Annotated in this window: 49 protein-coding genes, 2 tRNA genes and 1 riboswitch (1 of these 52 cut by a window edge); of the genes, 18 read left to right on the top strand and 33 right to left on the bottom strand. The window is 70.6% G+C overall.

What is annotated here, in order from left to right; genetic code table 11:
- The 6 genes from carB to rnz all read right to left on the bottom strand — a co-directional run.
- Positions 1–2,520, bottom strand: partial view of a carbamoyl-phosphate synthase large subunit gene (gene carB / locus M3M55_RS11270; RefSeq protein ID WP_249009601.1) — the 5' portion only. The gene continues 594 nt to the left of window position 1, outside the view; the window shows 2,520 of its 3,114 coding nt (coding positions 1–2,520); it begins with the start codon at positions 2,518–2,520; the stop codon falls past the left edge of the window.
- Positions 2,520–3,689, bottom strand: a complete 1,170-nt coding sequence (gene carA, locus M3M55_RS11265) for a glutamine-hydrolyzing carbamoyl-phosphate synthase small subunit (protein WP_249009600.1) — start codon at positions 3,687–3,689, stop codon at positions 2,520–2,522. Before carA ends, carB begins: the two co-directional genes overlap by 1 nt.
- Positions 3,686–5,062, bottom strand: a complete 1,377-nt coding sequence (locus M3M55_RS11260; protein ID WP_249009599.1) for a dihydroorotase — start codon at positions 5,060–5,062, stop codon at positions 3,686–3,688. Before M3M55_RS11260 ends, carA begins: the two co-directional genes overlap by 4 nt.
- Positions 5,059–5,988, bottom strand: coding sequence for an aspartate carbamoyltransferase catalytic subunit (locus M3M55_RS11255; protein WP_249009598.1), 930 nt, complete (start codon positions 5,986–5,988; stop codon positions 5,059–5,061). The genes M3M55_RS11260 and M3M55_RS11255 overlap by 4 nt, the downstream gene beginning before the upstream one ends.
- Entirely contained in the window at positions 5,985–6,572 is a 588-nt protein-coding gene (gene pyrR, locus M3M55_RS11250; protein ID WP_249009597.1) for a bifunctional pyr operon transcriptional regulator/uracil phosphoribosyltransferase PyrR, read from the bottom strand. The genes M3M55_RS11255 and pyrR overlap by 4 nt, the downstream gene beginning before the upstream one ends.
- A 132-nt stretch (positions 6,573–6,704) precedes the next feature.
- On the bottom strand, positions 6,705–7,736 hold the full coding sequence (rnz, locus tag M3M55_RS11245) for a ribonuclease Z (protein ID WP_249009596.1): 1,032 nt from the start codon (positions 7,734–7,736) through the stop codon (positions 6,705–6,707).
- A 26-nt stretch (positions 7,737–7,762) separates the two neighbouring features.
- Here rnz and M3M55_RS11240 point away from each other — a divergent pair, with 26 nt between their 5' ends.
- Positions 7,763–8,272, top strand: a complete 510-nt coding sequence (locus M3M55_RS11240; RefSeq protein WP_249009595.1) for a hypothetical protein — start codon at positions 7,763–7,765, stop codon at positions 8,270–8,272.
- A gap of 8 nt (positions 8,273–8,280) precedes the next feature.
- Here M3M55_RS11240 and M3M55_RS11235 read toward each other — a convergent pair whose 3' ends face one another.
- A complete protein-coding gene (locus tag M3M55_RS11235; protein ID WP_249009594.1) occupies positions 8,281–9,132 on the bottom strand; it encodes a TIGR03620 family F420-dependent LLM class oxidoreductase in 852 nt (283 codons plus the stop codon).
- On the opposite strand from M3M55_RS11235, the gene M3M55_RS11230 reads away from it, so the two are divergent.
- The 3 genes from M3M55_RS11230 to M3M55_RS11220 all read left to right on the top strand — a co-directional run bounded on the left by M3M55_RS11230 (position 9,102) and on the right by M3M55_RS11220 (position 10,761).
- Complete coding sequence (locus M3M55_RS11230) at positions 9,102–9,872, top strand: hypothetical protein (protein WP_249009593.1); 771 nt, start codon at positions 9,102–9,104, stop codon at positions 9,870–9,872. The two genes, M3M55_RS11235 and M3M55_RS11230, sit on opposite strands and share 31 nt — an antisense overlap.
- Positions 9,873–9,911: 39 nt before the next feature.
- Positions 9,912–10,571 carry a peptide-methionine (S)-S-oxide reductase MsrA gene (gene msrA, locus M3M55_RS11225; protein ID WP_249009592.1) on the top strand — a complete coding sequence of 220 codons (660 nt, stop codon included), beginning with the start codon at positions 9,912–9,914 and terminating at the stop codon, positions 10,569–10,571.
- A 117-nt stretch (positions 10,572–10,688) separates the two neighbouring features.
- Positions 10,689–10,761: transfer RNA gene (locus M3M55_RS11220), tRNA-Arg, on the top strand.
- Positions 10,762–10,809: 48 nt separating this feature from the next.
- Here the strand turns inward: M3M55_RS11220 and M3M55_RS11215 are convergent.
- The 3 genes from M3M55_RS11215 to thrC all read right to left on the bottom strand — a co-directional run bounded on the left by M3M55_RS11215 (position 10,810) and on the right by thrC (position 12,937).
- A complete protein-coding gene (locus M3M55_RS11215) occupies positions 10,810–11,280 on the bottom strand; it encodes a Dps family protein (RefSeq protein WP_249009591.1) in 471 nt (156 codons plus the stop codon).
- 111 nt (positions 11,281–11,391) lie between these two features.
- Positions 11,392–11,664 (bottom strand): ubiquitin-like small modifier protein 1, encoded by a 273-nt coding sequence (locus tag M3M55_RS11210; protein WP_371878697.1) that lies wholly within the window; start codon positions 11,662–11,664, stop codon positions 11,392–11,394.
- Between the two features lies 1 nt (position 11,665).
- Positions 11,666–12,937 (bottom strand): threonine synthase, encoded by a 1,272-nt coding sequence (thrC, locus tag M3M55_RS11205; RefSeq protein WP_249009589.1) that lies wholly within the window; start codon positions 12,935–12,937, stop codon positions 11,666–11,668.
- 51 nt (positions 12,938–12,988) lie between these two features.
- A riboswitch (SAM riboswitch) is annotated at positions 12,989–13,098 on the bottom strand.
- Between the two features lie 96 nt (positions 13,099–13,194).
- On the opposite strand from thrC, the gene M3M55_RS11200 reads away from it, so the two are divergent.
- The 3 genes from M3M55_RS11200 (at position 13,195) to M3M55_RS11190 (ending at position 16,668) form a co-directional block, all read left to right on the top strand.
- A complete protein-coding gene (locus M3M55_RS11200) occupies positions 13,195–14,217 on the top strand; it encodes a diacylglycerol kinase family protein (protein WP_249009588.1) in 1,023 nt (340 codons plus the stop codon).
- An 85-nt stretch (positions 14,218–14,302) separates the two neighbouring features.
- Positions 14,303–15,154, top strand: coding sequence for a hypothetical protein (locus M3M55_RS11195; RefSeq protein ID WP_249009587.1), 852 nt, complete (start codon positions 14,303–14,305; stop codon positions 15,152–15,154).
- Positions 15,151–16,668 carry a type IV secretory system conjugative DNA transfer family protein gene (locus M3M55_RS11190; RefSeq protein WP_249009586.1) on the top strand — a complete coding sequence of 506 codons (1,518 nt, stop codon included), beginning with the start codon at positions 15,151–15,153 and terminating at the stop codon, positions 16,666–16,668. Before M3M55_RS11195 ends, M3M55_RS11190 begins: the two co-directional genes overlap by 4 nt.
- A 66-nt stretch (positions 16,669–16,734) precedes the next feature.
- On the opposite strand, the gene M3M55_RS11185 is transcribed toward M3M55_RS11190, so the two are convergent.
- From M3M55_RS11185 to M3M55_RS11140, 10 genes are all read right to left on the bottom strand, one after another.
- Entirely contained in the window at positions 16,735–19,038 is a 2,304-nt protein-coding gene (locus M3M55_RS11185; RefSeq protein ID WP_249009585.1) for a bifunctional (p)ppGpp synthetase/guanosine-3',5'-bis(diphosphate) 3'-pyrophosphohydrolase, read from the bottom strand.
- Positions 19,035–21,578 carry a single-stranded-DNA-specific exonuclease RecJ gene (gene recJ, locus M3M55_RS11180; RefSeq protein WP_249009584.1) on the bottom strand — a complete coding sequence of 848 codons (2,544 nt, stop codon included), beginning with the start codon at positions 21,576–21,578 and terminating at the stop codon, positions 19,035–19,037. Before recJ ends, M3M55_RS11185 begins: the two co-directional genes overlap by 4 nt.
- Positions 21,579–21,672: 94 nt before the next feature.
- Positions 21,673–21,957, bottom strand: coding sequence for a hypothetical protein (locus M3M55_RS11175; RefSeq protein WP_249009583.1), 285 nt, complete (start codon positions 21,955–21,957; stop codon positions 21,673–21,675).
- The gene (secD, locus tag M3M55_RS11170; RefSeq protein ID WP_249009582.1) at positions 21,957–25,118 is read right to left on the bottom strand and encodes a protein translocase subunit SecD; all 3,162 of its coding nucleotides are present in this window, start codon (positions 25,116–25,118) and stop codon (positions 21,957–21,959) included. The genes M3M55_RS11175 and secD overlap by 1 nt, the downstream gene beginning before the upstream one ends.
- 51 nt (positions 25,119–25,169) lie before the next feature.
- On the bottom strand, positions 25,170–25,646 hold the full coding sequence (locus tag M3M55_RS11165; protein WP_249009581.1) for a PAS domain-containing protein: 477 nt from the start codon (positions 25,644–25,646) through the stop codon (positions 25,170–25,172).
- A 51-nt stretch (positions 25,647–25,697) separates the two neighbouring features.
- A complete protein-coding gene (gene ruvB / locus M3M55_RS11160) occupies positions 25,698–26,699 on the bottom strand; it encodes a Holliday junction branch migration DNA helicase RuvB (protein WP_249009580.1) in 1,002 nt (333 codons plus the stop codon).
- Positions 26,696–27,280 (bottom strand): Holliday junction branch migration protein RuvA, encoded by a 585-nt coding sequence (gene ruvA, locus M3M55_RS11155; protein WP_249009579.1) that lies wholly within the window; start codon positions 27,278–27,280, stop codon positions 26,696–26,698. The genes ruvB and ruvA overlap by 4 nt, the downstream gene beginning before the upstream one ends.
- Entirely contained in the window at positions 27,277–27,777 is a 501-nt protein-coding gene (gene ruvC, locus M3M55_RS11150) for a crossover junction endodeoxyribonuclease RuvC (protein WP_249009578.1), read from the bottom strand. The genes ruvA and ruvC overlap by 4 nt, the downstream gene beginning before the upstream one ends.
- 70 nt (positions 27,778–27,847) lie before the next feature.
- Complete coding sequence (locus M3M55_RS11145; protein WP_249009577.1) at positions 27,848–29,434, bottom strand: hypothetical protein; 1,587 nt, start codon at positions 29,432–29,434, stop codon at positions 27,848–27,850.
- 8 nt (positions 29,435–29,442) lie between these two features.
- The gene (locus tag M3M55_RS11140) at positions 29,443–30,135 is read right to left on the bottom strand and encodes a glycosyltransferase family 2 protein (RefSeq protein ID WP_371878761.1); all 693 of its coding nucleotides are present in this window, start codon (positions 30,133–30,135) and stop codon (positions 29,443–29,445) included.
- Positions 30,136–30,249: 114 nt separating this feature from the next.
- Between M3M55_RS11140 and M3M55_RS11135 the strand changes: the two genes are divergently transcribed.
- Positions 30,250–31,353 carry an adenylate/guanylate cyclase domain-containing protein gene (locus M3M55_RS11135; protein ID WP_249009575.1) on the top strand — a complete coding sequence of 368 codons (1,104 nt, stop codon included), beginning with the start codon at positions 30,250–30,252 and terminating at the stop codon, positions 31,351–31,353.
- A gap of 63 nt (positions 31,354–31,416) precedes the next feature.
- Here M3M55_RS11135 and M3M55_RS11130 read toward each other — a convergent pair whose 3' ends face one another.
- Together M3M55_RS11130 and M3M55_RS11125 are read right to left on the bottom strand one after the other, a co-directional pair.
- Positions 31,417–32,034, bottom strand: a complete 618-nt coding sequence (locus M3M55_RS11130; RefSeq protein ID WP_249009574.1) for an FKBP-type peptidyl-prolyl cis-trans isomerase — start codon at positions 32,032–32,034, stop codon at positions 31,417–31,419.
- A 56-nt stretch (positions 32,035–32,090) separates the two neighbouring features.
- Positions 32,091–32,840, bottom strand: coding sequence for a YebC/PmpR family DNA-binding transcriptional regulator (locus tag M3M55_RS11125; protein ID WP_249009573.1), 750 nt, complete (start codon positions 32,838–32,840; stop codon positions 32,091–32,093).
- A gap of 131 nt (positions 32,841–32,971) precedes the next feature.
- Here M3M55_RS11125 and M3M55_RS11120 point away from each other — a divergent pair, with 131 nt between their 5' ends.
- Complete coding sequence (locus M3M55_RS11120) at positions 32,972–34,339, top strand: phosphomannomutase/phosphoglucomutase (RefSeq protein WP_249009572.1); 1,368 nt, start codon at positions 32,972–32,974, stop codon at positions 34,337–34,339.
- Positions 34,340–34,369: 30 nt separating this feature from the next.
- Here the strand turns inward: M3M55_RS11120 and M3M55_RS11115 are convergent, their stop codons facing one another.
- Positions 34,370–35,113, bottom strand: coding sequence for a DUF4232 domain-containing protein (locus M3M55_RS11115; RefSeq protein ID WP_249009571.1), 744 nt, complete (start codon positions 35,111–35,113; stop codon positions 34,370–34,372).
- A gap of 85 nt (positions 35,114–35,198) precedes the next feature.
- Between M3M55_RS11115 and M3M55_RS11110 the strand changes: the two genes are divergently transcribed.
- Positions 35,199–35,582, top strand: coding sequence for a hypothetical protein (locus tag M3M55_RS11110; protein WP_249009570.1), 384 nt, complete (start codon positions 35,199–35,201; stop codon positions 35,580–35,582).
- On the opposite strand, the gene pdxT is transcribed toward M3M55_RS11110, so the two are convergent.
- Positions 35,549–36,130 (bottom strand): pyridoxal 5'-phosphate synthase glutaminase subunit PdxT, encoded by a 582-nt coding sequence (gene pdxT, locus M3M55_RS11105; RefSeq protein WP_249009569.1) that lies wholly within the window; start codon positions 36,128–36,130, stop codon positions 35,549–35,551. The genes M3M55_RS11110 and pdxT overlap by 34 nt on opposite strands.
- The gene (pdxS, locus tag M3M55_RS11100) at positions 36,127–37,032 is read right to left on the bottom strand and encodes a pyridoxal 5'-phosphate synthase lyase subunit PdxS (RefSeq protein ID WP_249009568.1); all 906 of its coding nucleotides are present in this window, start codon (positions 37,030–37,032) and stop codon (positions 36,127–36,129) included. Before pdxS ends, pdxT begins: the two co-directional genes overlap by 4 nt.
- A gap of 28 nt (positions 37,033–37,060) precedes the next feature.
- Here pdxS and M3M55_RS11095 point away from each other — a divergent pair, with 28 nt between their 5' ends.
- Positions 37,061–37,873: a thioesterase family protein gene (locus M3M55_RS11095; RefSeq protein ID WP_249009567.1), complete on the top strand. Its 813-nt coding sequence runs from the start codon at positions 37,061–37,063 to the stop codon at positions 37,871–37,873.
- A 39-nt stretch (positions 37,874–37,912) separates the two neighbouring features.
- Here the strand turns inward: M3M55_RS11095 and M3M55_RS11090 are convergent, their stop codons facing one another.
- The gene (locus M3M55_RS11090; RefSeq protein WP_249009566.1) at positions 37,913–38,803 is read right to left on the bottom strand and encodes a MurR/RpiR family transcriptional regulator; all 891 of its coding nucleotides are present in this window, start codon (positions 38,801–38,803) and stop codon (positions 37,913–37,915) included.
- A 45-nt stretch (positions 38,804–38,848) separates the two neighbouring features.
- Positions 38,849–39,073, bottom strand: a complete 225-nt coding sequence (locus M3M55_RS11085) for a hypothetical protein (protein WP_249009565.1) — start codon at positions 39,071–39,073, stop codon at positions 38,849–38,851.
- Between the two features lie 94 nt (positions 39,074–39,167).
- Between M3M55_RS11085 and M3M55_RS11080 the strand changes: the two genes are divergently transcribed.
- Together M3M55_RS11080 and M3M55_RS11075 are read left to right on the top strand one after the other, a co-directional pair.
- Positions 39,168–39,240: transfer RNA gene (locus M3M55_RS11080), tRNA-Ile, on the top strand.
- A gap of 203 nt (positions 39,241–39,443) precedes the next feature.
- Positions 39,444–40,676 (top strand): DEAD/DEAH box helicase, encoded by a 1,233-nt coding sequence (locus tag M3M55_RS11075; RefSeq protein WP_249009564.1) that lies wholly within the window; start codon positions 39,444–39,446, stop codon positions 40,674–40,676.
- Positions 40,677–40,699: 23 nt separating this feature from the next.
- Here M3M55_RS11075 and M3M55_RS11070 read toward each other — a convergent pair whose 3' ends face one another.
- The 4 genes from M3M55_RS11070 to M3M55_RS11055 form a co-directional block, all read right to left on the bottom strand.
- On the bottom strand, positions 40,700–42,100 hold the full coding sequence (locus tag M3M55_RS11070; RefSeq protein WP_249009563.1) for an HD-GYP domain-containing protein: 1,401 nt from the start codon (positions 42,098–42,100) through the stop codon (positions 40,700–40,702).
- A gap of 157 nt (positions 42,101–42,257) precedes the next feature.
- Positions 42,258–42,893, bottom strand: coding sequence for a hypothetical protein (locus M3M55_RS11065; protein WP_249009562.1), 636 nt, complete (start codon positions 42,891–42,893; stop codon positions 42,258–42,260).
- Positions 42,894–43,178: 285 nt separating this feature from the next.
- Positions 43,179–44,600: an amidase family protein gene (locus tag M3M55_RS11060; RefSeq protein ID WP_249009561.1), complete on the bottom strand. Its 1,422-nt coding sequence runs from the start codon at positions 44,598–44,600 to the stop codon at positions 43,179–43,181.
- Positions 44,601–44,613: 13 nt separating this feature from the next.
- Positions 44,614–45,681, bottom strand: coding sequence for an alpha/beta hydrolase-fold protein (locus tag M3M55_RS11055; protein WP_249009560.1), 1,068 nt, complete (start codon positions 45,679–45,681; stop codon positions 44,614–44,616).
- A gap of 24 nt (positions 45,682–45,705) precedes the next feature.
- Between M3M55_RS11055 and aceE the strand changes: the two genes are divergently transcribed.
- Genes aceE through lpdA form a run of 3 tightly spaced genes read left to right on the top strand, consistent with a single transcriptional unit; the run spans position 45,706 to position 51,562 of the window.
- Positions 45,706–48,423 (top strand): pyruvate dehydrogenase (acetyl-transferring), homodimeric type, encoded by a 2,718-nt coding sequence (gene aceE, locus M3M55_RS11050; RefSeq protein ID WP_371878696.1) that lies wholly within the window; start codon positions 45,706–45,708, stop codon positions 48,421–48,423.
- Entirely contained in the window at positions 48,420–49,763 is a 1,344-nt protein-coding gene (locus M3M55_RS11045) for a 2-oxo acid dehydrogenase subunit E2 (protein ID WP_249009559.1), read from the top strand. Before aceE ends, M3M55_RS11045 begins: the two co-directional genes overlap by 4 nt.
- On the top strand, positions 49,760–51,562 hold the full coding sequence (lpdA, locus tag M3M55_RS11040) for a dihydrolipoyl dehydrogenase (RefSeq protein WP_371878695.1): 1,803 nt from the start codon (positions 49,760–49,762) through the stop codon (positions 51,560–51,562). Before M3M55_RS11045 ends, lpdA begins: the two co-directional genes overlap by 4 nt.
- A gap of 51 nt (positions 51,563–51,613) precedes the next feature.
- Here the strand turns inward: lpdA and M3M55_RS11035 are convergent, their stop codons facing one another.
- Positions 51,614–52,069: a hypothetical protein gene (locus M3M55_RS11035; RefSeq protein WP_249009557.1), complete on the bottom strand. Its 456-nt coding sequence runs from the start codon at positions 52,067–52,069 to the stop codon at positions 51,614–51,616.
- A 168-nt stretch (positions 52,070–52,237) separates the two neighbouring features.
- On the opposite strand from M3M55_RS11035, the gene lon reads away from it, so the two are divergent.
- Both lon and M3M55_RS11025 read left to right on the top strand, forming a co-directional pair.
- Positions 52,238–54,619, top strand: a complete 2,382-nt coding sequence (gene lon, locus M3M55_RS11030) for an endopeptidase La (RefSeq protein ID WP_249009556.1) — start codon at positions 52,238–52,240, stop codon at positions 54,617–54,619.
- 9 nt (positions 54,620–54,628) lie between these two features.
- Complete coding sequence (locus M3M55_RS11025) at positions 54,629–56,104, top strand: NAD-dependent succinate-semialdehyde dehydrogenase (protein ID WP_249009555.1); 1,476 nt, start codon at positions 54,629–54,631, stop codon at positions 56,102–56,104.
- A gap of 32 nt (positions 56,105–56,136) precedes the next feature.
- On the opposite strand, the gene M3M55_RS11020 is transcribed toward M3M55_RS11025, so the two are convergent.
- The gene (locus M3M55_RS11020; protein ID WP_249009554.1) at positions 56,137–56,331 is read right to left on the bottom strand and encodes a hypothetical protein; all 195 of its coding nucleotides are present in this window, start codon (positions 56,329–56,331) and stop codon (positions 56,137–56,139) included.
- Positions 56,332–56,580 lie beyond the last annotated feature (249 nt).

Raw genomic sequence — 56,580 nt, 5'->3', positions numbered from 1 at the left:
CGGCAGTTCCATCTCGGAGAGGCGCGCGCCGAGCAGGATCCGGCAGGCGAGCTTGGCCACCGGGATGCCGATCGCTTTGGAGACGAACGGGACGGTGCGGGAGGCCCGCGGGTTCGCTTCGATCACGTGCAAGCCCTCGGAGGCGTGGATGGCAAACTGCACGTTGAGCAGCCCGACCACCCCGAGAGCCCGGGCCAGACCGGCGGTCTGATCCCGGATCTGGGCGAGCATCTCCTCGCCGAGGCTGTGCGGGGGCAGCACGCAGGCGGAGTCGCCCGAGTGGATGCCGGCCTCCTCGACGTGCTGCATGATGCCGGCGATCCAGACGTCCTCACCGTCGCAGAGAGCGTCGACGTCGACCTCGATCGAGTCCTCGAGGAACCGGTCGAGGTAGATCGTCGTGCCGCTCGCGGTTCCGACCCGGCTGAGGTAGTCCGCCAGGCCGTCGGCGTCGTAGACGATCTCCATCGCCCGCCCGCCGAGGACGTAGGATGGGCGCACGAGCAACGGGAAGCCGACGGATCGGGCGCGCTCGATCGCCTCCTCGGGCGACTCGGCGGTCGCGTAGGCCGGCGCCCGGTAGCCGAGGCGGTCGAGAAGCGGGCCGAACCGAGAGCGATCCTCGGCGAGATCGATCGCCTCGGGGCTCGTTCCGAGGATCGGGATCCCTGCCGCTCGCAGACCCGCCGCGAGCTTGAGCGGAGTCTGCCCGCCGAACTGGACGATCACCCCCTCGGGCTGCTCGAGCTCACAGACGGCGGTGACGTCCTCCAGGGTGAGCGGCTCGAAGTACAGCCGGTCAGAGGTGTCGTAGTCGGTGGAGACGGTCTCGGGGTTGCAGTTGATCATCACGGCATCCCGGTCCGATTCGCGCACCGTCTGGGCAGCGTGGACGCAGCAGTAGTCGAACTCGATCCCCTGGCCGATCCGGTTCGGCCCGCTGCCGAGGATGACGACGCTCGGGCGGGACCCGCGCACGACCTCATGGGCCGGGCGGGGAGCGCCGTCCGGGCCGGACGGGGTGGGACGCTCCCACCCCGAGTAGAAGTACGGGGTCGAGGCGGCGAACTCCGCGGCGCAGGTGTCGACGGCCTTGTAGGTCCGCTCGCCGCGGAACGGAGCCTCCGGATCGGCGGCCAGTTCAGCGAGCTCACGCAGGAACCACGGGTGGATCTGGGTTCGCCGGTGCAGCTCGGCCGGGGTCACCCCCCGGCGCAGGGCCTCCAGCACGCAGTCAAAGCGCTCAGCCCCCGGGATCGCACACAGGGCGAGGAGCTCCTCATCCGCCTCGGGCATCACCGTCCGGGCGTCCAGCTCACGCGAGCGCAGTGCCTTGGCGAAGGCCTGCTTGAAAGTTCGGCCGATCGCCATCGCTTCTCCGACGGATTTCATGTGCGTCGTGAGATCCGTCGCGGTCCCCGGGAACTTCTCGAACGCGAACCGTGGCCATTTGACCACGCAATAGTCGAGGGCCGGCTCGAAGCTGGCCGGCGTCGCCCGGGTGATGTCGTTGGTGATCTCCGCGAGCGTGTAGCCGACCGCGAGCCGCGCGGCGATCTTGGCGATCGGAAATCCCGTCGCCTTGGAGGCCAGCGCACTGGACCGGGACACCCGCGGGTTCATCTCGATGACGATGATCTCCTCGGTCGCGGGGTTCACCGCGAACTGCACGTTGGAGCCCCCCGTCTCAACCCCGATCGCCCGGATCACGGTGATCGCCTGATCGCGCAGGCGCTGGTAGAGGTGATCCGGGAGGGTCTGCTGAGGGGCGACGCAGACGCTATCACCGGTGTGCACGCCCATCGGGTCGAGGTTCTCGATTGAGGCGACGATCACGACATTGTCGGTGTGATCGCGCATCACCTCCAGCTCGAACTCGCCCCAGCCGAGCACCGATTCGTCGATCAGCAGCTGACTGATCGGCGAAACATCGAGTCCGCGCTCGATCACCGGTGCGATCTCCGCCTCACTATGGATGACGCCGCCGCCGGCACCGCCGAGGGTGAAGGCCGGTCGCACGATCACCGGGAGGCCGATCTCGGCGATCGCAGCGCGGGCTTCGGCAAGGGAGTGCGCGATCGCCGAGCGTGGCACCCGCAGCCCCGCCTCGAGCATCGTCGTCCGGAACCGCTCACGGTCCTCGCCCCGGTCGATCGCCTCGTAGTTGGCGCCGATCAGCTCGACGCCGTAGCGGGCGAGTGTCCCGTCCTCGTGGAGGGTCTTGGCGAGGTTGAGCGCGGTCTGGCCGCCGAGGGTGGCCAGCAGCGCGTCCGGCCGCTCACGGGCGATGATCTGAGTGAGCGGCCCGGGCAGGAGCGGCTCGACGTAGGTCGTCGTGGCGATCTCCGGATCCGTCATGATCGTCGCCGGGTTGGAGTTGACCAGGACGACCTCATATCCCTCGGCCATCAGGACGCGGGCGGCCTGGGTCCCCGAGTAGTCGAACTCGGCCGCCTGGCCGATGACGATCGGCCCCGAGCCGATCAGCAGGATCTTGGTGATGTCGGTGCGAGCGGGCATCAGGCGGTGATCGACTCCGGAGGCTCGGGGGTGGATTGCCGGGAGCGGATCTCGGCGATGAAACGGTCGAACAGGTACAGCGAGTCGTTGGGACCGGGACCCGCCTCCGGGTGGTACTGGACGGTGGCGGCCGGGACCTCGAGGAGGCGAAGCCCCTCGACGGTGCGGTCATAGAGATTGATGTGGGTAAGTTCGGCGGCCCCGAAGTCCGTCTCCCAGCGCACCGGCTCATCCACGTCGACGGTGCGGGCACCATCTGGGCCGAGCACGGCGAACCCGTGGTTCTGGGCGGTGATCTCCGTGCGGCCCGTGGTGAGATCGCGCACGGGATGGTTGGCCCCGTGGTGTCCGAAGGTGAGCTTGTAGGTCTCCAGGCCGATCGCCCGGCAAAGCAGCTGGTGGCCGAGACAGATGCCGTAGACCGGCCGGCGCCCGATCAGCCCGCGGACCGTGTCGACGATGTCAGCGAGTGCCGCCGGGTCGCCGGGGCCGTTGGCGAGGAAAAACGCGTCAGCGTCCGTGTCGAGCAGTTCCGCGGCGGTGACGCCGCGCGGGTGACGGGTCACCTCGGCGCCCCGCCGGGTGAGCTCGCGCACGATCGACGCCTTCACCCCGGTGTCGATCATCGCGATGCGCACGCCCTGCCCGCCTCCGGTCTCGGCGCTCACCCGGAGCGGCGTGGCCGGGCTCACGTCGTGGGTGAGGTCACGTCCGGCCATCGGCGGCTCGGCGGCGATGAGACGCCGAGCGTGCGCCTCGTCGACGCTGGCGGGAAACACGCCGCCGGCCATCGCTCCCGCCTCCCGGATGTGGCGGACGAGCGCCCGCGTGTCGAGGTCGGTGATCGCGGGAATGTCGTGGCCCGTGAGCCAGTCCAGCCACCCCGGCTCCTGACCGAGGATGTCGGGCTGGTTGACGCCGGCGCGCATGATCACCGCGCGGGCGTGGACGGAGTCTGACTCCATCGCCGTCGGGCTGACGCCGTAGTTGCCGATCTGGGGGGCCGTGAAGGTGACGAGCTGACCGGCGTAGCTGGGATCGGTGACCGTCTCCTGGTAGCCGGACATCGAGGTGGTGAAGACGATCTCACCGACTGCGGGGCGTTCCGCCCCGCAGGACTCGCCATCAAACCGGGCTCCGTCGGCCAACAGCACGTATGCGCCGCTCATCTGTCCTCCTGTCGGTGTGGGTGACCGCCGTCTGCGGTGGCCCGGAAGGCGACCTGGCCGGCCGCGATGGTCAGGTCGACGACGCCCCACAGGCGCCGTCCGTCAAAGCAGCAGTTGGCCGACCGGGAGCGGTACCCGTGCGCCCCGACCACCCAGCGACCCTCGAGGTTGATGAGGACGAGGTTGGCCGGCACGCCCGGCTGGATCGTTGGCGGCGCGAGCCCGAACGGCTCACCGCCGGCGCTGAGACGCTCGACGACGAGGGCGAGGCTGAGGACCCCGGGGCGAACGAGCTCGGAGAACACTGCGGCGAAGGCGGTCTCGAGGCCGGTGGTGCCCATCGGCGCCTGCTCGAGCGGCTGCTCCTTCTCGTGGCGGGCGTGGGGAGCGTGATCGGTCGCGATGCAGGTGAGCAGCCCGCTGCGGAGCCCGTCGACGATCGCTTGGCGGTCCGCCTCCGTCCGCAGCGGCGGGTTCATCTTCAGACGCGTGTCAAGGCCGGTCAGCGCCTCATCCGTGAGGGTGAGGTGGTGTGGGGTGGCCTCCGCTGAGATCCGTACACCGGAGGTGTCCGCGCGAATGCGGGCGTCGCCGAGCGCCTCCACCGACTCGGCCGCCGAGACATGCTGGAAGTGCACCGCGGCTTCTTCATACCGGGCGAGCGCGGCGTCACGGGCGATGAACGTCGATTCACTGACCGAGGGGATGCCGGCGAGGCCGAGCCGCGCCGACACGGCTCCCTCATGCATCACGCCCGCCCCGGACAGCTCGGGATCCTCCTCATGGAGGGCGAGCGCCCCGCCGACGAGGCGCTGGTACTGCAGCGCCCGCCGGAGCAGCCCCGCCGACGTCACCGGTTTGCCGTCATCGGTGAAGCCGAGTGCTCCCGCGTCCCGGAGCGCCGCCATCTCGGTGAGCTCGCGCCCGCCGAGGCCGACGGTGATCGCCGCGAGAAAACCGGTGGGAATCCGCGCCTCGGCGCGGGCGGTGGCGATCACCGCCTCGAGGATGGGAACGCTGTCGATCGGCGGTGCCGTGTTCGGCATCGCGATGATCGACACGAAGCCACCGGCGGCGGCGGCGGTCGTTCCGGTGCGGACGTCCTCCTTGTACTCTTGGCCGGGACTGCGCAGGTGGACATGCGGGTCGACAAACCCCGGGAAGAGGTGGCGGCCGCGACCGTCCACACGCTCGCTCCCAGCGGGCGCTTCGAGACTGTCCGCCGGGGCGACTTCGGCGACCATCCCGCCCCTGATGAGTACGTCACGCGCACCGTCGATGCCGCTGCGCGGGTCGAGCACATAGACGCTGGAGATGAGCAGGTCCGCAGGCGGTCCGGCCGCCTGGAACTGTCGTAGTCGCGAGTCGTTCATGCGACCGCCGCCAGCCGTGGCGACCCGACGAGCAGTTCGTAGAGAACGGCCATCCGCACGGCAACCCCCGCCTTGACCTGCTCTCCGATCAGCGAAACCGCCGAGTCGATCACGTCGGCGGACAGCTCGACGCCGCGGTTCACCGGCCCGGGGTGCATCACGAGCTGTCCGGGGCGCAGTCGGCCCGGGTTGATCTGGTAGCGCTGGGCGTACTCGCGCAAGGTCGGGATGTAGGCCGCCTCCATCCGCTCCTGCTGCATCCGCAGGACGTAGACGACGTCCGCGTCAGCAAGCGCGTCGAGCTGAGGGGTGACCTCGACGCCGAGCTGCTCGATCCCCCTTGGGAGCAGGGTCGGCGGACCGGCAAGGGTGACGCGCGCGCCCATCGCCTGGAAGGCGAGGATGTTCGAGCGCGCCACCCGGCTGTGGAGAACGTCCCCGACGATCCAGATCGATCGACCCTCGAGCGGCCCGATCCGCTGGCGGAGGGTGAAGACGTCGAGCAGCGCCTGGGTCGGATGTTCGTGCTTTCCGTCTCCGGCGTTGACGACGCTCGCCTCCGTCCAGCCGGCCACCAGGGACGCCGCGCCGACGTGGGGGGAGCGGATGACGATCGCCGCGGGGTCGTAGGCTGACAGCGTCTCGACCGTGTCGCGCAGCGACTCGCCCTTGTCGACGCTCGATCCGGACGCGCGGATGCTCACGACGTCGGCGGACAGGCGCTTGGCGGCCAGCTCGAAGCTGGAACTCGTCCGCGTGCTCGATTCGTAGAAGAGGTTCACGACGGTTCGACCGCGCAGGGCGGGCACCTTCTTGATCTCGCGGCCGGAGACCTCGGCGAAGGAGAGGGCGCGATCGAGGATCCGCTCGATTCCGGCCCGGCCAAGGTCCCCGATCGAAAGGAGATGCCTGAGGGGTTGACTCATCCGGCCACCCGCTCCCCAGCTGGGATGATCGCGACCTCGTCGCTGCCATCGACCTCGAGCACCCGTACGTTCACCCGCTCGTTGTGGGCCGTCGGCAAATTCTTGCCGATGAAGTCGGGCCGGATCGGCAGTTCGCGGTGTCCGCGGTCCACGAGTGTGGCGAGTTGCACCGCGGCGGGCCGCCCGTAGTCGAAGAGAACGTCGATCGCCGCCCGAACCGTCCGGCCCGTGTAGAGGACGTCGTCAACGATGACGATGGTCGCTCCGGTGACCGCAAACTCGAGTTCGGTCGCGTGGACCACGGGGGCGGCGGCACCGCCGCGCCGACCGAGGTCGTCCCGGTAGAAGCTGATGTCGACGCTGCCGAGGGGGATCGCAACCCCGGCAAGTGCACTGGTCAACGCGTGGATCCGCTGGGCGAGAACGGCGCCGCGCCGGTGGATGCCGACGATCGCCAGCGGGTGTGCGACGGCATCGTGGGCGGCCGGATCGGGGGGCGGGTTCCGCTCGATGATCTCGTGGGCGATGCGCACGAGCGTGCGAGACATCGCGTCACGGTCGAGCGCGACCGAACGGTCGGGCATGACGACGGATTTTCCTTCCTGGCCTCACGGGACCGGGTTAAAGGGACTGACTCCTCTGACACTAGCAGTGGCTCCGGCGGCGCACCGGCGGCCTGAGCCGAGGCGTGGGCCGCGATCGCGCAACGGGGACGATCAGGCTCGCGTCGTCGCGTCGACCGTGCCGGTCACCGGCTCGGCTTGGCCCCCTGCCGGGCGCGCGGACCGCCCGCGCGCGACGGCCTCCCCGGACGGGTCCGCCGGGTCTGTCCAGTGCAGGAGGGCGGGGCCTCCCCGCTCGGGAAGGGGCAGCTCGACGGTGTCGAAGTCCCGCGGCACAACGGTGGCGGCGAAGATCTCGCGAGCTTCTTCACGGATCACCCGGGGCGGGTAGCGGATCGACAGATGCGTGAGGGCGAGCAGCTTGACTTCGGCGCTCCGGGCGATCCCGGCCGCCTGGGCGGCCGTGGAGTGACCGGTCTCGTGGGCGCGCTCGGCCTCCTCAATCGCGAAGGTCGCCTCATGGATGAGCAGGTCCGCGCCGGTTGCCGCCTCAGCGAGAGCCGAGCAGGGGCGTGTGTCACCGGACAAGACAACCTTGCGGCCCGGGCGCGCGGGCCCGACGACGGCCTCGGGGGCCACCCCGTCGACGGTCTCCCCGCGCTGCAGACGTCCCCACGCGGGTCCCTCCGGCACGCCCAGCGCCCGTGCGGCGACTGGGTCGAATACGCCGGGCCGGGTCAGTTCCTCCAGCACGTAGGCGTACGCCGGTCCGCGGTGGGCGACCGGGACCACCGTGATGTCGTAGCCGTCCCGCTCGATCACCTCACCAGGCTCGATCTCGTCGACATACAGCGGGTAACCGGTCCGACCGGCATGCACCATCACGTCCTTGACGAGGGCTCGCAGACCCCGCGGTCCCTGGACGCGCAGCGGCAGCTCGCGCCCGCGCAGGTCGTAGGTCTTCAGCAGCCCGGGAAGGCCCAGCCAGTGATCGGCGTGCAGGTGGGTGATGAGGATCTCGTCGACGTCGGTGAGCCCAAGCGAACGGACGAGCTGGCGCTGAGTCCCCTCCCCACAGTCGACGAGGATGCGGTCCCCGCCGCGACGAATGAGCGTGGCGGGAAGGCCTCTGCGGAGGGTCGGTTGTGAGCCCCCCGTCCCAATGAAGAACACAGACAGATCCACGTCGCCAGTATGTACGCTCGCAGGCGATGCCTCTCATCCGCCGGTTGCCGCTCTGGTTCCGCTACGTCGTGACCTTCGCGGTCGCCGCGGTGCTGTTCATCGCACTCGTCCACTACGTGACCAAGAACACGGCGCCGTTGCAGGCCCCCCCGCAGGCGCCCAACGCCGGCCAGCTGAGCCAGGAACAGCACCAGGACCGGATCGTCGTCGAGCAACAGCAGGCGCCGCATCGACTCCGCGTTCCCGCGGCCACCCCGCCGGTCGCCGCCGCCCGCGCCGTGGCCGCCTACATGGCCTACGAGGTCGCCCACGGGTTCATCGCGGGTCCCGTCGACGGCCAGGCGAGCTGTCACGGGTCGGGGAGCGGTGCACGGATCGCCCTCACCTGCAACATCCACGCCGGCAGCCGGATCACCCGGCTGCGGTATCCCTTTGACGTCGTCGTCGTGCCGAGCACGGGTGAAGTCACCTACTGCCAGGTCGTCACCCCGCCGATCCCCAGCCTGCGCGTTCCGGTCAGCCCGGCGTGCCGCTGACGCGGCGCTCAGGGCCGGTCCGTGAGACCGAGCGCCCCGGCGATCGCCGACCACTCGGCGTCCGGAACCCCACTGACCCCGACGGTCTGCAGGCAGACGTGATCGGCCCCCGCCTCAAGATGCGCGCGGGCCCGGGCGGCCAGCTCGGCGGCGTCGCCGTGCGGGACGACCGTGTCGATGAGCCGCTGAGAACCGCCGTCGCGGACATCCTCGGGCGTGAACTCGAAGCGAAGCAGGTTGTTGACGTAGTTTTCCAGTCCCAGATAGAGCTGAGCGTAGGAGCGCGCGGCCGCCCGGGCCCGCTCGCTGTCACGGTCGAGCACGACAGCGAGCTCGGGGGCCAGCAGCGCGCCGCCCGGAAGGTGGGAGCGGGCAAAGGCGGTGTGGGTCGCGGAGGTGAAGTACGGAATCGAGCCGAGTGTCCGCTGGGCGCTCAGCTCGAGCATCTTCGGCCCGAGCGCGGCGAGGATCATCCGCTCCGGCGGGACCGGTGCCGGGGCGGTCGCGATCGCGTCGAGGAACGCTCTCATCGCACGGAGCGGACGTGCGTACCGGGCAGTCGCCTCCGGATGACCGACCCCGAGGCCGACGAGGAACCGGCCGGGAAAATCCACCTCAAGGGCGTGGAACTCGCTCACTAGCCGTTCGGGCTCGGGATAGGCCCACAGGTTGACGATGCTCGTGGCCACTGTCAGCTGCGCTGAAGCCTCAAGAAAGGGACGGAGCGCCGACAACGGCGGCGAGCCGCCGAGCCAGAGCACGCCGAAGCCGAGCCGCTCCGCAACTTTGGCCGCCTCGGCGGCGTTGTCGTTCCCAAGTGAGCGCAGCGATGTCCACACGCCGTAACGGGTCAGCTCCACGCCAACGATCCTGTCAGTTTCGGGCCGTCGCAGCGTCGCTTCTCACCTGCCTCCTTCTCGGCCTCGCTGTCACGCCCGGACACGCGGACGCGCAGACGACCAACGGTCAGGCCGACGCCGGGGCGCTGCAGGCCTACCACCGCTATCTCAGCGTCCTCGCGGGGCCGGTCGGGGCCCAGGGGGCTCACCGTGCAGAAGCGGTCGTCACCGACGTGTCCGACGGCTGCGCCGACGCGCTCGCCCCGACGAATCGTCTCTCCCCCGGCCAGATGGACGCGAGCGCCTTCAGCGCGTTCGGCGCCGAGGTCGACGACACGCTCACACTCGCCCAGATCTCGGCCGGCCTCCCCGCCCTCGGCCGTCTCAGTGCCGCCCTCTCCCGCCTCAGCTGGCCCGACGGCGCCGCCGGCGGCGTCATTGGACGGTTCCTCACGGCCGAACACCACCTCGTCAAGCTCGCGCCTCCGTCGCTGTGTGCCGACGCGACGACGCTCGGTGTCGCCCCGCTCAGCGAGCCCGCGGGCACCCGCCGATTTCTGCCCCGCTATCGTCCCGCGATGGCCGCCGCCGAGTCCGCGCTCGGCGCCTTCCGTGCCCTGTTGAGCCGCTACGCGAGCACCGGGGAGGGCCGCCTGCTCAGCTCGATCAATCTGCTTGCCGCGCGGTACGCGCGGAACGCGGCCGCAACCAACCGGACGGCGGCCGGGACAATCCTTACGGAGCTCGGAATCCGCTCCTGAACCACCCGCCCGCCGCACCGGCCCGGATACCCTTGGTCCATGCTCGGATTGTTCTCCTCCAAGATGGTGATGGTCGGTCCGGCGGATGCGCTGCCGGGCCGTGACGTCGAGATGCCCGTCCCCGACCGACACGCGGTTCTCGGTACGCCGCTGCGATGCCCGTGGCCGGCCGGCCTGGAGACCGCGGTCCTCGCCCTCGGCTGCTTCTGGGGGGCTGAGAAGACCTTCTGGCAGCTCGACGGCGTGTACTCGACCGCAGTCGGCTACAGCGGAGGGTTCACTCCGAACCCGAGCTACGAGGAGGTGTGCAGCGCTCGCACCGGCCACACCGAATCGGTGCTCGTCGTGTTCGATCCGGCCCGGATCTCCTATGCCACGCTGCTGAAAACCTTCTGGGAGGAGCACGATCCGACCCAGGGGATGCGACAGGGCAACGACGTCGGCAGTCAGTACCGGTCGGCGATCTTCGTTGCCGACGAGCGCCAGGGAGAGACCGCGGAAGCCTCCGCAGCCGCCTACGGCCAGCAGTTACTGGCCGCCGGATACGGTGCGATCACCACGGAGATCCGTGAGCTCGCTCCCTTCTACTACGCCGAGGCTTATCACCAGCAGTACCTCCACAAGGTGCCCAACGGGTACTGCCCCGCTCACGGGACCGGTGTCGCCTGCCCGATCGGGCTCGGCCTCCAGGCGGACTGACCGGGGCCGAGAGCCGGACCGTCGCGATCCTGCCGGCTCGGGGGGCCCGATGGTCCGGGCCCCGAGCGCTGCAGCGGGCGCGAATGGGAGAGGGCCAGCTAACCTGTGCTGGGCCACGCGCCCGTGGCCCAGTGGATAAGGCGCCGCCCTCCGGAGGCGGAGATCGCAGGTTCGAATCCTGCCGGGCGCACTGGGGCGGGGCGGCGTGCCCCGCCCGCGTCCGGGCGGTGCGTACGCCTCAGCGGATCGCCGAGCGCAGCATCCACGCCTGCTTCTCAGCGGCGAGCAGGATCGCGTGCAGGAGGTCGGCGCTCGCCGGGTCCTCCGCGTCGACGATGTCGTGGTGGGAGCGGATCGCCTTCCCTGCGGCGCCGATGCGCTCCTCGATCAACGCGACGGTGTCGTGCACGCTCTGCTCCCCGGTCGGATAGGGCGGCAGTGAAGTCGTCTCAGCGACCGTCTCCTCACGACCGTCGGCGACGTGCCCGAGGGCCCGCAGTCGCTCGGCGACGGTGTCGGCCGCGTCGCGTGCCTCGGCGGTGATCTCATCGAGCTGGAGATGGATTTCGCGAAAGCCGGGGCCGATGAGGTTCCAGTGGGCCTGCTTGGCCTGAAGGTGGAGGGCGACCTGATCGACGAGGGTCTGCTGCAGCGCGCGCGCGAGGGGCTCGGACGCGGTGATCGGGGCGGACGGTGTCTCTAGCGCCATGGGGATCCTCCTCAAGAAGGGGTCGGTAACTCTTTCCTTTCCTACCCAGCGCGCGCCCGCGTAACCCGCCTCCGCCCGCCTGGCTCGCCCCAGGCGGGCGCAGCGGCGGCGTCAGCCGCCGGCGACCGCGGGGAGGATCGTCACCTGAGCCCCGTCGCCGACGGGCGTGTCGAGGCCGGCGAGGAAGCGGATGTCCTCCCCGGCCACGTAGACGTTGACGAACCGGCGCAGGCCGGTGTCGTCGCTGATCCGTGCCCGCAGTTCGCCGAAGCGGGCAAACAGCGCGTCGAGGACCTCCGCGACGGTTGTCGCCTCGACGCTGACGGTCGCCGCACCGTCGGTGACATTGCGCAGCTGGGCTGGGATCTTCACCGTCACCGCCATGTCAGTGGACCGCCCCGGTTCGCGCGCTGACCCCGACCGGTCCGACGGCCCCGGCCCGCTCGGCCGCCGCGGCCTCAAAGGCGGCGACGGAGGCGTCGATCTGCCAGGCCGAGAAGGTCCCGCGGACGGCGTCGAGCGTCTTCAGGCCCTCCCCGGTGATGACGATCACGACCCGCTCATCCGGACCGATCTCGCCGCGGGCGGCGAGCTTGGCGAGCACCGCGGTCGTGACCCCCCCGGCCGTCTCGGTGAACACCCCGGTCGTCTGGGCCAGGAGCCGGATGCCGGCGCGGATCTCCTCGTCACTGACCGAGTCGATCCGACCGCCGCTGGCGCGGGCCAGGTCGAGCGCGTAGGGGCCGTCCGCCGGGTTGCCGATCGCCAGCGACTTGGCGATCGTGTCCGGCTTGACCGGCCGGCAGAAGTCCAGACCGGCCGCGAAGGCCTGGGCGACCGGCGAGCAGCCGTCGGCCTGGGCGCCGTTGAAGATCGGCAGCTCGCCCTCGAGCAGGCCGGCATCGATCCACTCAGTGAACCCACGGGCGATCTTGGTGAACAGCGATCCGGAGGCGATCGGGGCGACGATCCGGTCGGGCAGCTCGAAGTTGAGCTGTTCTGCGATCTCGAAGGCGAGCGTCTTGGACCCCTCCGCGTAGTAGGGCCGCATGTTGATGTTGACGAACGCCCAGTCGTGGTCGCCCGACAGCTCGGTGCAGAGCCGGTTGACGTCGTCATAGTTGCCCCCGACGGCGACGAGGTTCGTCCCGTACACCCCGGTCGCGAGGATCTTCTGCTCCTCGAGGTCAGAGGGGATGAACACGTAGGACTCCAGCCCGGCCGCCGCCGCGTGGGCGGCGACGGCGTTGGCGAGATTGCCGGTCGAGGCGCACGCGATCGTCTCAAAGCCGAGCTCCCGCGCCCGGGCGAGTGCGACCGAGACGACCCGGTCCTTGAACGAGTGCGTCGGGTTGGCGGCGTCGTTCTTGACCCACACCTCAGCGAGCCCGAGTTCCCGAGCGAGCCGGTCGGCGCGGATCAGCGGGGTCCATCCGGCGGGAAGCGGGTAACCGCGGCCGTCGGTGGGCAGGAAGTCGCCGTAGCGCCAGATCGAGTGTGGGCCCGCCTGGATCCGGCGCTTCAGCTCCCCAGCGTCAGCCGGGTTCGCCGGAGCGTAGGCGACCTCGAGCGGGCCGAAGCACCGCTCACAGACATAGCGTGCGTCGAGCGCATACTCGGTCTGGCATTCCTTGCAGCGAAGTGAAACGGGCGGCATATGTGGACCTCCGCCGGGACGATCTGGTCGGAGGCATCTCAGCCCGCCCTCCCCACATCTCCCAGGCTTGTTGTAGGAGCCTGATGGAATTGGCACCGTGTCCTTGCGGCCGGTTGCCGGGGTTTCGTAGGGCCATATCCCTCCACCCCTCTGGATGCGTACTGCTATGTGCCGGTGAGCGTATCACGCCCTGTGCGCGCTCGCCGGCGGGCGCCGACCTCCGCCCGCCGGCGCTGCCCTGTAGCCTGCTCTCAGCGATGGCCCCGGCGGTGACCGACAGCCCCGAGCAGGTCCCCGTCCCGCTTGTCCGCTCGACCGACGCGCCCCCCAAGCGGCTGCTCGTGATCGTCAACCCGTATGCGACCACGGTGTCGGACCGGCTCCGCAACCTCGTCGTCTACGCGTTGCGGGGCTCCTACCAGGTCGATGCCGTCGACACGGAGCGGCGCCTGCACGCGACCGAGCTGTGCCGCGAGGCGGCTCGCGCTGGCTATGACCTCGTCGTCGCCTTCGGGGGGGATGGCACCGTCAATGAGGCAGCCAACGGGCTCGCTGGATCGGGAGTCCCGCTCACCTGCCTGCCCGGCGGCCGGGTCAACGTCTACTGCCGTGCCCTCGGGATTCCCGCCGACGTCGTCGACGCGACCGAGCATCTGCTCGGCCTTGCCGACGACTGGCACCCGCGGCGGGTCGATCTCGGACGGGTCAACGACCGCTACTTCGTGATCAACGCCGGCGTCGGTCTCGATGCCTCGGTCGTCGAGCAGGTCGACGCCCACCCCCGGCTCAAGAGCCGCTGGGGCGAGTACTACTACGCGACCGTCGCGACGTCGACGTTTCTGCGCCGCTACCTGCGCCGCCCGCCACGGATGACGGTCACCTTCGACGCCCTCGGTCCCGGCGCCGCCGCTGACGCCCGTCTGCCCCACGCGGTCGCCGGGGTGACAACGATCGTCCAGAATGGGACGCCCTACACCTATTTCGGCCGCCGACCGATCGAGCTCGCGCCCGGCGCCACGCTCGACAGCGGAGATCTCGCCGGGGTGGTGCTGAAGCGGACGACCCCGGTCGAGGTGCCGACGGTGAGCTGGCGGATCCTGTCGGCGACCGCCCAGGTCGGGGCTCACCGCCAGGTCGATGCCTTCGCGGGGATCAGCCGCCTCACCGTCGCCAGCCAGGACGGCCGGGCGCTGCCGATCCAGGTGGACGGGGACTACATCGGTACCGCCGACGAAGCGGTCTTCACCGTCGCCGCCGGCGCGCTCACCGTCCTCGCCTGAGCTCCGGCCCGCTTCTCCGCACCGAGCGGCAGAAACCGCTGAGGCCGGGAGGGGGAAAAGCGGGTGTGCGAGCCCTCTGTTGTCGGTGTCCGCTTCCCCCACCCTTTCCCCTTTCCCGTCTCCCACCGCCACCCCCCAGGCGGGTTCCCCGCCCAGCCCAACGGACCTCCACCTGCTTGCCGCCCTCGCCGAGCACCGCGTCGCCGTGCCAGAGCAGGCCGCCCGCTGGCTCGGCGTGGGCCCGGCGGCTGCCACCCGACGAATCCGGCGCCTCGAGCAGGCCCGGCTGCTCGAGCGACGCCGGGTCTTCAGCCGAGGCTCAGCAATGATGCGGATCACCGCCGCCGGGCTCCGCGCGATCGACAGCCCGCTCGGCCCACCCGGGCTCAAGCTCGACGAGTATCGCCATGACGTCGGCGTCACCTGGCTGTGGACGGCTGCCCGCGAGGGCGCCTTCGGGCCGCTCGGCGAACTTGAGACCGAGCGGGCGATGCGCTCGCACGACGCCCGGCTCGACCGCCGGGCGTCGACGGAGCGTGCCGGCCCGGTCCTGTGGGCGGAACGGGAGGGGGTCGGCCTGGGGACCTACACGTCCTTGGGACGGCCAGAGCGGCATTACCCCGACCTGATGCTGAGCACCCGCGATGGCCGCCGGGTCGCTCTCGAGCTCGAGCTCTCGAGCAAGGGGCGCCGCCGCCTCGACCGGGTGGTCGGCGCCTACGCGTCGGACCGTCGCGTGCACCGGGTCCTCTACCTCGTCGCCGACCCGCGGATCGGGGACCAGGTCGCCGCCGCCGCCGCCCGGGCGGGCATCGCCGATCGTGTCAGCGTCCGGCGGATCGGGCGAGCCGGCATTGGGGGCGTCGACCCGAACGACGGCCGTGGACGGCCGCCGGCTCGCGCCCGAGCTCCCCGCGAGACGGAGCGGGCACGATGACCGACCGCGAGCGCCTCCGGCTCCGGGCAGGTTCCGACCCGACCCGGCCCCGGCGACCGTGGCTGCGCTGGTTGGCGCCGGTGCTCGTCATCGCTGCGTTCCCGACCCCGGTGTCGCTTGCGCTTCTCGCCGGAATCGTGTCGGTCGCCTGGGTCGCTCGGGCCGCCCGGGAACGGGCCATCGGGGGCCGAGCGCTCAGCCCAGACACGCGTGGGACGCGCGTCACGCTCGGTGCCGACGGGTGGGGTGAGCCCGTCACCCTTGAGGAGGCCCAGCTCGGTGCCCACGCGCTCATCCTCGGCGCGAGCGGGTCGGGAAAGTCGACGACGCTGACGACGATCCTCACCCAGCAGATTCACGCCGGCCGGGGGGTCGTCGCGATCGATCTCAAGGGGTCTGGTGAGCTCGCCGGCACGCTGTCAGCGTCCGCTCGCGCCGCCGGGCGGTCGCTGCGGGTGTGGAGCCTCGATGGCAGCGAGCGCTGGAACCCGCTCGCGCACGGAAACCCGACCGAGCTCAAGGACCGCCTGATCGGGACCGAACGTTTCTCAGAACCCCACTACCTGCGCGCGGCCGAACGGTACCTGCAGCTCGCCCTCCAGGTTCACGCCGCGAGCGCGCCGAACACGCCCGCAACGCTACCGCGTGTCGTCGAACTCCTCGATCCGCGCCGCCTCGCCGAGGCGTCGCGGGGACTCCCGGCTCACCGGGCTGCCAAGATCGACGACTACCTCCGCAGTCTCGCCCCCGATCAGCTCAGCGCCGTCCGCGGACTCCAGTCACGGCTCGCAGTGATCAGCGAATCCCACCTCGGACCACTGTTGAGCCCCGGCCCGGAGCAGGCGGGGATCGACCTCCGTGACGCCCTCGGCGGTGGCGTGGTCGTCCTCTTCAGCCTCAATGCGAGCGCGTACGGTGGCCTCGCCGCCCAGGTCGGCACGCTTGCCCTGCAGGACCTGATCAGCGCCGCTGGCGCGCGCGAGCGGAGCGGGCACACGGCCCCGCCCGCGACGGTCGCCATCGACGAGTTCTCCGGGCTGCGCGGCGATCAGGTCCTCGGCCTGATCGCGCGTGGACGCTCCGCCGGGGTGAGCGTCATCCTCGCGACCCAGGAGCTCGCCGACCTGGACCGGGTCGCGCGCGGGTTCCGTCACCAGGTGCTCGGGTCGACGGCGGTCAAGATCGCTCACCGTCAGGACGTCGGGGAGTCCGCGCGAGCGGTCGCCGAACTGACGGGAACGCGCGAGCACTGGGAGGAGAGTGTGAGTCGGCCCGCGGGTCGCTTCGCCGCGCCCGGGGAGGTGCGGATCACCGTGCGGCCGGTGCGCCGACCCCAGATCGAAGCGGGGACGATCCAGGACCTCCAGACCGGTGAGGCGGTCGTCATCACCAAGGTGCCCGAGCCGGCGAGCCGCCTCACGCGGATCGCCCGGCTCGCGGTGCCCGGTGTCGACCGCTCCGGCGGCGGGGACCGCCGCACCGGGACCGCCCGGGATCATGCCCGGGGCGACTGAGGCGGCTCGCGGGCGTTCGCGTGCGCCCCGGCGTCGGCGTCCGGCTGGGGCCGAGTGGCGTCCGGGTCAGGCCCCGGCGCCGGGGGTCACCCGGAAGGCATCAAAGACGGCGTCGATGTTCCGCAGCCGGTTGATCGCGTGGTCGAGGGTTCGGGTGTCACCGACCTCGACGACGAACCGGTTGCGGACCATCGGATGGTTGACGGTGATATGGCCGTCGAGGATGTTGATTCCGGCGTCCGCGAAGGTGCGGGACATGTCCTCGAGCAGACGGTGCCGATCCCAGCCCTGTACCTCGATCTCCACGCGGAAGGAGGTCTCGGAGTCACCCTCCCAGCCCACGGGCGTGAACCGGTCGGGATCCTTGCGGAGGACGGCGACGTTCGGGCAGTCCTCGCGGTGGATGGTGATCCCGCGGCCAAGGGAGATGTAGCCGACGATCTCATCCCCGGGCACCGGGCGACAGCACTTGGCGATCCGCAACATGACGTCATCGACCCCGTCGACGACGATGCCGAACTTCGAGCTCGAGGTCGTCGGCCGATCACGCCGCCGGCGGGTGGACAGCAGGTCATCCGCCGCCGTCGGCTCGGCCTCGGCCGCCTCCCCCTCCTTGAGTCGTTGCATGATCTTGTTGAGGACGACCTGCGACTTGATCTTGCCCGCCCCGAGGGCGATGTAGAAGTCGTCGCCCTTGCGGAAACCCATCTCGTTGATCACGCCCGCCAGCAGCGGTGAGGCGACGATCTTCTGGGCCGGCATGCCCTGTTTGCGGAGGGCGTCTTGGAGCAGCTCCCGTCCGGTGTGCTCGGTGTCGCGGCGATTCTCAGCCTTGAACCAGTCTCGGATCTTGTTGCGCGCCCGCGTCGTCTTGACGAGGGTGAGCCAGTCCCGGGAGGGCCCACGTTCGCGCTTGGAGGTGAGCACCTCACAGATGTCGCCCGACCGCAGCTGGTAGGAGAGCGGGACGATCTTGGAGTTCACCTTCGCGCCGACGCACCGGTGCCCGACATCGGTGTGGATCTCATAGGCGAAGTCCAGCGGCGTCGCGCCCGCCGCGAGGGACTTGACCTCGCCCTTGGGCGTGAAGACGAACACCTCGTCCTCGAACAGGTCGACCTTGAGGGTCTCGACGAACTCCTTGGAGTCGGCGAGGTCACGCTGCCACTCCACGAGCGAGCGCAGCCACTTGAGCTTGCCGTCGGGGTCCCGCAGCGCCGAACCGGAGTTGGGGCCCCGCCCGGTCTTTGGGTCCTCCTTGTACATCCAGTGCGCGGCAATCCCGAGCTCGGCGAGGTCGTGCATCTCGCGCGTGCGGATCTGGATCTCCAGCGGCCGGCCCTCGGGTCCGACGACCGTCGTGTGCAACGACTGGTACATGTTGAACTTCGGCATCGCGATGTAGTCCTTGAAGCGCCCCGGGAGCGGCTTCCACAGCGAGTGGATCACCCCGACGGCTCCGTAGCAGTCCTTGACCGATCCGACGATCACCCGCATGGCCGTCAGGTCATAGATCTCATTGAACTCGCGACCCTTCTTGGTCATCTTCGAATAGATCGAGTAGAAGTGCTTGGCCCGCCCCGAGATCTCCGCGCCGATCCCGACGGTTGCCAGCTCCGACTGCACGTAGGCACCCGCCTCACTGACGTAACGCTCGCGGTCCTCGCGCTGCTGGGCGACCATGCTCTTGATCTCGTTGTACTTGCGCGGGTGCAGCGTTTGGAAGGCGAGGTCCTCCAGCTCCCACTTGATCGCATGGATGCCGAGCCGGTGGGCGATCGGCGCGTAGATGTCGAGGGTCTCGCGCGACTTCTCGATCTGCTTCTGCTTGCTCATCGCGCCGATCGTGCGCATGTTGTGCAGCCGGTCGGCGAGCTTGATCAGGATGACGCGGATGTCCGCCGCCATCGCAACCATCATCTTGCGGTAGTTCTCGGCCTGGGCCTCATCCCGGGATTTGAAGGTGAGCCCGGTGAGCTTGGTCACACCATCGACGAGACCGGCGATCTCCTCCCCGAACTGGGCTCGGATTTCGTCGAGCGAGGCGGCAGTGTCCTCCACCGTGTCATGCAGCAGAGCGGCGCATAGGGTCTCGGTGTCGAGCCGCATCCCCGCACAGATCTTGGCGACCGACACCGGATGGACGATGAACTCCTCACCCGAGCGGCGGAACTGGTCGGCGTGGTGGGCGCAGGCATAGTCGAAGGCGTCGGCGACCCGGGCGCGGTCGATCGCGATCGCCGTGCTGTCAGCGTGCTCCTCCACCACGGCGAACAAGTCGGCCAGCAGCTCCTGGTGGGCGGCGTCGGCAACCGCCACCGTGCCCGCGCCGGCGTTCCCGGCCCGCCGGGAGGCGGTCGAGTCGGTCACCGGCTGGCTGTTGTGGTTCTCAGGAATCGCTGGCCCTCGTGATAGATCGCGTCGTAGGTCCGGAAGGCGGGGGAGCGCTCCAGCTGGGTCGGCTGGGGGTCGGCCACCGTCACGGCCGGCAGTTCCGGATCGAGGCTGACGAGCTCAAGCTCCGTGAGCACTTTCAGCAGCCGGCCCGCCAGACGGGTGGGGCGTGGATGCGTTCCGTCGCCACGGAGCAGTCGCTCGAGCTCCCCGCCGGTGACCCGCCCCTGGGCTTGCAGGGCCCGGTAGAGGGTCACGAGCGAAGCACGGAGTCCGTACTCCAGCTCATGCATCTGCTCACTGAAGCGTATCTCAGGTTCTCCCCATGCCAAATGGAGGTAGCCCCGGCCCCGCGCGAGCAGCGCCGCGTGGGCGGCGGTGGCGGGCGGGTCGATGGCGACGATATGGGCGAACCGGTCCGCCTGGGATGGGTCGACGGCCAGCCCGTGGTAGCCGATCAGGGCACAGCCTCCGATCCGTCCGGCGAGGCCGACCACGCGCCGCTCTGAGCAGGCACAGACCCCCAGCACCCCGCCGGGGTCCGCCGCCGTTGTGGCGCCGCTGCCGGCGGACGGCTCGGCAGCGGCGGCGAGCGCCGCAGCCAGCACGGCGAGCGGCCCGCGTCCGCGGCCGTCGATCACCGTCCGGCTTGGTCCGGCCCCGGTGCGCACACCGGCGGTGTCCCCTCGGTCCGCGCTGACAGCCGGCTCTGGGCCTGCGGCAATCGTCGCGACGGCGACGCGCAGGTAGGCGTCCGGGGCGACGGCGTCGAGCACCTCGATCGGCGCCGGCGTGACCGGCGCGGCGCTGGAGAGAGTGAGCCGTGCCTCGACGCGGCCCTGCCACACGTTCCGTTCGAGGCGGACGCTCGCGTTCACCGGGCGGCCGTCTCCGCCGGCGGGCAGCATGCCCTCACAGCCGAAGCTGACCGCGGCGACCCGAGCCCCTCCGGAGAGAACGCTGAAGCGGGCGTGCCGGTTCTCGGACATGCCGCGAATATCGACAAACCGGGCGCCGGGCACGAGCAGACGGGGGGCCGGATTGCCGATGCCGCACGGTTCGAGGCGGGCGAGCTCCTCGGCGGTCTCGAGCGTGAGGTCCGGGCCCGACACGATCGCATCCACCCGCTCGCGGCGGGCGAGCAGGTCCGGGGTGAGTTCGATCGCGGCGTGGGCCTCGAGGAGGTCGCGGAGCGCATCGATCCGGTCGGGGGCGACCGTGAGCCCGGCGGCGGCGGCATGTCCGCCGTAGGTGATCAGCTCCGGCGCGGCCGCGGTCAGGGCACCGAGGAGATCGAAGCCGGGGATCGATCGCCCCGAGCCGTGGCCTGGACGGCTCGGGTCCTGCGCGTCGAGCCCGATCACCACGGCCGGGCGGTGCAGACGCTCGACGATCCGCGAGGCGACGATGCCGACGACCCCGGGGTGCCAGCCCGCTCCGGCGAGAACGTAGAACGGGCGGGTCCCCTGGTGGAGGGCGAGCGCCTCCGCCTCCCAGGTGATCCGCTGCTCGACGGCCCGACGTTCGAGGTTGATCCGGTCCAGCTCGCGGGCGATCGTCTCAGCTCGCGACGGATCGTCGGTGAGCAGCAGCTCAAGAGCGGCGTCTGGGCGCCCGAGCCGGCCAGCCGCGTTGATCCGGGGAGCGAGCCGGAAGCCGAGCGCGCCGGCGTCGAGTCCTGACGGGTCGGTGCGCGAGACGTCCATCAGCGCGCGAAGACCGGGCCGGGTGGTGTTGGCGATCGCGGCGAGTCCTTCGCGGACGATTCGGCGGTTCTCGCCGCGGAGGGGGACGAGGTCGGCGACCGTCGCGAGGGCGACGAGCTCAATGTCCTCGACGACCGTCGGCGCTCCGAGCGCCTCGGCGACCTTGTGGGCAACCGCGGTCCCACACAGTGCTCCGAACGGGTAGCCGCAGACCCCCGGGTGGACGATCGGCGCGTCCGGCAGGTGTCCGTCGGCCCGGGGCTGATGGTGATCGGTGACGATCACCTCGACCCCGGCGGCCTGTGCTCGGGCGACCTCCTCCACGGCGGTGATGCCACAGTCGACGGTGATCAGCAGTCCGGTACCCAGCCGGGCAAGCCGGTCGACGGTGCTCGCGGCGAGGCCGTAGCCATCCTCGGTGCGGCTGGGCAGATACCAGTGGCAGTTCGCACCGAGCGAGCGGAGGGCGCGGACAAGCACGGCGGTCGCGCACACCCCGTCGACGTCATAGTCGCCGTGGACGACGATCCGGCTGTGCCGGGCACGGTGCGCCTCGATCCGGGCGACCACCTCACCGAGCCCCGCAAAACCGTCCGGGGAGTGACGCTCACGCGGTTCGAGGAACGCCCGGGCCTCGGCCGGCTCGGCGAATCCCCGTCGCAGGAGCGTCTGAGCGAGTACGTGGGAGATCCCGAGCGCGCGCTCAAGTTCGATCACCTGCTCGGGCCGGACCGGAACGATCTCATACTCAGGGCCCTCCGGTGCCTCCGTCGCGCTGGGGGCCGGCGCGGTGTGCTCGAGAACGGCCATCGCCTCAGGGTATGGGTCGCGACGGCGGAATCACCGTGGCCGGCGTGCCGGTCGGTACGAGCGCCGGGCCGGATGGCGGCAGCCGCCGCGACGCTCAGGTCCCGACGCTTGTGCCGGTGGCCGCACGTTCGCGCCGGTCGCCTATCAGGTAGATGACGGCGATTCCGATCAGCGCCCCGGGAATCCCCTCCACGGTCGTGATGAGGTGGGTGGCACGCCGGCCCGGAATCTCGAACCCGTGGATCGCCAGCCCGATCAGGACGGCGCCGATGATCGCGCCGAGCAGCGAGCCGACGATGCCGCCCCAGTGGCGATCAGGCAGCCAGATCGTGAAATGCCAGATGGCGAGCCCGACCATCGCCCACGCGAGCAGGCCCATCAGCGTCGCCCGTGCTTGCGGTTGCGGGACGCCCGGGCGCCCCCGCCACTGCGCGGCCGCGGCTCGTTGGGCAGGACGGCGTCGTCCGAGGACGCGTCGGGCGCGTGCTCGAAGCTGCCGCCCCGGTCTCCGGCCTCGGGCGGCGACGGAGGCGCCGCCGGCGGCGCGGGCGTCGACGGACGGGTCGGAGGGGCGGCGCGGCGGGTGACCGCCCCGCCGGTCGCCGAACTCGCGCCGCGACCCCGCGTGGGAGGACGACCGGCGCGGGCGGGCGCGCCAGGGCCGGTGGCCTCCTCGAGGCCGAGATCGCGTTTGAGCGCCTCGAACTCCGCGGCCGACACGCCCTCGGGCGCGGGTTCGGTGAGCCGACCGGCGGCGCGACGGCGTCCGCGGTCGGGGTCGATGTCAGCGCCCGCACCGGACGCGTAGGCGGGAACGAAGCCGTGCTCGGCGATGATCCGCTCGCGGCGAAGGCGGAAACCGTGCTCGCGCTCCTTCCAGTGGGTGAGCACGGGTGAGGCGATGAAGATCGACGAGTAGGCCCCGGAGGCGACGCCGACGAGCAGGGCGAAGGCGAAGTCCTGCAGCGTCGACCCGCCGAAGATGAGCAGCGCCGTGACCGGAAGCAGTGTGCAGGCGGTCGTCGCCAGCGACCGGGTGAGGACCTCCGACATCGACCGGTTGACGATCTGGGAGAAGGCGGCGTTGGGCATTCGCTTCGTGTTCTCCCGGACACGGTCAAAGACGATGATCGTGTCGTACATCGAGTACCCGAGGATCGTCAGCAGCGCGGCGACCGTGTCAGTGGTGACGACCCGGCCGAGCAGCGCGTAGACGCCGATCGAGATGAGCAGATCGTGGGCGAGGGCAATGAGGACCGGGACGGCGTACTTCCAGTCGAATCGCAGGGCGACGTAGACGGAGATCACCAGCAGGGAGGCGATGATCGCGATCACGGCGCTGTGTTCAACGGCGGCCCCGAAGGTCGGCCCGACCGACGTCGGGTTGATGTCCTGGTTCCCGACGTTGTTGCTGGCGATCCCGAACCGGCTCTGCAGCTCGCTGCGCAACCGGCCGTACTTGCTCGGGCTCAGGTACTTGGACTGGATCTGGAAGCCGTAGCGACCGAGTGCCTTGTCACCGTGGACGGCCTGGATAGTCGCGTCCGCCTCCCCGATGCTCGCCATCACCGCCTTGATCTGGCTCACGTCGGCCGGGTGCACGAGGCCGACGGACACCTGGGTCCCGGAGGTGAAGTCGATCCCGAGGTTGAGGCCCCGTCCGCCGATCGCGAACGCGCCGACGAGGAGGATGACCCCGGAGAGCGTGAAGAAGTACCGGCTCGCGCCCATGAAGTCGAACGTCCAGGCCCGATGGCGTCGGACCCCGAGGGCGGAGGGGCGCGACAGGGACCGGGAGTTGCCGAGGGTCGTCAGGATCGCCTGGGTCGCCATCACGGCGGTGAACAGGGAGGCGAACGTGCCGATGCCGAGCGTGAAGGCGAACCCCTTGACGTCCTGGGTGGCGAGCACGAACAGGATGAACGCCGTCATGATCGTCACGACGTTCGCGTCGATGATCGCCGACAGGCCCTTCTTGTAGCCCTCGATGATCCCGTTGCGGATCGAACGTCCGGCCCGGATCTCCTCCTTGACCCGTTCGAAGATGACGATGTTGGCGTCGGCGGCGACGCCGATTGTGAGGACGAGGCCGGCGATCCCCGCGAGCGTGAGGGTGATCGGGATCAGCTTGATCAGCGCGAAGAAGTAGACCCCGTAGGCGACGAGACCGCCGACGGCGATGAGCCCGAGCAGGCGGTAGAAGGCGAGCAGGAAGATGACGACGACGGCCAGCCCGATGATCCCGGCGATGATCCCCTGGTGGAGGGCCTGAGAGCCGAGGGTCGCCGACACGGTCGTGTTGGAGATCTCCTTGAGGTTGACCGGGAGCGAGCCGAGCCGCAGGTAGGAGGCGAGCTGGTCAGCCGAGCTGACCGTGAAGCCGCCCGAGATCTCCGCACCCTGGGATCCGTCGATCCCGTCGGGGTACTGCTGCCAGTCGATCGAGGGCACCGACAGGATCTGGGTGCCCAGCACGGTGGCGAAGTGTTCGTTGAGCTTCGTCGAGCCGATGCTTGCGAGCGAGCCGCGCTTGGCGATCTCGGCGGTGACGTTCTGGAACGCGTTCGCGCCGTTGCCGGTGAACCCGAAGGAGACGACCGGCGATCCGCTCTGGCCCGTCGACTCCTGCGGGTTGGTGATCTCGTTGCCGAACAGGGCGGCGTCATCCCGGACGACGTAGTAGCTCGCCTGCGGCGAGTACGCGGACTTGTACGGGTGAGCGAAGCTCGCCGGGGCGCCCTGCAGGATCGCCCACCCCTGCTTGACCTGGATCAGCTGGGTGCCGGCCGTCTCGGCCGGGGTGAGCCCCTGATCGGCGGCCTGCTGAGGGGTCTGGCTGCCGAGCGCCTGGACCGGCCCACCGCCGATCAGGCAGTGAACTCCCTTGAGCAGCGGGGTCCCGGAGGCGGCCGCGTAGGCACGACAGGCCGAGGAGCCGGGGGCGCCGAAGAGGAAGTACTCCGACCCCTTGCGGGCGTTGCCGGCCCGAGAGATGAACGCGGGTTGCTGAGAAGCGAGCTTGACCGCGGCGTAGAGGCCGAGACCGCCTGCTGCCGGGGAGCTCGCCCCGGGCGCAGCGGTGCCGCTGCCCTGGCTGATCGTCTCAGCGCTGACGTTCTGAGTCGTGAGTCCACTGGCGGCGAACTGCGGTTTGCCCTTCCCAGTCGGCGGGACGAGGACGTTCGCTTCCCAGTCATAGAAAGCGAGGCGGGTGGTATCCCCCACCTCGTGCTCGGCCTGGACGACGTTGGAGACGTTCGGCAGCTGGACGTCGATGAGGTCGCTGCCCTCGGTCTGGATCGACGGCTGAGCGACCCCGAGCTGGTTGACGCGCTTGTCCATCGCCTGAACGGCCTCAGACAGGTTCGTGCTCGTCACCTTCGGGTTCTGCGGGGTTCCGGTGGCCTGGTAGACAAGCTCGATCCCACCCTTGAGGTCGAGTCCGAGCACCGTCTTCTTCGCCCCGATCACCACCGCGGAGGCGGCGATCAGGCCGACGACGATCAACAGAATGAGGCCGTTGCGCTGGCGGTCGGACATCTGCGGGCGGAGGTTAGACGGTCGGCTGGCGGGAAAGTCTGGGGCCGCCGGTCAGCGGCCGCTGGAGGGGGTGAGCACGAGCAGAAGCCCTCCCTCCTCATCATCGTAGGCGGGGAAGATGTCGGCGAGCGCCAGCGACGGCTCCGGACCGGCGGTGATCTGCGCCGGCTTGTGCGGGACGCGGACCTCCCATTCGAGTGCCGTGCCGAGATGATCGGTCCCGTCGGTAAAGGTGAGCCCGAGGACATCGCGGACCGGCTGGCCGATCACCGCCTCGGTGCGCAGGCCGGTCAGCTCGAAGCTGCCGCGGCCACAGTCGACGATCCGCCCCTCGCGGTCACAGGCAAAGAACGCCGCGTTCGGTGCCGGGTAGTAGTCGTCAAGCAGTTCGAACAGGTAGGCAAAGCCGCACTTCTCACAGCCGCGGGCCTCACGTCGGAACCCGTTGTTGCGGTCCGTTCCCATCGACCGGTTGCCGCAGTGGGGGCAGATGAAGTAGTGCTCGTGGGTCACTGTGTCGGCGAGCATAGCCGGGCGGGCCGAAGAGAATCCGAAGCTCGCGCGCTGGTGCCCGCGCCGCTAGAGAAGGCCGAGTTGGCGGGGTGCGGGCAGCCCGAGGTGGGCGAAGGCCCCGGCGGTGGCGACGCGCCCGCGCGGGGTCCGCTCGAGCAGGCCGTGCTGAAGCAGGTAGGGCTCATAGACGTCCTCGATCGTGTCCTGCTCCTCCCCGACGGCGGCGGCGAGCGTCGAGAGCCCGACCGGGCCGCCAGCGAACTTGACGCAGATCGTGTGGAGGATCTCGCGGTCAAGGCGGTCGAGGCCGAGTCCGTCAACCTCGAGCTGGTCGAGGGCCCGCCCGGCGATCTCCTCGGTGACGACGCCGGACCCGCGGACCTGTGCGTAGTCGCGGACCCGCTTGAGCAGCCGGTTGGCAACCCGCGGGGTCCCGCGGCTGCGAGAGGCGACCGCGACCGCCCCGGCGTCGTCGATGACGACGCCGAGGAGGTGGGCGGAGCGGCGGACGATGCGCGCGAGATCCCGAGGCGCGTAATGGTCGAGGCGGTGCTGGATCCCGAAGCGGTCACGCAATGGGGTCGACAGCAGGCCGGTCCGGGTGGTGGCGCCGATCAGCGTGAACGGCGGCAGGTCGATCGTCATCACCCGCGCGCCCGCGCCCTGCCCGATCGTGATCGGCAGCTGCCGGTCCTCCATCGCCGGGTAGAAGGTCTCCTCGAGCGCGCGGGGCAGGCGGTGGATCTCATCGACGAAGAACACCGAGCGGGGTTCGAGCGCGGACAGGAACGCAGCGATGTCCGCCTTGCGTTCGAGCGCGGGGCCCGCGGTGGCGATGAACGGCACGTCGAGCTCGGCGGCGACGATCTGGGCCAGCGACGTCTTCCCAAGACCCGGCGGGCCGGCGAGCAGCACGTGGTCAAGCGGCTCCTCCCGGCTCAGGGCCGCCTCGATGGAGACGGCGAGCTGATCCTTGAGGCCGTCCTGGCCGATGAAGTCCTCAAGCCGGCGGGGACGGAGCGACCGTTCGGGCTCGTCCTCAGGGAGCGCCTCGGAGGAGAGGATCATCTCCGCCCTCCGCGCAGGGCGCCCGCGATCAGCGCCTCAGGGCTGTCCCCGTCGAGGTCACGGAGTAATGCCTCGGCCTCCTCGGGCGAGTAGCCGAGCCCGGTCAGCCCCTCCCGCGCGAGCCGGCGCGGGTCATCCTCGGCGGGGGCGGCGCCGCCGACGAACCCCGCGAGAGCGTCACCGAGCACCTTCTCCCGTAGCTCGACGATGATCCGCTCCGCGGTGCGCTTGCCGATCCCCTTGACCGACTGGAAGCGGGCGGCGTCACCGGCGGCAAGAGCCCTCACGAGATCATGCACCGGCGCGGCCGAGAGGATGTCGATGGCGACCTTGGGGCCGACGGAGGGGACGCCGAGCAGCAGCAGGAACAGGTCCCGCTCCTCCTCGCCTGCGAAACCGTAGAGGGTGAGGGCGTCCTCTCTCACGATGAGGTGGCAGTGCAGGGTGACCGGTTGACCGGCGGCGGGAACGTGCCCGAGCGTCTGGGCTGAGACCGCGAGCCGGTAGCCGACGCCCTGGCAGCTGACGATCACATGGTCGGGACGGCGCACCGCGACCGTCCCGGCGAGCAGCGCGATCATCGCTGCGCCGCCGCGATCCGCTCCTGCAGCGGAGCTCGGTTGAGGTCCGCGATCGCGACCGCGAGCGCGTCGGCGGCGTGATCGGGCCCCGGGATCGCGGCGAGGCCGAGCAGGCGCATCACCATCCGGGCGATCTGGTCCTTCTCCGCCCGCCCCGACCCGCACACCGCCTGCTTGACCTGTTGGGGGGTGTAGGAGCGCACCGGCAGTGCCGCCTGACCAGCGGCGAGCAGCACGACCCCGCGTGCCTGGCCGACGGCGAAGGCCGACCGGGCGTTCGCGCCGAAGTAGAGCTCCTCGACGGCGACGGCGTCGACGCCGTGGCGTCCGATCAGGTCGCCGACGCCCGCGTGGATCTCGGCGAGACGTCGTTCGAGCGGAACGCCCGCTCCGGTCGTGATGACCCCGTGGTCGAGCCGGCGCAGCCGGCGGCCCTCCCCCGCGACGACCCCGTACCCGGTGTTGGCGCTCCCCGGATCGATTCCCAAGACGATCATACGTTCGGGTATTCAACAGGGCGCCACGGACACCTTGGCGTCCGGGCTCCGATGGGGGAACGGGACGGCGCTAAGCGCCGACGCAGGCGTTGGGCTTCCCGTGGTAGGGGAAGACCTGCTGGATCGACCACGGTCCGACGGTCGCAACGGTGTGGGTGGAGAACTTGAAGGCGATCGGCGGAGGACCACCGTCGATCGAGTCCCACGGCCCGACCCAGGCCAGCCCGGGTTTGGTCAGCACCGTCTGGACCTTCGCGAGGTCGGTCCCCAGCTCCCAGGCCATCGCGGTCTGCAGCGAGTGATTGATCGTGATCACGCTTCCGGCGCAGGGCAGAATCTTCTTCAGCCCACCCAGGACGGTGACCGATCGGCCGAGCGCGTCGATCCGGGTCACCGCGGTCGCGGCGAGTGGCTCCTCCGCCCGCGCCCACGTCCAGCGCTGGGCGAACCAGTGCCAGGAGCCGACGCACATGATCGCGGCGACGAGGAGCCCGGCGAGCGAGGCCCGGCCGGGGACGAGACGGCCGATCCAGGTGGCGATCTGGACGAGGCCGTAGCCGGAGAGGACGCAGATCATCACAGAGCCAGGCAGGAAGAAGCGTTGCAGGCCCGGATAGTGGTCCGCCGTCTCGAAGATCACGACGACCCACCAGCCGAGCGCCCCGATGCCGAGCCCAAGCACGATCGGAACCTCGGAGGCCTCAGAGGCGATCCGGGCGATCACGGCGTTCGGGGTCCGCCAGCGTCCGGCGAGGGCCCGGAGGAACCCCCGCCCCTTCCACAGACCGATGCCGACCGCGAGGATCGCGAGCCCCAGCGTCGGCAACGACTGCAGCGACTCTCCGCGGCTGAGCAGCGTCGCAAGCCAGTTCGGCCCGAGCTGGCCGTTGTAGAGCGAGGCATGGGTGGCGGCGAGGAACGGCTGCCCGGTCGAGATCCACGGGGGGACGAACCAGCCGACGGGCTGGGCGATCAGGGCGAGGACCACCCAGATCCGCATCCCGGGATGCTTCCAGAACAGATAGGCGCCATAGACAAGCATGAACGGCCACGCCTCGGGCCGCATCAGCCCCTCGGCGGCCATCAGCATGTAGGCCTGCCAGTGGTGGCGGGTGATCAGTCGCTCGATCGACCACAGCCACACGCCGATCAGCAGGACCTCACTGGTCCCGCGGAAGAAGTAATAGGTCCACAGGCTCTCGGACCAGGTGAGCACGATGCCGGCGATCGCGACGAGGCCCCCGACCCAGCCGGCCCATGCGGGGAGTCCGGCGCGGCGGGAGATGAGCAGCGTCAGCCGGACGGCACCCGTCAGGCCGGCGAACCCGCCGATCCGGGCCGTCACCACCCACAGCCAGGGAGCGGCGGTACCGAACAGACCGTAGATCGTGGTGAAGAAGAACGGCAGCGGCTTCCAGGACGGCCCGTTGCCGACGTAGAAGGGGATGTTCGGGTCCGACACCTCGTGACCCCAGACGACCCAGGAAAACGGATCGTAGCTGGGGATCGTCGGCCAGACGATGCCCGACAGGAGGCCGAGGAACACGGAGATGATCATCGCCGCGGCGAACGGATGTTCCCGGCCCCAGCGGACCGACGGGTGCTCCGCGAGCCGGGTACCCGTACGCGGGGTCTCAGAGACAGTCAACACCGGCATGGCACACCTCAGGCGGTTGGGGTGAAACGGCAGCGCAGCAGGGTGCGCAGGACACGGACACCGTCAAAGGCGGTGAGCTTCTTGCCCTCCTCGGTCGCGCGGGCCCGGTAGTGGACGGGGACCTCGTAGATCCGCTCGCGCCGCTGGACGAGCCGGGCGGTGATCTCGGGCTCGATCGCGAACCCGGGCTCCCGGAGCGGAAGGCTGCGAAACAGTTCCGTCCGGATCATCTTGTGGCAGGTCATGATGTCGCGGACGTACACGTTGAAGATGATGTTGCAGGCGAGGGTCACGCCCCGATTTCCCATCACGAAGAGAAAGCTATGACTCGAGTACCCGTCGAAGGCGCGCACGCCGAAGCAGGCGTTCGCCCGCCCTTCCAGCAGCGGGGGCAGCAGCACGGCGAGATCCGAGGGGTCGTACTCGAGGTCTGCGTCGAAGATCGCCGACATCTCACCGGAGGCGTAACCGAGGGCCGTGCGGACCGCGGCCCCCTTGCCCTGATTGATGACGTGCTCATACAGGCGCACGTTCGCGCCCCAGTCCCGAGAGTGCAGAATCTCGCGCGTCCGGTCCGTCGAACCGTCGTTGACGATGATCAGCTCGAAGTCGACCGGAAGTTCGGTTTCCAGAACCTCGGTGATCGCCTGCTCAACGCGCGCTTCCTCGTTGTAGACAGGCATCAGGATTGACAGCAAGATGGACCTCGGTGAATCGGCTCGGCGGACGCGGGCACGGGGCGCCCGGGCAAGTCGCGGACTGTAGCGGACACCGGGGCTCCGTCACCGGCCTCGATTCGACAGCATGGAGCCTTAATGAACTTTGACGCCGAGGGACTGCTGGAGGGCCTCAGTGGCCGCGATCGAGCCGCCCGCCTGGAGTTGCTCGCCTGGTTGGAGGCCGACGGCGCCGACGTGGCGGAGATGCGGCTCGCCGCCGCTGAGCAGCGCCTCGCCCTACTGCCGCTCGAGCGTCGCCTCGGCGGCCACTTCAGCGCCGCCGAGATTGAGGCGAGCACCGGCCTTCCGGCGGCCCTGATGCTGCACCTTCGACGGCTCGTCGGCCTGCCCCGGGCCGACGTCGATGATCGTGCCTTTGGCGAGTACGACGTCACCCAGGCCCGGTCGATCCGCCAGTTCATCGACGCGGGTCTCGACCTCGAGACGATGGAGGAGCTCACTCGTGTCCTGGGCGAGTCGATGGCGCGCCTGGCCGCATCGGTCGCCGCTGCGTTCGCCGACACGTTCCTGAAGCCGGGGGACGACGAGCTGGAGGTGGCCCGCCGCTTCGACGCGCTCGGCGCCGAGCTGATGCCCGCCCTCGTCCCCGTGCTCGCCGGGAGCTTCAACGCCCACATGCGCGAGAGCATCCACCGGGCGATGCTCGGCGCCGAGCAGCTCGCGAGCGGCCGGATGCGGGATGCCAGAACCCTCGCGATCTGCTTTGCGGACATGGTCGGCTTCACCCGGCTCGGCGGTGAGCTCGAGGTCGGTGAGCTCGGATCGGTCGCCGGCCGTCTCGCCGCGCTCGCCATCGACCACGCCGTCGGCCCGGTCCGCCTGATCAAGACGATCGGGGATGCTGCGATGCTCGTCAGCGACGACCCCGTCGCCCTCGTGGCCGCAGCGCTCGGGCTGATCGAGGACGCCGAGGCCGCCGAACTGCCGACGCTTCGGGCGGGGATCGCCTGGGGAGACGCTGTGCTGCGCTCCGGGGACTACTTCGGCCATTCGGTCAACCTCGCCTCCCGGGTCACCGGCGTGGCGCGGCCCGGCAGCGTGCTCGGCACGGGTGAGGTGCGCAACCTCACCGCGACGGTGTTTGACTGGTCCCCGGCGGGGCGGTTCCGCCTCAAGGGGATCGCCTCCCCGGTCGCGCTGCACCGCGCCCGCTTCGAGGCGTCGCGAACGCGCGGCTGAAGCCCCGTCCGGTCGGGAGCTGCGAACGCGGGAGCGGCGGCTGCGCGACGGCGGCCCTCGCGCTCAGCCCTTGGCGAGCCCGACGAGGTCGACGATGAAGATGAGCGTTGAGTTGGGCGGGATCGTGCTGCCCTGGCCGGTCGCCCCGTAGGCGAGGCTCGGGGGGATGATCAGCTCTCGCCGCCCGCCGACCTTCATCCCGACGAGCCCCTGGTCCCAACCCTTGATCACGGCGCCCTGCCCGAGTTGGAACTCGAAGGCCTTGCCGGGGGTGTCCTTCCACGACGCGTCGAAGATCTTGCCGTTCGAGTAGAGCTCGCCGACGTAGTTGACCGCGAGCTCATCACCGTCGGTGGCGGTCGCCCCGGTTCCGGTGATCAGGTTCTTGACGACGAGCTTGGTCGGAGCGGGCCCACTCGGACGGGAGATCGTGGGCTCCTTGGACAGCGGCCCGGTCTTCGGGGTGGCGTCGTTCAGCGCCGTCGTGCTCGACGTGCTCGTTCCCGCCGTGCTCGTCGTCGCGGTCGACACCGTGGCGGCGGCGGAGGTGGCGCCGTTGGCGGGAGCGGTCACGACGCCCTGGGCGGTCGAGCCGCCACAGGCGGCGACCCCGAACCCGACCGCGGCTGCAGCCAGAGCGGTCGCCCCCGATCGTGTAGCGAAGTGTCGTCTCATCTTCATCGGCGCCGGAGCGTAGCGGGTATCAGCCGGCCGACCGGGTCGAGCCGTGCGGCGGGTCAGCCCGCGATCCGTTCGAGCACCTCCGCGTCAACGTCGAAATTGGCGTGCACAGCGCCAACATCGTCGTTCTCCTCGAGCGCATCGATGAGTTTCATAAGTTTGGCGGCCTCCTCCTCACCGACGGGCACTCGGGTCTTGGGGCGGTAGGCGAGTTCTGCCGCCTCCGCGACGATCTCGACCCTCGCAAGCGCGGCGCGGACCGCGTGGAAGTCCGCGGGCTCGGTGATCACCTCATAGACATCCTCATCGGCCTCGATGTCGAGGGCACCCGCGTCAATGGCGACGATCAAGTCGTCCTCGTCGTACTTGCCGGCGTCGACGACGATCACCCCGCGCCGGTCGAACAGGTAGGCGACCGAGCCGGGCTCGCCGAGGGATCCGCCGTGCTTGGAGACGAGGTATCGGACGTCTGCCGCGGTGCGGTTGCGGTTGTCGGTCAGCGCCTCGATCAGCATCGCGACGCCGCCGGGGCCGTACCCCTCATAGAGCACGGTGTCGTAGCTCTCGGCGTCGGCGCCCTCCCCGGTGCCCTTGAGGATCGCCCGCTCGATGTTGTCCTTGGGCATCGAGGCGGCCCGCGCCTTCTGGATCGCGAGGGCGAGCGCCGCGTTGCCCTCGGGGTCCCCCCCGCCCTCACGGGCCGCGACGGTGACCGCACGGGCGAGTTTGGTGAAGTGCTGTCCGCGCCGCTGATCGACGATCGCCTTCTTGTGCTTGATCGACGCCCACTTGGAATGCCCTGACATGCCAGGTCAGTCTAGGGCCTGACCAGCCGCCCGGGCGCCGGGGTGGGCGCCGTCGCGACGGCGGGAGGCGATGCCCACCGTGGCCAGCCTCCCCAGGGCCGCCGAGGCGCCTCGGTACCATGGCCGCCGACATGGACGCATCCGTCTTCAAGGCCTATGACATCCGCGGCATCCATGGCCGCGACCTCTCCCCCACCGACGCCGAGGCGATCGGGCGCGCCTTCACCCGGGTGATCTCGCACCAGTCGGGCCGGCCCGCGAGCGAACTCCGGCTCGGTCTCGGACGCGACATGCGCCTCAGCGCGCCGGAGATGGCGGCCGCCTACCGCGCCGGCATGGTCGCCGAGGGGGCCACGGTGCTCGACGCCGGTCGGGTCGGCACCGAGATGCTCTACTTCCTCGTCGGCTCCCGCGACCTCGACGGCGGGCTGATGTGCACCGCCAGCCACAACCCGAAGCCCTACACGGGCGCCAAGCTCGTCGGCCGTGGCGCCCTCGCTCTCAGCGGCGAGACGGGAATCGGTGACATTCGCGACCTCGTTCTCGGCGGCGGCCTCGGGGCCCCGGCGGGACCGGCGGGAACGGTGGAGACCGTCGACATCCACCCGGCGTTCCAGACGGCCGCCCTCGCCTTCATCGATCCCACCCGGGTCGCGCCGCTGCGGGTCGTCGTCGACGGCGGCAACGGGATGGCCGGTCCGATGGTCGGCCCGCTGCTGAGCCGGCTTGGACTCGACCTGATCGAGTGCTACTGGAGGCCGGACGGGAACTTTCCCGACCACGAACCGAACCCACTGCTGCCCGAGAACCGGCAGTTCGTCATCGACGAGGTCCGCCGCTGCCGCGCTGACCTCGGGATCGCCTGGGACGGGGACGCCGACCGGTGCTTCTTCATCGACTCCGATGGCGCGTTTGTCGACGGCGACTTCCTCACCGCCCTGCTCGCGCAGTCGCTGCTGGCCAAACATCCCGGTGAGACGATCCTCTACGACATCCGCGCGAGCCGAGCGGTGCCGGACCTCGTCGACGCCGCCGGCGGGACTGCCCTCGTCAACCGGGTCGGACACGCATTCTTCAAGCGACGGATGCGCGAGGAGGGCGGCATCTTCGGCGGTGAGGTGTCCGGGCACTACTACTTCCGCGACTTCTACTGCGCCGACTCGGGCACCCTCCCGGCGCTGCTGATGCTCGAACTGCTGTCGGGCTCCGAGCGTTCCCTCGCCGAGCTCGTCGGCGACCTGCGCCGCCGCTACTTCATCTCCGGGGAGATCAACTCCGAGGTCGCCGACCCGGCCGCCAAGATCGCCGAGATCGCCGCCCGCTACTCCGACGCGGAGCAGCGCACGCTCGACGGCATCAGCATCGACTACCCCGACTGGCACTTCAACGTCCGGCCGTCCAACACCGAGCCGCTGTTGCGCCTCTGCCTCGAGTCGCTCGTCAGTGAGGCGGACATGGAGGCCCGACGTGACGAGGTGCTGGCCCTGATCCGCGCCTGAGTCAGACGGCCCACCGGGGCCATCTGACTCCTACTGGCCGGTGGCCGACGCGCCCGGCTCAAGCGGGGAGACCGCCACGGTCCCGCAGCTCTGGACGGGGCCGTTGGGGATCGCGGTGACGAGCGCTGCCGTGTCGTTGGGAACGATGATCTGGACGCCGGTGTAGCTGCGACATCCCCCTTCCCCGCCCTGGGCGTTCGTGTCGTGCACGGTGACCCGGAAGCTCGCCTCCGCGGCCGGGGCGATGATGAAGCGCCGCGGCGGGGTGGGGCCGAGGATGTCGCGGGTGCTGCGGGTGGTCGCGGTCGGGGCGACGACGCCCGCGCTCTCAAGGAAGCTGAAGCCCGGCCAGCCGTAGGTCACGCATGGGTGGGCGCTGACGTTGGTGAGCGTGAACCCGAGCAGGATCGTGCCGGTCGCCCCGTTCGGCGGGACCGCGGCCGCGTGCAGGTCAGCGCCGACACAGGCGGGCGTGCCCGCCGGCGCCGCGGTCGTCAGCCCGGTGCCGCCGCTGTTGGGGTTGGTGATCGTCGCCGTGCTGATCCTCGCGGGGGCGGTCACCGTCGCCGTCACGCGCGCAGGGGCGGTACCGGTCCGCGCCGGCTGCGACGGGGTCGTCCCCGTCGGTCCTGCCGACGTCGTCGCGCTCGGTGAGCCGCTCGGTGAGGTGCCCGTGGCGTGAGCGGACGCGCTCGGCCGCGTCGCGGTGGCGCCGCACCCGGTGAGGAGCGCGGCGAGAAACACGCCGGCCAAGGAGAGGAGGCGGAGAGGCATCGTCTCACCTTACGCCGCCGCGCCGACGGCTCCTCCCCAGGACCGCCCGGTCCCAGCGGGCACTTGAAGCTGGGGTTATCTTTGTATGGAGTTCATGTTCAGCACCTGGAAGCTCATTCCGGCGGCGCTGGTCGCCGGCACACTGGTCGTGGGGCTCACTGCCCGCCCGCCCCGGTCTCCGGTAGCCGCAGGCGAGCTGATCCGGCTCGTCTTCGCGGTGACGGCGCTCTACCTCGTCGGCGCGGTCGCCCTGCTCGACCACCGGACACCGCTTGCGGTGATCGTCTTCGCCACCGGGCTCGCTCTCTGCGGCCTGGCGGTCTGGCTGTCCCGCGGGGACAACCCACCGCCCCAGGACGACGGCGGCGGGGGCGGAGGTCAGCACCCCCCCCACCAGCCGACCCCGCCGCCGGACTTCGACTTCGACTGGTCCTTCTACGAGGACCAGTTGCGCGAGCCGGTCGCCTGAGCGATCAGAACGTCGTGAAAGCGCCGCTCGCCCGAAAGCTCGGGATGGAAGGCGAGAGCGGTGATCGCACCCTGGCGGACGGCGACCGGGTGCCCGTCGACCTCGGCGAGCACGTCCACCGCGGCCCCCCACTCGCTCACCCAGGGGGCACGGATGAACACGGCATGGACGGTGTCGCCACCCCAGGCAAGGTCGGTCTCAAAGGACTTCACCTGGCGGCCGAAGGCGTTCCGCTGCGTGGTGATGTCGAGCACGCCGAGGTGGTCGCGGTCAAGCATGATCATCCCGGCGCACGTGGCGAGCACCGGGTGCGTGTCGGCGAAGCGGACGATCGGATCGGCGAGGCCCTCCCGGACGATTCCCAGCGACATCACCGTCGACTCACCACCGGGCATCACGAGCGCGTCGAGCCCGACGAGGTCGTCAGGCGTCCGCACCTCGCTGACGTCGGCTCCGAGCCCGTCGAGGATCGCCGCGTGGGCAGCGAACCCGCCCTGGAGGGCGAGGACCCCGACCCGCACCCCGGCCGGGGCCGCCCCGTCGTTCACCAGCCGCGGCCGGCGAGCTGCTGATCGGCGCCGAGTTTGGCGGTCTCGATCGACTCCATTGCCGCACCGAGACCCGTGGACGCTGCCGCCACGCGGGCCGGGTCGCGAAAGTGCGTCGTCGCCTCCACGATCGCACGGGCCCGTCGCTCCGGGTCACCGGACTTGAAGATCCCCGATCCGACGAACACGCCCTCCGCACCGAGTTGCATCACCAGCGAGGCGTCCGCCGGGGTGGCGATCCCACCGGCGCAGAACAGGACCACGGGCAGGCGCCCCTCCCGCGCGACCTGCTGGACGAGCGGAAGCGGGGAGCCGAGTTCCTTGGCCGCCGTGTAGAGCTCGCTCGCGTCCATCGTTCTCAGGCGCCGCAGCTCCCGGTTGATCCGACGCAGGTGCGTGACCGCGTTGACGATGTCGCCGGTGCCGGCCTCTCCCTTGGAGCGGATCATCGCCGCGCCCTCACCGATGCGCCGCAGCGCCTCACCGAGGTTGGTCGCTCCACACACGAAGGGGACCTTGAACGCCCATTTGTCGATGTGGTTGGCCTCATCGGCGGGCGTGAGCACCTCGGACTCGTCGATGTAGTCGACGTCGAGCGCCTCGAGCACCTGGGCCTCGGCGAAGTGACCGATCCGGGCCTTGGCCATCACCGGGATCGTCACCGCCGCCTGGATGCCCTGGATCATCTCGGGGTCGGACATACGGGCGACCCCGCCGTCGCGGCGGATGTCGGCCGGCACCCGTTCGAGCGCCATCACCGCGCAGGCCCCGGCAGCCTCGGCGATCTTCGCCTCCTCCGGCGTGACCACGTCCATGATCACGCCGCCCTTCAGCATCTCGGCCAGGCCCGACTTGACCGTGAAGGTCGCCTCCTGGCGGGGCTCGTGTCCGTTCGTACTCATAGCCCGATCCAGAATAGTCTGTATCGGCATGGACTCCGTGTACGAACTCACCGGCGGCGGGGTGTTCGCGACGGAGTACGCCCGCGGCCCCTGGGATCCCAACCACCAGCATGGCGGAGCCCCGGCGGCGCTGCTGATGCGCGCGTTTGAGGAGACGAGCCCGGACCCGACCCTCGCGCTCACCCGCGTCACGTATGAGCTGATCCGTCCCGTCCCCCTCGGTCCGCTGTCGGTGACCGCGGCCGTCACCCGGCCCGGACGCCGGGTTCAGCTGCTGGAGGGGACGATCTCCACCCCGGAGGGGACCGAGGTCGTCCGCGCCCGCGCCCTGCGCGTCCGCCGGGCCCCGGTGAGCGTCGGCGCCGACCTCAGCCCGAACCGCGCGGCGGCTGAGGCCGCGGCGGGCACGGTGAAGCCCCCCGCGGGCCCGAGCGGTCTCGTGGCCGCACCGTTCTTCTCTGATCGCGTCCTGTTCCCCGGGCACGGGGTTGAGGTGCGCTTCCTCGAGGGCGGCTTCGGAGAGCCTGGACCGGGTACGGCCTGGTTCCGGCTGCTCGTGCCGCTCGTTGCCGGGGAGCGCCCGACCCCGCTCCAGCGGGTTGCGGCCGCCTGCGACTTCCCCAACGGGATTGCCAGCGAGCTCGGCTGGGATCGCTACGTCTTCATCAATCCCGACCTCACCCTCTATCTCGAGCGCGAGCCGATCGGGGAGTGGATCTGCCTGCGCGCCGGGATGCGCGTGATCGAGGGCGGGGCCGGCATCTCCCAGGCGGTGCTCTACGACGAGTCCGGCCGGATCGGACGGTCGCTGCAGTCTCTGTATGTCGCCGAGCGTGACTGAGGCACCCCGTCCGTCGGCTGGCCACCGGGCCGGCGCTGACTACTTGAGCCGGAACGCCTTGATGCGGACGTCGTACTGCTGGGCGTCGCGGCTGTAGACGCCGTAGGCGAGGCCCTGGATGATCGATAGCAGCGCGGCGTGGCTGCGGACGAACGCGGGCGTGTTGGAGCTGTAGTACAGGCGGACCCGTGCGAGCTTGGCGACTTCGGAGAGGGTCGCGTCGGTGATCGCGACCGTCGCCGCCTTGCGGTGGCGGGCGAGCTTCATCGTGCGGGTCACGAGCGGATGGGGCCGGCCGGCCGACAGGCCGATCACCAGCGTCTGCTCGTCGATCCGGGAGAGGCGGCCGAGCGCCTCCTGGGAGGCGCTGGCGACGACCTCGGCGCGCAGATCGAGCAGCATCAGCAGGTGACGAAAGTAGGAGGCGAAGAACGCCATCTGGTCGGTGCCGGCGATGAGCACCCGCTCGGCGGAGACGATCGCGTTGATCGCCGCCTCGACGTCGGCGCGGGACAGTTTGCGGGCGGTGTCCTCGACGTTGACGTGGTCGGCGGCGAGGACGGACTCGAACTCGGTGTGGTCGAGGCTGAACAGCGGGGTGCTCGTTCCGCTGATGACCATCCCGTCGAGCTCGAGCCCGGCGGTCCGCAGCCGGCGGTACTCGTCCCGGGCAGCCTGCTGAAGCTCCGGGAAGCCCTCGAATCCGAGCGCCTGGGAGAAGCGCACGACCGTACTCGAGGATGTGTTCGCCCGCCGGGCGAGCTCCTCAGCGGTCTGGAAGGCCGCCTCGTCGAGGTGGTCGACGATGTACTGAGCGACGTCCTTCTGGGAGCGGCTGAACTCGTCGAACCGTGCCGTGATGTAGGTCGACAGGACCTGATGACCGTGGGGCGCCTCGGGCGCGGCGGTGGAGCTGGAAGCGTGCTTCATGGGCAGCGTCTCATTCGACGCTGCCCCCGGGGTTCCCTGCCTCGATCAGAGCGAGGCGGAGCGCTTCTCGTCGTAGGCACGCATGCGCGCCTGGTTCTCCTTGCGCTCGGTGAGCACGGCGGTGAGCGAGTAGCCGATCAGGAACGTCGCCAGAGCGGGGATCGCGACAAACCAGGTGAGGATGAGCGCGAGCGTGTAGCTGAATGAGGATGTCGAGTGGCCCAGCGAGGGCAGATACCCGTGGACGATCCCTCCAAACAGGATGAGCATGGCGGGGATGATACGCCTCGGGCCCGGCACACGGGTCCCCGCGGGGCCCCATGGCATTCAGGTCGACTGACGCTTTAGGGTTTGGGCCGTCCGCGGCCCTGTAGCTCAGCGGTCAGAGCACCCGGCTCATAACCGGTGAGACGCAGGTTCGAATCCTGCCAGGGCTACTCACTCCTTCCCGGCCTGGCGACGTCCGCCCCATTCCGTCCGCCCGGGCCGGCCCCGTGGGCGCTGCTAGGGTTTTAGCCAAGGGCGTCTCCTGATGCCCACGAGGCAGGGCACCCCGGTCCCGCGGTGACGCGGTTGGTGAGCATCAGCCTCTCCACCCGACCGGCTGCCGCATGCGCGCCCGCCGACAAGGAGTCATCCGTTGTCTGAGGACCCGTCCTTTTCCGACCTCGGCACGAGCCGTGCCGTCGTCAACGCCCTGGCCGAACAGGGCATCGACAAGCCCTTCGCGATTCAGGCCAAGGTGATCGCCGACGTGCTCGCCGGCCGTGACGTGCTCGCGCGTTCCCCGACCGGCTCGGGCAAGACCCTGGCCTTCGGCGTCCCGCTCGTCGACCGCATCGCTGCCGACGCGGCCCGCCCCGCCGCGCTCATCCTCGCTCCCACGCGGGAGCTGGCGATCCAGATCGTCGACGAGCTGCGACCGATCGCACGGGCACGGGCGCTGCGCATCAGCTCCGTCTACGGCGGGGTCGGACTCGTCAAGCAGGGCAAGGAGGCGGCGACATCCCACATCATCGTCGCGACCCCCGGCCGCCTCGAGGATCAGCTCTCACGACGCGCCTTCACCCTCGACCACGTGCAGGTTCTCATCCTCGATGAGGCCGACCGCATGCTCGACATGGGCTTCAAGCCGGCGGTCGACCGGATCGTCGGGCTCTGTCGCCGTCCCCGGCGCCAGACCCTGTTCTTCTCCGCGACCCTCGACGGCGCCGCCGGCCAGGCGGCCCGCACATACACGTCGCGTCCGGTCGAGCATGAGCATGGGCCGGAGCAGCGCCGGGCCAACGCGCAGATCGAGCACCGCTTTGTCGAGACCGCCCACGAGCACCGCGTGAGCGCGCTCGTCGAGCAGCTCAACGCCCCCAAGCGTGAGCTGACGCTCGTCTTCGTCCGCACCAAGCGCGGTGCCGACCGGCTCGTCACCCGCCTGGCCGGCAACGGGATCAAGGCCGTCGCGATGCACGGCGACAAGAGCCAGCGCCAGCGCGAGCGGGCGCTGTCCCAGTTCGAGAACTGGGAGGTTGACGTGCTCGTCGCGACCGACGTCGCCGCCCGCGGCATCGACGTCAGCGGCATCAGCCACGTGATCAACTTCGATCCGCCCGAGGATTCGGACACCTACGTCCACCGGGTCGGCCGGACCGGACGGGCCGGTGCTCAGGGAATCGGGATCACCCTCCTCTCCCCCGACCAGCGCCACGACATCGTCCGGCTCGCCGGTGACCTGGGCATCCCCCATCAGCTCGGCGGCAGCAGCGTCGCCGCTCCGGCGGCGAGCAAGCCTGCCACCTCACGGCCGCGGCGCCGCCCCGCCGAAGGTGGGAGCGGGTCGGGACGCCCGCGGGCGAACCGGCCCGCCCGGCGGCGCTGAGCCCGGCGTTCCCGACTGCGCGATCAGGAGAGCCCGAGCTCGGGGGGCCCCTTGAACGGGTCAGCACCGGCTGAGGCGGCCCGCCCCTCAGACCGGGGAGCGTAGACGGGGGCGACCTCGGTCAGCAGGGCGGTGACGACGGTCGGATCGAACTGGCTGCCGGCGCAGCGCTTCAGCTCGTCGGCGGCAACCTCGGCGCTGAGCGCGCGCCGGTAGGGGCGGCTGCTCGTCATCGCGCTCCACGCGTCGGCGACGGCGACGATCCGCGCCTCGATCGGGATCGCTTCGCCGCACAGCCCGTCCGGATAGCCCGAGCCGTCGAAGTGCTCGTGGGAGTGGCGGACGATCCGTCCGACCGCCGCGAGACTGCCGCCGACGCGGTCGAGCATCTCCTGGCCGCGGACGGTGTGTTCGCGCATGATCACCCACTCCTCCGGGGTGAGCTTGCCGACCTTCTGGAGGATCGCCTTGGGGACGGTGATCTTGCCGACGTCGTGCAGCAGGGCCCCGTAGCGCACGTTGAAGAGAGCGAGTGGGTCGAGCTCGAGGCGGACCGCGACGCTGAGCGCGAGCTCCGCGACCTCCCGGCTGTGCATCCCGGTGTAGGCGTCATCGTCCTCGAGGACGTCACCGAGCAGCTCGGCCGTCTCCCGGTATGTGCTCGACAGGGTGAGCGACCCCTCCACCCGCTGCCGGCGCTCGCGGGCGAACAGGGCGAGCAGCCCGATGATCGGCACGACGAGCAGGAGCAGCAGCGGCCGACCGCGCACCGAGGCGTCGACGAACAGGCCGATGCAGCTGAGGGCGACATCCACGAGGTAGAGCCAGGCGACGACCGACAGCAGATCGCCCGGCCGGGTCCGGTCGGCGAACCAGCTGCGCCCGAGGCCGAACAGCAGATCGACACCGAACTGGGCGGCGAGCGCGAGGGTGTAGATCGGCCACTGAGACCAGGTGAACCCGTGGACCCCGGCGAGCACGAGCACGGCCGCCGGACCGAGCGCGTAGGCGCAGTCCCCGCCGACGCGGGAGAGGACCGCGGCGGCGGAGGGCCGTCCCCCGGTGCGTAGCCCCGGTATGAGCAGCGGAACGAGACGACAGCCGATGACGACGAGAGGCACGAGCGCCGGCGGGATCACAACGAGCATCGGCACGAAGGCGAGCTGGGTCGGCGCCGTGAGCGCCACCCCAACCGGAAAATTGATCTGGGCCGCGATGATGTAAAGGGTGACCGCGAGCGCGCCACCGACTGGGCTGACATGGCCAGGAGGCCCGAACGCGCCAAGGCCAACGGCAGCGAGCACCACGATGGCGGCCGCCAGACCCTCCGTCACCAACAACCTTCGCGCTCGTCCATCCCAGCGAGCGAGAGCGCTCAGATGCAGCCGCTCTCCAGCCGGAGTGTCGTACAGGTCCAGGTCCATGACGCCCACAAGAGCGTACACCGACCTGCCGTTGCGAGAAACCCGCAACGTGCGAACTCTCAGGCCCGGTTGATGGGACCGATGGAGCGGTGTCGGTTACCGGGTGGATGGGGGCGGTCGGCTCTCAGGCCGGTCCGATACACCCGGTTCCGATCGATCAGCAGTCGTTACCGCACCGCATCCACGGATCGACGTAGACGTCCTTGACCACCGCGCGCCCGCTCCCGCCGACCGCCGTCACGGTCACCGCGAGGCGACCGTTGCTGTCAGTCAGTTCGCGCTGCACGGCGGCCGGGACCGCGATCACCGGGCTCGGGGCGAGCCGGCGGGCGGTGATCGTGCCGAGCGGCACCTGGCTGACGACCCCGTCGATGTTCAGGCGAGCGGTCACCGCAAGCGTCGAGGTGGCCCCGGAGAGGTTGCCGGCGTAGAAGCGGACGGTGTGGACGTTCGCTCCCGGGAAGCTCGCCGACGTCGCACTCGCACCGTCGGTGAGGGCAAGCGCCCGGGCCCCGACGCCGAGACCAGGGGTTGCGTCGGTGATCACCGCCGCGCCGTCACGGAGGCTCCAGCGGGCCGCGTCGGCCCGGAAGCTCCCGCCCGGCACGAGGTCATAGAGCGCCCGGTCACCGTAGGCGGTGAAGGGATGGACGAGGGCGGGCTCGGCGAGGCCGCCCGTGCGGGACGGGGTGGCGGCCGAGCCGGAGAGGGCGCCGGCGGCGAGACCGGCTCCGACCGTGACGGCAGCCCCGGCGGCGAGGGTGGCCGGCAGGACGACGAGACGACGAGACATGCTGTTCTCCTTGGTTGGGTGATTGACCGTCACGCAACCGGGTCGGCCCCGTCCTGCATTCCCGACCACACCCCGCTCTCACATCATCGGTCTGTGGTGCCCCCTACAGCCGGGCGAACCTCGGCAGCCCTCTGGCCGACTCCCACGTAACCGGGCGGGCTGCCTCATCGCAAGGGCGCCACGCGTCCGGTGGACGAAAATCCGACGCACGATGCGAGAAACCGCGCAGCACCAACTATACCCCTATTTTGCAGGGAATAGTTGGACCCAAGATCTCGGTTCTCGTTACAGCACTGGACGCTGGCGCGCCCACGGTCGCGTCGCCTCGATCTGGGCGGCGAGGGCGTATAGTACCGCCTCGCCTCCGAGGCGGCCGACGAGTTGGACCGACAGGGGCAACCCGTCGGAACCGAAGCCGGCCGGGAGCGTCAGGGCAGGCTGGCCGGTGAGGTTGAACAGGGCCGTCCACGGGGTGAACCGGGCGGCGGTGTCGAACGCGACCGCGGCGTGGCGTCCGTGGCGTCCCTCCGCGGGCAGGGCGGTCCGCGCGAGGCCGGGCGTGATGAGCACGTCGAAACGGTCCCACAGGGCGAGAATGCGCGCACTCGTCGCCGGGCGGTGGGCGAGCAGCGCCGCTCGCCGCCGATCACTCACCAGGCGGGCGCCCACCCAAGCCATCTGACGGGTCGAGCGCTCGGTCGACCCCGGATCGCTGAGGCGCTGGAAATCCTCGCTGATGCCGCGCAGGTAGGTCTGGGTCAGCTCGAGGGCGGCGAGCCCGTACGCGGGGTCGGCATCCTCGACACGGTGTCCGAGCTCACCGAGCAGACGGCGGGTGCGGTCGAGGGCGAGCCGTTGGTCGGGGGCGACCCGGCCGATGATCCCGGGCGGGAGCTTCTCCGATACGGCGATCGCGAGCGGCCGGCTCACCCGGCCGGCCCCGGCCGCCCCGGCGGCGGCGGCATCGCTGAAGGATTCCGCGGGCAGGCTCGTCCCCTCCCCGCCAGCCATCACCTCGAGCAACAGAGCACTGTCGGCGACGGTGCGAGCGAGCGCCCCGTAGGTGGAGAGTCCCAGCCACGGCTCCTGCAACGGCAGCGTGGAGACGCGACCGCGGCTCGGCTTCATGCCGACAAGACCACAGCAGGCGGCCGGGATCCGAATCGACCCGGCGCCGTCGGAGCCGGTGGCGGCAGGGACGAGCCCGGCGGCGACCGCCGCCCCTGATCCGCCGGAGGAGCCTCCGGGCGAACGCGAGCGATCCCATGGGTTCCGAGTGATCCCGTTCGCGTCGGTCGCCGTCCACGGGAAGATCATCAGCTCGGGAACGTTGGTCACCCCGACCGGGATCGCCCCAGCCGCCCGCAGCCGCGCGACCGCGACAGCGTCTGCCGGGTTCACCGCGGCAGGAGAGCGCGAGCCGTAAGTGCTGCGATGCCCAGCAACGGCCATGTCGTCCTTGATCGCGATCGGCACCCCGGCGAGCGGCGCCTCCGCGAGCCTGCCCCCGGCGGTGAGCTGGTCGGCCTCCGCCCGCGCCTCATCAGCCCACACCTCGCGGAAGGCGTTGAGAGTCGGATCGTGGGCGGCGATCCGCGCGAGGAAGCACTCGACGACCTCCCGCGGGCTCACCTCTCCGGCGCGGACGCGCTCGGCGAGCGTGGTGACTCCGGAGAAGGCGAAATCCTCATCGGTCTCGACGTTCATGCTCGGGAGTGTCTCATCTGGAGGCGAGGGCGCGCACCATCGCGGCAATCGCGACCGGGAGCCGGTGGGCGCCACCGCCGTGCCCGCCCTCGAACAGCTCGAAGCTGTGGGTGACGCCGAGCCGGGTGAGCTCGTCCGACATCGCCTGGGCGCCGAGGTCGAGGTTGGCCTCATCCGCCCGGCCGGCCTCGAGGTGGACGTGGCACAACCCGGCAAGCGCGTCGGCGTGGCGGGCGGCGAGATGGACGGGATCCCAGGCGAGCCAGCGGGCGAAGACGTCGGGCAGCGTCTGTCCGGTACGCGGATCGAACGGCAGCTCGGGCCGTCCATCCGGGCCCGGCGAATACGCGGCGGCCGCGGCGTACAGGGTCAGCAGCAAGCCGAAGCGCCGGTACTCGAACCGGTCGGCCGCGGCGAACTCGGCGACGAAGGTCTCCATCGATCCGTCGAACCGGTCACGCAGCACCTTCGCCGCGGCGGGAAAGTCCGGAGCCATGCTCACCTCGAACAGGGCATCTCCGGCCCGGGAACTGAAGGCACCGAAGCGGTCGGGGCGCAGCATCGCGTTGACCATCGCACCATATCCACCGGAGCTGTGGCCGGCGAGGCCGCGGCCCTCGGGGCCGTCGATCACCGGGTACTGGGCGTCGATGAAGGGCACGACCTCATCACAGAGATAGTCGGCGTAGTTGCCGACACCCGGCGAGTTGATGAACTGAGCGCCGCCGAGGGAGGTCCACGCGTCCACGAAGACGATGACGCAGGGCGCCAGCGCGCCGTCGCGGGAGAGGCTGTCGAGTGCCTCGAACACCGTCGGCGTGAACACGTCTCGGTTGAACCAGCGGTCGGCCTGGTTGAGGAAGGCCTGGAGGACGAAGACCGCCGGGACGGCCGGAGCGCCCGGATCCTCGGTGAGCGAGCGAACCCCGGCCGTCCGGTAGACGTAGAGCGGGCGCACCAGCGGGTCCCCGAGCGGGTTGTCAGCGAGCGCGTCGGAGCGGACATGGAGGCGGTCAAGACCGCCGTGAAGGGGGTTCTGCCACGGGGGGCCGAGCGGACCGTCGGCAAGTGTGAGGGCCATCACGGCGAGGTTATATTGGCGTGAGTGTCCGAGCCTGAACCCGCCCTCCCCTCCGCTGTCATCGCCCCCTCCGACGACGCCGCCGACATCGATGCGACCGAGACCGCCGAGTGGCTCGACGCGATCGACGCCGTCGTCGCCCACGACGGTCTCCCCCGTGCCCGGCACCTACTCGCCGCGGTCGTCGACCGTGCCCAACACGCCGGGAGCGGGCCGATCGGGGCGCTCAACACCCCGTACGTCAACACGATCCCGGCGAGCGAGGACGTCCCGCTGCCGGGAGACGGCGAGTGCGAGCGCCGGCTGCGCTCGATCGTCCGCTGGAACGCGATGGCAATGGTCATCAGGGCCAACAAGGTGTCCTCCGAACTCGGTGGGCACATCGCCTCGTTCGCCTCACTCGCGACCCTGTACGAGGTGGGCTACAACCACTTCTGGCACGCGCCGTCAGACAGCCACGCCGGAGATCTCATCTACTTCCAGGGGCACTCCTCGCCGGGCAACTACGCCCGCGCCTTCCTCGAGGGCCGCCTCAGCGAGACGCAGCTGGACAACTTCCGCCAGGAGGTCGGCGGTCAGGGACTGGCCTCCTACCCCCATCCGTGGCTGATGCCCGAATTCTGGCAGTTCCCCACCGTCTCCCTCGGTCTCGGTGCGATCACCTCCATCTATCAGGCCCGGTTCATGCACTACCTGCAGGCCCGCGGGATCGCCGATACGGCCGGGCGCAAGGTGTGGGCGTTCCTCGGAGACGGTGAGATGGACGAACCCGAGTCGATGGGTGCGATCGGACTCGCCGGCCGGGAGCGGCTCGACAACCTCATCTGGGTCGTCAACTGCAACCTCCAGCGCCTCGACGGTCCCGTGCGCGGCAACGGGAAGATCATCCAGGAGCTCGAATCCGATTTCCGCGGCGCCGGTTGGAACGTGATCAAGGTGATCTGGGGGGCCCGCTGGGACCCGCTGCTGGCCGCCGACCATGACGGGCGCCTCGTGCACGTGATGGAGCAGAGCGTCGACGGCGAGTACCAGACCTACAAGTCCCGCGACGGCGCCTATGTCCGCGAGCACTTCTTCGGCAAGGACCCGGTCCTGCGTGACCGCGTCCGGGAGATGTCCGACGAGGAGATCTGGCTGCTCAACCGGGGTGGGCTCGACCAGCAGAAGGTCTACAGCGCCTACCACGCGGCGGTGCGCACCGAGGGCCGCCCGACGGTGATCCTCGCCAAGACGATCAAGGGGTACGGGATGGGCCCGGCCGGTGAGGGACAGATGACCACCCACCAGGCCAAGAAGATGACCGAGGACGCGCTGCTCGCCTTCCGGGATCGCTTCGAGCTGCCCCTCGACGACGATCAGGTCCGCCGCGCCGACTACTACAAGCCGCCTGAGGACTCCGACGTGATTCGCTACCTGCGCGAGCGGCGAGCCGAGCTCGGCGGCCCGCTCCCCGCTCGCCGGCGCACGAGTCCGACGACCCCGCCGGTGCCGGGACTGTCGGCCTTCCAGTCCCAGCTGGAGGGAACCGGCGAGCGTGAGGTGTCGACGACGATGGCGTTCGTCCGGGTCCTCTCCACCCTGCTGCGCGACAATCAGATCGGACCGCGGATCGTCCCGATCGTGCCGGACGAGTCGCGCACCTTCGGGATGGAGGGGATGTTCCGCCAGTACGGGATCTACGCCCCCTTCGGTCAGCACTACCACCCCCAGGACGCCGAGCAGCTCTCCTTCTACAAGGAGGACCCTCACGGGCAGATCCTCGAGGAGGGCATCACCGAGGCCGGGTCGATGTCGAGCTTCATCGCCGCCGGCACCGCCTATTCGGCTCACGCGCAGCTGATGATCCCCTTCTACGTCTACTACTCGATGTTCGGCTACCAGCGGGTCGGCGATCTCGTCTGGGCGGCCGCGGACTCACGGACACGCGGGTTCCTGTTGGGCGGGACGGCGGGCCGAACGACCCTCAACGGCGAGGGCCTCCAGCATGAGGACGGTCACTCCCATCTGCTCGTCTCCGTCGTTCCCAACGTGCGCGCCTATGACCCGACCTATGCCTATGAGGTCGCCGTGATCATTCAGGCGGGCCTCGAGGCGATGGTCGCCCGGCAGGAGGACGTCTTCTACTACCTCACCGTGATGAACGAGAACTACCCCCACCCGGCGATGCCCGACGGTGCACGGGACGGGATTCTCGCCGGGATGTACCTGCGCAGCGACGCCGGGTCGCCCCGGTCGCGCAAGCCACGGGTCCAGCTGCTCGGCTCGGGCACGATCCTCCGTGAGGTCGAGGCGGCCGCCGCCCTGCTCGCCGAGGACTTCGGCGTGCTCGCCGACGTCTGGTCGGTGACCTCCTTCACCGAACTGCGCCGCGACGGAATCGCCACCGAGCGCTGGAACACGCTGCATCCGACCGAGCCGGCGCGTGTACCGCACGTCACCCGCGCCCTCGCGTCCCGGCGGGGACCGGTGATCGCCGCGACCGACTACCTCCGTGCCTTCCCCGACCAGATCCGCGCCTGGGTCCCGCCCGGACGGACCTACCGGACCCTCGGCACCGACGGCTTCGGGCGCAGCGACTACCGCCGGGCGCTGCGTCGGTTCTTTGAGGTCGACCGCCACCATGTCACCGTCGCCGCGCTCAAGGCGCTCGCCGATGACGGCGCCGTCTCCCCGGAGACGGTCGCCGAGGCGATCACCCGCTACGACATCAACCCCGAGGCCCCGATCCCCACGAGCGTATGAGCGACCTGATCGAAGTGACCGTCCCCGACATCGGCGACTTCTCGGATGTCCCGGTGATCGAGATCCTCGTCGCCGAGGGCGACCGGGTCGCCGCCGACGATCCGCTGCTGACCCTCGAGTCCGACAAGGCGACGATGGATATCCCCGCACCGGCCGCCGGCACCGTCGCCCGGATCGCCGTGGGGCTCGAGGACCGCGTCTCTGAGGGCGCGCTGCTGCTCGAGCTCGCCCCGACGGAGTCGGCGGCGGCCTCCCCGGCCGACGGGCTCGGGGAGGCCGAGGCACCGCTCGGCAGCGCGGCCGGCGCCCACCTCGAGGCGGAGACCGAGAGCGTCGCCCCGCCCGCACCGTCCGCTCCCGCACCGTCCTCCTCCGCGCCCGCGGCCCCACCCTCCCCCCCGGCGGCCCCCGCCCCACCCTCCGGATCCGCGACCGGAGCCTCTGCCCCCGCCGGGGTGATCTACGCCTCCCCGTCGGCGCGCCGGCTCGCCCGGGAGTCCGGGGTTGACATCGGCGCCCTCGGCGGAAGCGGCCGGCTCGGGCGGATCACCGTCGACGACGTGCGCGCCGCCGCCCAGGCGGCGGCCGCCGCGCCCGCCGGCAGGTTGGGCGGTCTCGAGCTCGCGCCGTGGCCGACGGTCGACTTCTCCCGGTTCGGGCCCACCGAACGCGTCCCGCGCACCCGGATCCAGAAGATCTCGGCGCCCAACCTCGCCCGCAACTGGGTGATGATCCCCCACGTCACCCAGCACGACCACGTCGACATCACCGACCTGGAGGCGTGGCGGGTCCAGCTCAACGCCGAGCAGCGGGAGGTGAAGTTCACGATGGTGAGCTTCCTCATCCGTGCCGCGGTGGCAACGCTGCGCCGGTTCCCCGACTTCAACGCGAGCCTCGACGGGGACGACCTCGTCCACAAGCACTACTACAACATCGGCTTTGCCGCCGATACACCGAACGGCCTCGTCGTTCCCGTGATCAAGGACGCCGACACCAAGGGCCTCGCGGCGATCGCCCGAGAGCTCGCGACGGTGTCGGCCCGGGCGCGGGAGGGGAAGCTCGCACCGGCGGACATCAGCGGATCGACGTTCAGCATCTCCTCCCTCGGCGGGATCGGCGGGAGCTTCTTCACCCCGATCATCAACGCGCCCGAGGTGGCGATCCTCGGCGTCTCGCGGGCGAGCCTCGCCCCGGTGTGGGACGGGACGGCCTTCGTGCCCCGTCTGCTGCTCCCGCTCAGCCTCTCCTACGACCACCGCGTGATCGACGGGGCCGCGGCGGCACGGTTCATCGTCGCCCTCGGTGAGGTCCTCGCCGATCTGCGCCGGGCGCTGCTGTGATAGAGGTGCGGGTTCCCGACATCGGCGATTTCGACGCCGTTCCGGTGATTGAGATCCTCGTCAGTGAAGGTGACCGGGTCAGCGCGGAGGATCCGCTGCTCACCCTCGAGTCCGATAAGGCGACGATGGACATTCCCGCCCCCGCGGCGGGAACGGTGACGCGGATCGCCGTCGGCCTCGAGGACCGCGTCTCGGAGGGCTCGGTGCTGCTCGAACTCGAACCGAGTGACCGTCCGGCCACACCGACGCCCGCGGCCCCGGTGGCCACGTCCACGCCTTCGGCCCCACCCGCCCCGACGGTCCCACCCGCCCCGACGGCCCCACCGGCGCCCGCGCGCGCTGCAGCTGCGCCGGCGGCATTCACCGGCGACCCCGCGCGGGACGCCCAGGTCGTGGTGATCGGGGCGGGCCCCGGCGGTTACACGGCCGCGTTCCGGGCCGCGGACCTCGGTCTCAGGACGGTGCTGATCGAGCGCGAGCCTCGCCTCGGCGGAGTCTGCCTCAACGTCGGCTGCATCCCCTCCAAGGCGCTGCTGCACGCGGCCAAGGTGATCACGGACGCCGAGGCGATGGCCGAGCATGGCGTCCGGTTCCCCGCTCCGCGCGTCGACCTCGCGGAACTCATCGGGTGGAAGGCCGCGGTGGTCGACCGGCTCACCGGTGGGCTCGCCCAGATGGCGAAGGCGCGCCAGGTTGAGGTCATCTCCGGTGAGGCCGCCTTCCTCGACGACCACCGGCTGTCTGTCGGGAACAGGACGGTCAGCTTCGACGCGGCGATCATCGCGGTCGGATCACGGCCGGTCTCGCTTCCCTTCCTCCCGGAGGATCCCCGTGTCATCGACTCGACCGGGGCGCTCGCCCCGGCCGACATCCCCCGCCGGCTGCTCGTGATCGGTGGCGGGATCATCGGCCTGGAGATGGCGACGGTCTATGACGCCCTCGGGAGCCGGGTGACCGTCGTCGAGATGGCCGACCAGCTCATCCCCGGAGCCGATCCGGACCTCGTCAGGCCACTGGCCAGACGCGTCAGCGAGCGGTACGAGGCCGTCCACACGGGGACGCAGGTCGCGTCGGTCAAGGCCCAGAAGAACGGGCTCAAGGTGACCTTCGCCGGACCGGACGCACCAGGCCCGGCGATCTTCGACCGCGTCCTCGTCGCCGTCGGCCGTCGGCCCAACGGCGACCACCTCGGGCTGGGGCAGAGTGGCGTGGCCGTCGACGCCCGCGGGTTCATCGCCGTCGACGCCCAGCTGCGGACGAACGTCGCTCATATCTTCGCCATCGGGGACGTCACCGGCGGGCCGATGCTCGCCCACAAGGCGACGCATGAGGCGAAGGTCGCCGCCGAAGTGATCGCCGGCACGCTCGCGGGCACGGATCCGGCCCGCCTTCCCGCCTTTGACGCCCGGGCGATTCCCTCGGTCGCCTACACCGATCCGGAAGTCGCCTGGATGGGCCTCACCGAGACGGCCGCCCGCGCGGCCGGCACGCCGGTATCCACCCAGCTGTTCCCGTGGTCGGCCTCCGGACGAGCTCTCGGGCTCGGGCGCCCGGAGGGGATGACCAAGCTTCTGTTCGACCCCGACTCGGGTCACCTGCTCGGAGCCGGGATCGTCGGGGTCGGCGCCGCCGACCTTATCGCCGAGACCGTTCACGCCCTCGAGATGGGCGCGAGCGCGGAGGACATCGGGTTGACGATTCACCCGCACCCGACGCTGTCGGAGACGATCGCCTTCGCCGCGGAGCGGGAGACCGGGGCGATCACCGACCTCCCCCAGGCCCGCCGGCGTCCGCGTTGACCCCGGCTCCGGCGCCTCCTGAGGCCGACCCGGATGACGGTGTGCCTTCGATCAGCCGCCGCGGCCGCGGCGCCGGCGCCGGCGCATGAGCCCGAGTCCCCCGAGCAGCGCGAGCACCCCCCACCCGGCTCGGCGCCGGCGGCGGGACCGCGGACTGGCCGTGTGTCCTGAGGCGGAAGCGACCGTCCCCGGGAGGGCGAACTCCTCGGCGGCGAGCACGTCGTGGGGGGGGTCGACCCCGGCGGGGTCATAGGGGCTCGCCGGCAGCTCGAGCGGAGCGCTTGTGACCGTCAGGATCTGGTCGGGGGCGGGCAGGGCGAACTCCTCGGCGGCGAGGATGTCGTGGGGCTCCGCGTCGGCGAGAGCGGGGTCCGGGGCGGGGAGGACGAACTCCTCCGCCGCGAGGACATCGTGGGGCTCGGCGTCGGCGAGAGCGGGGTCCGGGGCGGGGAGGACGAACTCCTCCGCCGCGAGGACATCATGCGGAGACGGGTCGTCGGCTGGCATGCGGGGATCTTCTCAGACGGGAGGGCCCGGCGCCAGTACCCGGATCCGCAAACCCAAGATGCTGATAATCTTAGTCAGCACCGCTGAGATCATCCGGTCTGTTCGCGCGGCGATTGATACCCTTCGGCCTTCTGTCAGTCAGTAAGCCTCGATGAAAGTGGTTTCTCGATGACCAGACTTCTGCTCGTACCGCTCGATGACGCGGTCGTCTTTCCCGGCATGTCGGTGACGCTTGCCGTGGACACCGCCGACGAGGAGACGGTGCTGCTCGTCCCCCGGCACGAGAAGGAGTACGCGGGGGTCGGCACGGTGGCGACCGTCTCTGACCGCGTCCGCCTGCCCGGGGGCGCGCGCGCCTCCGTACTCGAGGGTCGCCACCGCGGCATCGCCGGTGCGGCCTCCACGATGCCCGACGGCCGGCTCTACGTCGAAGTCGAGGAGGCACCGGACCCGACCGGCACGACGAGCCGGGAGACGCGCGAGCTCGAGCGCGAGTACCGAGCCGTCGTCGAGGAGATCCTCGAACTGCGCGGTGACGACGGGCGCGTCGCCCAGTTCCTGCGGTCAATCACCGAGCCCGGCGCACTTGCGGACACGAGCGGCTACTCGCCCGACCTCAATTACGAACAGCGGGTGCAGCTGCTGCAGCGGACCGACGTCGGCGAGCGGCTCGCGCTCGCCCTCGAGTTCCAGCGCGAGCGTCTTGCCGAACTGCAGGTGCGCAAGCGGATCCGCGAGGACGTTGAGTCGGGCGCGGAGAAGCAGCAGCGCGAGTACTTCCTGCGCAAGCAGATGGAGTCGATCCGCAAGGAACTCGGTGAGGACGACGGTTCGGTGATCGAGGAGTACCGGACGAAGATCGCCGAGGCCGGAATGCCCGGCGCCGTCCGCGAGCAGGCGGAGAAGGAACTCGGTCGGTTCGAGCGCGTCGGCGAGCAGTCCGCCGAGTCGAGCGTCATCCGCACCTACCTCGACTGGCTGATCGCCGTCCCGTGGGACACACGGTCGGACGAGCGCCTCGACCCCGGCTACGCACGGGAGATCCTCGACCGCGAACACGCCGGCCTCGAGGACGTCAAGGATCGAATCGTCGAGTACATCGCGGTCAAGCGACTGCGGACCGAGCGTGGGATCCAGGAGGACCGCCGCTCCGGCGCGATCCTCACGCTGATCGGCCCTCCCGGAACCGGGAAGACCTCGATCGGGGAGTCGATCGCCCGCGCGACCGGACGGGAGTTCGTCCGTATGTCCCTCGGGGGGGTCCGTGACGAAGCGGAGATCCGCGGCCATCGCCGGACCTACATCGGCGCTCTTCCCGGCCGCCTCGTGCGCGCCCTCCGGGACGCCGGAACGATGAACCCGGTGATCATGCTCGATGAGGTGGACAAGGTCGGCAACGACTGGCGCGGCGATCCCGCCTCTGCCCTGCTGGAGGTGCTCGACCCGGCCCAGAACGGCAGCTTCCGCGACCACTACCTTGACGTCGAGCTCGATCTCTCGAACGTTCTCTTCATCGCGACGGCAAACATGGCCGACACGATCCCGGGCCCGCTGCTGGACCGGATGGAGGTGATCCGCTTTGACGGCTACACGACCTCGGAGAAGGTCGCGATCGCCCGCGGCTACCTGTGGCCCCGCCAACTCGATCGCAACGGCCTGCGCGCGGAGGAGGTGACAATCTCCGATGCACTCCTTGAGACGGTGGTGACCGAGTACACGCGGGAGGCCGGCGTCCGCCAGCTCGAGCGGGAGCTCGGAACGATCCTGCGCAAGACGGCAACCCGGATCGCCGCCGCACTGCCCGCCGGCGCCGCGGGCGGCAATGCGGGATCCGACGGCGGTCCGAGCACAACCACAACCGATGCGGTCGGGACAACGGAGACAGCGCCCCCGGTCACTCTCGACATCGAGGCGGTCCGGGACGCTCTCGGACGCCAGCGCTTCTTCCAGGAGTCGGCGGTGCGCACGGCGGTTCCCGGAGTCGCCACCGGACTGGCCGTGACCGGCGCCGGCGGTGACGTCCTGTTCGTGGAGGCGACGGCGATGGAGAGCGCCAACGGGGCGGGAGGCCTGACCCTCACCGGCCAGCTCGGAGAGGTGATGAAGGAGTCCGCCCAGATCGCCCTCTCCTACGTGCGCGGGCACGCGGAGGAGCTCGGTGTCGACCCAAGCGCGTTCACCGGCAAGTCCTTCCACGTCCACGTCCCCGCGGGCGCGATCCCCAAGGACGGCCCATCCGCCGGGGTGACGATGGTGACGGCCTTCACGTCGCTGCTCAGCGGCCGGCCGGTGCGGCACACCGTGGGCATGACCGGCGAGGTCACCCTGCAGGGTCGCGTCCTGCCGATCGGTGGGGTCAAGCAGAAGGTGCTCGCCGCCCACGCCGCCGGTCTCTCCACCGTCGTCCTGCCCGAACGCAACCGCGGCGACATGGATGAGGTGCCCGCCGAGGTGCGTGACGCGATGACCTTCCACTTCGCGATGACCGTCGATGAGGTCCTCACCGTCGCCCTCGAGGAGGCGTCCTCCCCCGCGGGCGCCCCGCGATAGGTTGTGAGGATGTCCACCACGACGCTTTCCCCGCACGAACGGGCGACGGTCGACGCCGCCCCGCACCAGCTCCTCATCGGCGGCCGCTGGGTCGACGGCGGGGGCGGCACCCTCGCGGTCGAGGACCCCTCGACGGGTGAGACGATCGCCGAGGTCGCCGACGCCTCCCCCGACGACGCGCGCGCCGCCCTCGACGCCGCCGTTGCGGCCGGGGCCGACTGGGCGCGAACCCCCCCGCGCGAGCGTGGAGAGATCCTCCGGGCCAGCTTCGAGTCGGTGGTCGCCCGCGCCGACGAGCTCGCGTTGCTGATGACTCTCGAGATGGGCAAGCCCGTCAGCGAGTCGAAGTCCGAGATCCTCTACGCCGCCGAGTTCCTGCGCTGGTTCTCCGAGGAGGCCGTCCGCATCGACGGCCGCTACGCGGTCAACCCGTCGGGCGGGAGCCGGCTGCTGACGATGCGCCAGCCCGTCGGGCCCTGCCTGCTCATCACGCCGTGGAACTTCCCACTCGCGATGGGCACCCGCAAGATCGGTCCGGCGATCGCGGCCGGCGCGACGATGGTCGTCAAGCCGGCCAAGCAGACGCCGCTGTCGATGCTCGCGCTCGGCAAGATCCTCCAGGAGAACGGTCTGCCCGACGGCGTCCTCAACATCATCACCGCCGAGTCGGCCGCCGACGTCAGCGGTCCGCTGATCGCCGATCCGCGGCTGCGCAAACTCTCCTTCACCGGTTCGACCGAGGTCGGACGGGCGCTGATGCGCCAGGCCTCCGACGGCCTGCTGCGCCTGAGCATGGAGCTGGGGGGCAACGCGCCGTTCCTCGTGTTCGAGGATGCCGACCTGGACGCGGCCGTCGAAGGTGCAATCGTCGCGAAGATGCGCAACGGCGGGGAGGCGTGCACCGCGGCGAACCGGTTCCATGTCGCCGCGCCGGTTGCCGACGCCTTCGCGGAGAAGCTGGCCGCCCGCCTCGGCGCGATGAAGCTGGGACGCGGCACCGAGGGTGGCGTCGAACTCGGTCCGCTCATCGACGCGACCCAGCGCAACAAGGTCGCCGAACTCGTCGATGACGCGGTCGACCGCGGAGCTCGGACGCTCACCGGCGGCCACGCCCCGGACGGCCCCGGCTACTTCTACGAGGCGACGGTCCTCGCCGGAGTCCCCTCCGACAGCCGCCTGCTCTCGGAGGAGATCTTCGGCCCGGTCGCCCCGGTCAGCAGCTTCGAGACGGAGGAGGAGGCCATCCAGGCCGCCAACGCCACCGAGTTCGGGCTCGTCGCCTACGTCTACACGCGCGACATCACGCGCGCGCTGCGGGTCAGCGAAGCGCTCGAGACCGGCATGATCGGACTGAACCAGGGCCTCGTCTCCAACCCGGCCGCGCCCTTCGGAGGGGTCAAACAGTCAGGGTTTGGCCGGGAAGGCGGCCCCGAGGGGATCGACGAATACCTGGAGACCAAGTACGTGGCGATCAAGCTCGACTGATCCGCTCGGGGGTGGCGGCGTGGCCAGCGGTCTCAGCGGCCGCCGGCCGCGGCGCTGATCTGCGGGCCCGAAACCGATCCGGCGGCGCCGTCGAGGAGCTTCGTGACGCTCGAGCCCACGGTCGTCGCCGTGCCGCCGACGGCTCGGCCGAGCGGCGGAGGGACCAGAGCCGTGACGGCAGCAAGCTGTGCACTGATGCGGGACACGCCGCCGGCGAGGCTGTACACCACGCCCGCCGGCAAACCTGCGGGTCCACGTGGGTGTGGACGGGGGGTCGGTGGGGAGCTCGCGGCTGTGGGGGTACCCGGAGCCGATGTCGGGGCCGGAACCGGTGTGCGCGGGTGCCCGTGGCCCGCGCCCCCCGACGCCGGGGGCCGATGGCCGCCGCCGGCCTGCTGAGCGGACGCCGGCGCCCCGGCGCCGGGCGGGGCCGACCCGGACGCGGTGGCGGCCACACCGGACGACGCCGCAGATGC

The organism is Conexibacter sp. DBS9H8 (assembly GCF_023330685.1).
Taxonomy (GTDB): domain Bacteria; phylum Actinomycetota; class Thermoleophilia; order Solirubrobacterales; family Solirubrobacteraceae; genus Palsa-465.
This window is presented reverse-complemented; position numbering and strand designations above follow the sequence as displayed.

Coding starts and splice junctions, on each gene's coding strand:
- recJ (WP_249009584.1), bottom strand. CDS start 21,578: ATGGCCGTTCTCGAGCACACCGCGCCGGCCCCCAGCGCGACGGAGGCA.
- msrA (WP_249009592.1), top strand. CDS start 9,912: ATGCTCGGATTGTTCTCCTCCAAGATGGTGATGGTCGGTCCGGCGGAT.
- M3M55_RS11120 (WP_249009572.1), top strand. CDS start 32,972: ATGGACGCATCCGTCTTCAAGGCCTATGACATCCGCGGCATCCATGGC.
- M3M55_RS11215 (WP_249009591.1), bottom strand. CDS start 11,280: ATGGCGCTAGAGACACCGTCCGCCCCGATCACCGCGTCCGAGCCCCTC.
- M3M55_RS11115 (WP_249009571.1), bottom strand. CDS start 35,113: ATGCCTCTCCGCCTCCTCTCCTTGGCCGGCGTGTTTCTCGCCGCGCTC.
- carA (WP_249009600.1), bottom strand. CDS start 3,689: ATGAGCGGCGCATACGTGCTGTTGGCCGACGGAGCCCGGTTTGATGGC.
- M3M55_RS11055 (WP_249009560.1), bottom strand. CDS start 45,681: ATGGCCCTCACACTTGCCGACGGTCCGCTCGGCCCCCCGTGGCAGAAC.
- pyrR (WP_249009597.1), bottom strand. CDS start 6,572: ATGCCCGACCGTTCGGTCGCGCTCGACCGTGACGCGATGTCTCGCACG.
- M3M55_RS11045 (WP_249009559.1), top strand. CDS start 48,420: ATGAGCGACCTGATCGAAGTGACCGTCCCCGACATCGGCGACTTCTCG.
- M3M55_RS11090 (WP_249009566.1), bottom strand. CDS start 38,803: ATGAAGCACGCTTCCAGCTCCACCGCCGCGCCCGAGGCGCCCCACGGT.
- lon (WP_249009556.1), top strand. CDS start 52,238: ATGACCAGACTTCTGCTCGTACCGCTCGATGACGCGGTCGTCTTTCCC.
- M3M55_RS11230 (WP_249009593.1), top strand. CDS start 9,102: ATGTCCACACGCCGTAACGGGTCAGCTCCACGCCAACGATCCTGTCAG.
- pdxS (WP_249009568.1), bottom strand. CDS start 37,032: ATGAGTACGAACGGACACGAGCCCCGCCAGGAGGCGACCTTCACGGTC.
- M3M55_RS11060 (WP_249009561.1), bottom strand. CDS start 44,600: ATGAACGTCGAGACCGATGAGGATTTCGCCTTCTCCGGAGTCACCACG.
- M3M55_RS11135 (WP_249009575.1), top strand. CDS start 30,250: ATGAACTTTGACGCCGAGGGACTGCTGGAGGGCCTCAGTGGCCGCGAT.
- M3M55_RS11210 (WP_371878697.1), bottom strand. CDS start 11,664: ATGGCGGTGACGGTGAAGATCCCAGCCCAGCTGCGCAATGTCACCGAC.
- M3M55_RS11110 (WP_249009570.1), top strand. CDS start 35,199: ATGGAGTTCATGTTCAGCACCTGGAAGCTCATTCCGGCGGCGCTGGTC.
- M3M55_RS11260 (WP_249009599.1), bottom strand. CDS start 5,062: ATGAACGACTCGCGACTACGACAGTTCCAGGCGGCCGGACCGCCTGCG.
- M3M55_RS11240 (WP_249009595.1), top strand. CDS start 7,763: ATGCCTCTCATCCGCCGGTTGCCGCTCTGGTTCCGCTACGTCGTGACC.
- thrC (WP_249009589.1), bottom strand. CDS start 12,937: ATGCCGCCCGTTTCACTTCGCTGCAAGGAATGCCAGACCGAGTATGCG.
- ruvA (WP_249009579.1), bottom strand. CDS start 27,280: ATGATCGCGCTGCTCGCCGGGACGGTCGCGGTGCGCCGTCCCGACCAT.
- M3M55_RS11145 (WP_249009577.1), bottom strand. CDS start 29,434: ATGCCGGTGTTGACTGTCTCTGAGACCCCGCGTACGGGTACCCGGCTC.
- M3M55_RS11255 (WP_249009598.1), bottom strand. CDS start 5,988: ATGAGTCAACCCCTCAGGCATCTCCTTTCGATCGGGGACCTTGGCCGG.
- ruvB (WP_249009580.1), bottom strand. CDS start 26,699: ATGATCCTCTCCTCCGAGGCGCTCCCTGAGGACGAGCCCGAACGGTCG.
- M3M55_RS11065 (WP_249009562.1), bottom strand. CDS start 42,893: ATGTCTCGTCGTCTCGTCGTCCTGCCGGCCACCCTCGCCGCCGGGGCT.
- M3M55_RS11025 (WP_249009555.1), top strand. CDS start 54,629: ATGTCCACCACGACGCTTTCCCCGCACGAACGGGCGACGGTCGACGCC.
- M3M55_RS11095 (WP_249009567.1), top strand. CDS start 37,061: ATGGACTCCGTGTACGAACTCACCGGCGGCGGGGTGTTCGCGACGGAG.
- M3M55_RS11035 (WP_249009557.1), bottom strand. CDS start 52,069: ATGCCAGCCGACGACCCGTCTCCGCATGATGTCCTCGCGGCGGAGGAG.
- M3M55_RS11085 (WP_249009565.1), bottom strand. CDS start 39,073: ATGCTCATCCTGTTTGGAGGGATCGTCCACGGGTATCTGCCCTCGCTG.
- M3M55_RS11130 (WP_249009574.1), bottom strand. CDS start 32,034: ATGAAGATGAGACGACACTTCGCTACACGATCGGGGGCGACCGCTCTG.
- M3M55_RS11175 (WP_249009583.1), bottom strand. CDS start 21,957: ATGGGCCTGCTCGCGTGGGCGATGGTCGGGCTCGCCATCTGGCATTTC.
- M3M55_RS11200 (WP_249009588.1), top strand. CDS start 13,195: ATGGCCCCGGCGGTGACCGACAGCCCCGAGCAGGTCCCCGTCCCGCTT.
- ruvC (WP_249009578.1), bottom strand. CDS start 27,777: ATGATCGTCTTGGGAATCGATCCGGGGAGCGCCAACACCGGGTACGGG.
- M3M55_RS11125 (WP_249009573.1), bottom strand. CDS start 32,840: ATGTCAGGGCATTCCAAGTGGGCGTCGATCAAGCACAAGAAGGCGATC.
- M3M55_RS11190 (WP_249009586.1), top strand. CDS start 15,151: ATGACCGACCGCGAGCGCCTCCGGCTCCGGGCAGGTTCCGACCCGACC.
- M3M55_RS11165 (WP_249009581.1), bottom strand. CDS start 25,646: ATGCTCGCCGACACAGTGACCCACGAGCACTACTTCATCTGCCCCCAC.
- M3M55_RS11070 (WP_249009563.1), bottom strand. CDS start 42,100: ATGGACCTGGACCTGTACGACACTCCGGCTGGAGAGCGGCTGCATCTG.
- secD (WP_249009582.1), bottom strand. CDS start 25,118: ATGTCCGACCGCCAGCGCAACGGCCTCATTCTGTTGATCGTCGTCGGC.